Here is a 57,349-nt window from a genome sequence, read left to right as displayed (position 1 = left end):
CGGGCGCGGCGGCTTCGGGGTGGTCTACCGCTGCACGCAGGCGGATCTGGATCGTACGGTGGCGGTGAAGGTGCTCACCGTCGAACTCGACGAGGAGAACAAGGCCCGGTTCTTCCGGGAGCAGCGGGCGATGGGCCGGATGACCGGTCATCCGAACATCGTGAACATTCTGCAGGTCGGAGCGACCGCGAGCGGTCTTCCCTACATCGTGATGCCGTATCACCCGCAGGATTCTCTCGACGCGCTCATCCGTCGCCGCGGGCCGTTGCCGTTGACCGAGGCGCTGCGGGTGGGGGTGAAGATGGCGGGCGCGGTGGAGACGGCGCACCGGCTCGGGATCCTGCACCGGGATATCAAGCCTGCGAACATCCTGCTCTCCGATTACGGCGAGCCGGAGTTGACGGACTTCGGCATCGCGCACATCACCGGCGGCTTCGAGACCGCAACCGGCGTCGTCACCGGGTCACCCGCCTACACCGCACCGGAGGTCCTCGCCGGTGACCCGCCGAGCCCGGCGGCGGACGTCTACGGTCTCGGGGCGACGTTGTTCAGTGCGCTGACCGGTCATGCCGCGTTCGAACGCCGCAGCGGAGAGCAGGTGGTCGCGCAGTTCCTGCGGAGCACCACCCAACCCGTGCCCGATCTGCGGGAGCACGGAATCCCGGACGACGTGTCCGGCGTGATCGCCCGGGCGATGTCCCGCGAGCCCGATCAGCGCCCGGCGACCGTCGCCGACTTCGGCGAGGAACTGCGGCAACTACAACGCAACCACGACCTCCCGGTCGACGACATGGCGCTGCGCACCGAGGCCGATGCGCACGGCAATAGCGAGGAACCGTCCTCGCATCCCGGACGGTCGTCGCACGGCCCGGCGTCGCTGGGCGCGACGGGGAGCCTCCCACTGGAGCTGACCAGTTTCGTGGGCCGCCGTCACGAGCTCACCGAGGCGAAGAACCTGCTCGGCGGATCCCGGCTGGTGACGCTGACCGGGATCGGCGGCGTCGGCAAGACGCGGCTGGCGATGCGGGTCGCGGCGGCGGTGCAACGCGAGTACGGCGACGGTGCGCGGTTGGTCGAACTGGGCGAACTACGCGACGGGTCCTCGCTGGTCGATGCGGTCGCCGCGGCGGTGGGGGTGCGGGACCAGTCGGTGCGGCCGCTGCGTGAGGTGTTGATCGAGTTCCTCGCGTCGAGGGAGGTGCTGTTGGTCCTCGACAACTGCGAGCAGATGGTGGACGCGGTGGCCGACCTCGTGGGCCTCCTGCTCCGGGCCTGCCCGCGGTTGCGGATCCTGGCCACCAGCCGCGAACCCCTGGTCATCGGGGGAGAGGCGGTGTTGCGGGTGCCGCCGCTGGGCTTGCCGGATCCCGGCCGGCAGCCGTCGTTGCGGGGGTTGCCGAAATACGATGCGGTGACGTTGTTCGCCGACCGCGCCGCTGCTGCGGTTCCCGGGTTCGTGCTGACCGAGGAGAACGCGGCGGCGGTGGCGGGGATCTGCCACCGTCTCGACGGGTTGCCGTTGCCGATCGAATTGGCCGCCGCCCGGTTGCGGGCGATGTCGCCCGCGCAGATCCTGCAGCGGCTGACCGACCGCTACAGCCTGCTGTCCCGCGGCAGCCGGGGTGTCCCGACGCGGCAGCAGACGCTGCGGTTGTCGGTGGACTGGAGTTTCGAACTGTGCACCGCCGGTGAGCAACTGGTGTGGGGCCGGTTGGCGGTGTTCGCGGGGAGCTTCGAACTCGATGCCGCGGAGCAGGTCTGCGGCGCCGGTCTGGGCCCGGACGAGTTGCTCGACACGCTGACCTCCCTGGCCGACAAGTCGATCCTGATCCGGGAGGAACACGGGTCGGTGGTCCGGTTCCGGATGCTCGAGACCCTCCGCGAGTACGGCTACGAGAAGCTGGAACAAACCGGTGAGACTGTGACTTTGCGCCGCCGCCATCGGAATTGGTACGAGGCGCTGGCGCTCGCATCGGAAAAGGAGTGGATCAGCGCCCGCCAGCTGGACTGGATCGCCCGCTTGAAGCGGGAGCAACCGAATCTTCGCGAGGCCCTCGAATTCGACGTCGACGACGATCCCGCTGCCGGCCTCCGCACCGCCGCCGCACTGTTCCTGTTCTGGAGTTCCCAGGGAATCTACAACGAGGGTCGGCGATGGCTCGAGCAACTGATCGCCCTCCAGAGTGGGCCACCCACCCGCGAGTGGGCCAAGGCAATCTACTGCGCGAGCGTGATGGCCAACGTCCAGGGCGATCTCGAGACGGGGGCCGCGCTCGTGGCGGAGGGACGCACGCTCGCCGCCCAGACCAGCGACCCCATGATGCGCGCGTTCGTTTCCTTCGCCGACGGAATGCTGGCCCTCCTCGGTGGGGATCCCGTCCGCGCCCGCTCGCACCTCGAACCTGCATTTGCGGAGTTCAGCGAACGCGGAGAGCGAACGCTCGCGGTAGCTGCCCTGTATCCGCTGGGGACGGCCTACGGGCTGTCCGGTCTGACGGAGGAGGCCGTCGAACGCCACGAGCGGATCCTTGCGATCACGAAAAAGTACGGCGAGAAGATGTACCGGTCTCATTCGCTGTGGGCCTTGGGAATCGCCGAATGGCAGAAGGGTGATGCGGATCGCGCCGTCCGGCTCCTCGACGAGGCGCTGGAGCTGACCAAGCAGGTGCGCAGTCCCCGCGTCGTCGCATCCTGCCTCGCGGGCCTCGCCTGGATCGGCGTCGAACAGCATGACGCACTCCGGGCCGCCGTGCTGCTCGGGGCCGCCGACGAGCTGGCGCGGGCGATCGGCAGTTCTGCTGTCATCCATTCCAACCTGATTGTCTACCACGAAGAATGCGCCGAGAAGGCCCGGAAGAAACTCGGCGACAAAGCATTCGCAGCGGCCAAGCGCAAGGGCGAACAACTCGGCTTCGACGCGGCCATCGCCTACGCCCTGCACGAGCAACCGTCCGGCGTCTCCACACCCGACACCGACACGCCGGCGCAACTGACGAAGAGGGAACTCCAAGTCGCGGACCTCATCGCCGAAGGCTTGACCAACCAGGCCATCGCCGACCGCCTCGTGATCTCACCCCGCACCGCACAGGGCCACGTGGAGCACATCCTCGCGAAACTGGGCTTCACCTCCCGCACCCAGGTCGCCGCCTGGGTCGTCGAACGAACGCACGAGTAGGTCGGGTCAAGTTACATATTGGGTTCGAGGGTTTGTCTGCCGACGGTGACCGGTGAGGTCCCGACCAGAACGAACACCGTACGTGCCCATTGGTCGGTGGAGTTGCGCCAGACGTGCATGGTCCCGCGCTGGACGATGGTGTCGCCGGTGGTCAACACCGCGACGTCTCCGCCATCCAGCACTGCTTCGAGTTGACCGCTGATCACGGCGCCGTAGTCGAGGCTCTGGGTTCGGTGGAACGGGAACTCACTGTTCGGTGCCCAATCCACGATGTAGAAGGCGGTTCCGTCCGCGGTCGAGAACGTCTCGATCAACTCCGCTCCGTCCCGCGGATCCGTGTTGTCGGACGGAAACGTGTCGGTGGCCCACAGCCGTGTCGCGAATGCGGAAGGGGACGCTTCGAACGCTTCGGCGATCGAATCGGAAAGGACGACCGAGCGGCCGTCCGAATCGTGACCGGTGACAACACGTCGGGCCTGGTGCTTCATCTTTCGCTTTTCTTCCTGGGTGTGAGTGTGACGTGATCGAACACAGACAAGGGGTCGGCTGTCAGCCCAACCGCTCGAGGGCCCATGCGGCGGATTCGGTGATCGTCCGGTCGGCCTCGGGGTCGTTGCCCACGGCGAACGTGTGAACATGTTGTCTGCTCGGAGCGACGTCGAGTGTCACGTCGACGCCCGCGGCATCGGCCGCCTCGACGAATTTCCGTATACCGCCGAGCAGATTCTCGTGCCCGCCCGCCGACAGGTACACCGGCGGAAATCCAGCGAGATCGGCGTACGTCGGGTTGCAGAGCGGGTCCTTGGTGCTGCGATCACCGAAGGCGAGTGAGCCCATCGCCACGATGATGGCCTTGCTCGCGAGTATGTCGTTCTCTTCGTTCACCATCCATTCGCCGTCCCAGTCGAGTCCGGGAGAGAAGGTCACCACTGCCCCGGGAGTCGGTAGGCCTTGGGTTCGGAGACTTACGACGAGCGAGAGGGCGAGTGTCCCGCCTGCAGAGTCACCCGCACTGACAATCCGGTTCGGCGCGAAGCCCTGATCGATCAGCCACAGAAACGCCGTGACCCCATCGTGGACCTGAGCGGGATAAGCGTGCTCCGGCGCGCGTCGATAGTCGACGAGGAGAACGCGAGAACCGATTTCTCTTGCGAGGTGACCGGCCATCTTCCGATGCGAGTGGGGAGATCCGGTGACGAAACCCCCGCCGTGGAAGTAGAGGACGACCGTTGCCGGATCGGCGTCCGCCGGAATGCTCCATACGGCGGAGAGTCCGTCGATGTCGACCGACTCGTAGCTGACCGCCTTCGGTTCGGTTGCGACGGTGTGCCATCCCTCCTGCATATCGCGCATGACCTGTACCGACATCGCTGGGTCGGCTTGCATGCGGGCGACCCAATCCCGGTAGAGCGTGCGGAGGGGATCAACGAACTCGATCGACATCGTGGGTACCTGACTTTCGTTTCTCGGTGGGTCGAACCATGCGATGCCACGTTCATGGCGCACACTGGATTTTTGGTGAAGTGCGTCACTGATAAGCCCCTGGAGCTCGAGCGATCTCTGCACGTATTTCGTCGAGAGACCCGAACATTGCGCGCACGTGCCGTTCGACTACAGCCTCGGCTGTGGTCACCACCCCTGCCGAGGCTCCTTCCAACAGTTCGATGCCGACATGGACCTACGTCTGTCGTCCGTCTGCACTGACCGGCACTCCTCATGCCCGGCTGTCGACCAAGTCTTCGCCCTCGGTGCTGTCGCTCACCTGTCGAATCCGTGTGCTTGCGGCGAGTACGAGAATCAGTACGGCACCGACGAGAGATGGGATCATGAATGCGAGGAGGCCTGCGCGTGGCGTCGCGAACAGAGCGCCGATCTGGGGGCCGAGAATCGCACCGAGTCGGCCGATGCCCAGGCAGAATCCGATTGCGGATCCGCGAATTGCTGTCGGATAGTGTGCAGCGATCACGCCGTACATGAGTGTGCTGGTGCCGACGGTTCCGATGCCCGCTGCGAAAGCGGCGACGAAGAGGCCGGCCGCACCGAGTTCGGTACCGAACGCGAGGGCCAGCATAGCGACGGCTCCGAGGAGAAAGTACGGGACTATGGTCCGCGTCGCACCACCCCGGTCCACGAGCAAGGCGCCGACGATCGTGCCCACGACCGCACCGAACTGCAGCATCATCAGCGCCAGAGTGCCCTGTGTACCAACGAAACCCATCTCTTTGGTCATACTCGGCAGCCAGGTGTTCGGGCCGTAGACGAGAATCTGGCAGCAAAACATCACTGCCGTAAAGATAACAGTGGCAGACAGGTATCGAGACGACAGAAGGAGTCGTATGCCGCCCTTAGCCTGATCTGCTGGACGAGCGTCTGCCGCATTGAGCTCAATGCCGAACCGGTTGGCGACCTCGCGTGCTTCCTCATCGCGGCCACGCGCAACGAGGAGGCTCGGCGATTCGGGGAGCGCGAAATACAGGATCGGGACGAGGACGATCAGCGCACCGCCAAGCAGATACAGGATCCGCCACTGCTCGGAAGGTGGCGTGGATTTCGCGAGCGCATCCGCACCGGGAAGCACGATCAGCGCGGCGATCGTGGCGAGGACACCGCCGATCGGGTATCCGGTAAGGGTGATTCCATTGAACAGCTGCTTGCGCCGGGCGGTTGCGAACTCACTGGCCAGGGCTACCGCGGCCGGGACGACGGCACCGAGTCCGACGCCAGACAGAACGCGGCCGATCCCGAATACCGTGAAGCTGGGCGCGAACGCACACACCAGGCACAGCAATGAGAACCAGGTGACACCAGCCAAGATCACGGCGCGCCTCCCGATGCGGTCGGCGAGAGTGCCTGCAACGAGGAAGCCGACCATCAGTCCGCCCAGAGTCATGCTGTGAACGTCCGCCAGTGCTGACTTTTCCGATCCCCACTGGTGCATGAGCGAGGGCAGAGTTGCACCGAAGACGATCAGGTCGTATCCGTCAGCGAGAATGGTGGCGAAACACAGAGCCAACACCAGACCGGGTCCACGAGATGGTGACGCGCTGGGGGTGAGCGAATTGGGCATGTGTTGCTTTCATGTCGGGAGAATGAGTGTGAGCCGGAATGTAACTCGGCTCACACTCATGAAACATCAGAGGCAGCGTCGAATCGACTGAAAAATCTCGAAGTTCGAATTCGGTCCACGGAAATCAGAGGGTCCTTCGGAAAACCTGAATTCGAACTTCGTCAGAAGTCAATTGATCGGCGATTGGGGGAGCCATAAACTCGGAGACAAGGTGCTCGCCGCCAATTCGACAGCCGAATGGTCGAGGTCCTCGGTCAGGCAGACATCCCGGCTATCGCGATGAACACCCGCAGATGCTGCGACGACCTTCGCATGAAGGACGACGGCGAGCGACCGCCGGTCCAGTGTGCGGTCGGCCCCGTTGGCAGGGATCACGACGAGATCGACGAGCTTCTCAGCGGAGCCGGGCCGCGGCCCTCGAGGCGACACATTCAGCAATGGAAGAGGACACAGTATGAAGAAGATTCGGATCGGATCTGGAAGTGGATTCTGGGGCGACAATCTGGACCCTGCGGTCGAGATCGCCAAGCACGGTGACGTGCAGTACCTCGCATACGACTTCCTGGGCGAGCCGACCATCCCGTCCCTGCAGAAGATGCAGCGCAAGGATGCGTCGCGCGGCTATGTCCCGTCGATCCGGGCTGTGGTCCGTGGCGTGCTGCCGATCTGTCTGGAAAAAGGCATAAAGATCCTGACCAACGCGGGTGCCGCCAATCCGCAGGCCTGTGCTGACACGATCCTCACCACCGCGAAGGAAATCGGGATCACCAAGCTCAAGGTCGGTATCGTCACCACCAACGACGTTCAGGCCAAGGTCGAGGAACTGCTCGACAACGGCGTCCAGTTCACCAACCTCGACAACGGCGACGCGGATCTCGGCCGCGTGCGCGACAAGATCGTGGGATCGTATGTCTACTCGGGCGCATACGGTTACGTGGAGGCGCTCGAAGCGGGCTGTGACATCATCATCTCCGATCGAGCCACCGACGACGCGGCTATTCTGGCCCCGCTCGTCCACGAATTCGGCTGGAAATGGGACGAGTGGGACAACCTCGCGATCGGCATCCTCGCCGGACATCTGATCGAGTGCGGCGCGGCGTGCAGCGGCGGGATCTCGAGCCTGTGGCGCGAGGTTCCCGAGCCCTGGAATATCGGTTACCCGATCGCCGAGGTCAACGAGAACGGTGAACTGTTCATCACCAAAGTGGACGGCACCGGCGGCGTCGTCAACCAGGTCACCCTGACCGAGCACCTCCTGTATGAAGTGCACGACCCGGGTAATTACCTGATGCCTGAGGTGATCACGGATTTCACCAATGTCGAGATGGACGAGGTCGCCAAGGACCGCGTCAAGGTATGGGGCGCCAAGGGCAAGCCACGTCCGGACACTCTCAAGGCGGGCATCGCTTACATGGACGGCTTCATCGGCGAGGCTGAGTCGTCGGTGACCTGGCCGGACGCCGTCGAAAAGGCCGAGCGGTCGATCGAGATCATCAAGAAGCGTCTGCAGATGGTAAACCTCGATGCCGAGGAAGTCCGGTTCGACATGATCGGTGTCAACTCGTGCCACTGGTCGGCGTCACCCGCGCCGGACCCGGACATCAACGAGGTCCGTGTTCGTGTCGCGGCCAAGTGCGCCGAGCGTGCAGAGGCAGCGAAGGTAGCTCGCGAATGCGTGATGCTGATGGGCACCGGCCCGATCGGATCGACCGGCCAGCTCAACACTCCGCCGCCGCGTGAGGTTTTCGCACTGTGGCCGACTTTGATTCCGCGCGAGGAGATCTCGCAGACCGTCGAGACTAGGGAACTGTGACCACATGAGCCGTATCCATTTGAACAACATCGCCTACGCCCGCTCCGGCGACAAGGGCGACATCTGCAATATCGCTGTCATAGCCAAGGAGAAGCGCTTTTACCCGCTGATCCTGGAGTACCTGACCGCAGACGTGGTCAAGGAGTTCTTCGGCGAGATGGTCAAGGGTGAGGTGAACCGCTACGAGGTGCACACCCTGAAAGCGATGAATTTCGTCCTGCGCAATGCACTCGGCGGCGGAGCCACACGTAGCCTGCGCGCCGACTTCACCGGCAAGACGATGTGCCAGGCCCTGCTGCGCATCGAGTTCGAGGTCGCCGAGTCCGATCTGCAACTGATGCACTGATCGGTTCCTTTTCGTACTGCACAATCGACAAGAGTTCGGAGATCCCGAGATGAGTGACAAAGCGCAAGTTGTCGGCGTCAACATGGTGAAATTCGCCAAGCCCGGCGCAAACGACCCGTACGAGGTGATGGCTGCGGAGGCGATCCGCGGGGCCCTCGCCGACGCGGAAATTGACTACGCCCTGGTTCAGCAGGCATTCGCCGGCTATGTGTACGGAGACAGCACGTGTGGTCAGCGCGCGGTGTATTCGGTCGGGATGTCCGGCATTCCCGTGTACAACTTGAACAACTACTGCGCGTCCGGTTCGTCGGCGCTCATGCTCGCGCGCCAGGCAGTCGAGACCGGGATCGTCGACTGCGCGCTGGCGTTCGGATTCGAGGAGATGGCACCGGGCGCTCTCGGTAGCGCGTTCCCCGATCGGACGTCTCCGGTGGGGTGGATTCACGAGCGTCGGGTGGAGCTGCACCCGGAGTTGCCGACCGATGCCCCACGTGCGATCCAGGCATTTGGCGCGGCCGGGTGGGAGTACATCGAACGGTACGGTGCGAATCCGGACATCTTTGCGCGAGTTGCGGTCAAGTCGCGTACGCACGCGAGCAACAACCCGTATTCGCTGTTCACCAAGCCACTGACCGTCGCTCAGGTGATGGAAGCGCCCACCCTGTTCCCGTATCTGACCCGCTTCATGGCATGCCCACCTACTTGCGGAGCGGCAGCTGCGATCGTGGTCAGCAAGGCCTTTGCCCAACGACACGGACTTACGGGCGCTGTCGAGATAATCGGGCAGTCGATGACCACCGACACCGAGGCCAGTTCGGTTGACCTGATCAACCTGGTCGGCGCCGACATGACACGCCGTGCGGCGGCAGAGGTGTACGAGTCGGCCGGCGTCGGCCCTGAGGACGTCGATGTCGTCGAGTTGCACGACTGCTTCACTCCGAACGAAGTCATCAGCTACGAAGGCCTGGGGCTATGCGACGAAGGCGCTGCGGAGAAGCTCATTCTGAACGGGGACAACACTTACGGAGGAAAGTATGTGGTGAACCCATCCGGTGGGCTGATGTCCAAGGGCCATCCGCTCGGTGCGACCGGTCTTGCGCAGTGTGCCGAGCTCGTCTGGCACCTACGCGGAACGGCAGGACAGCGGCAGGTCGAAGGTGCACGGATCGGGCTACAGCACAATATCGGGCTGGGCGGCGCGTGCGTCGTCACGATGTATCGGAGAGTGTCATGACCGTCTCCGGTCCGCTCGACGGCGTCAGGGTCCTCGATCTCACGTCGAACGTGATGGGGCCGTTCGCTTCTCTGCACCTGGCGGACATGGGTGCCGACGTGTGGAAAATCGAATCTGGCTGCGGGGACACGATCCGCCGGGTCGGTCCAGCGCGGAATGTGGGGATGAGTTCGAACTTTCTGCACTTGAATCGCAACAAGCGGTCGATCGTGCTCGATTTGAAATCGGAGGGTGGGGCGTCGGTGCTTCGCCGGATGATCGCCGGCGCCGACGTGTTCTTGTACAGCATGCGTCCGAAAGCAATGCGTTCGCTCGGGTTCTCCTACGACGATGTGCGCGAGATCAATCCACGGATCGTCTACGCCTGCGCGGTGGGTTTCGGTCAGAATGGACCATATGCGGACCGCCCTGCGTATGACGACCTGATTCAGGCGGCGTCGGGAATGGCTGCGTTGCAGAACCGGAAGGTTGGTAGCCCGGAGTTCGTCGCCACACCGATTGCAGACCGGGTGGTCGGCATATCTACTGCGATGGCTGTCAGTGCTGCGCTCTATCACCGCAACGTCACGGGCGAGGGGCAAGAAGTCCAGGTTCCGATGTTCGAGACGTTCGCACAGCTGGTTCTCGGGGACCACCTGTGGGGGCACTCTTTCGATCCGCCGATCGGCGACTGGGGCTATGCGCGGACGATGAATCCGGACCGTCGTCCGTACCAGACGAAGGACGGGCGATACGTCGCTGTCAGCATTTACATCGACAAGCACTGGCGGAGCTTTTTTCAGGTCGCCGGTCGTCCAGACTTGGCCAACCATCCGAAATTCGTAGATGTGCACACCCGCGCCGAGAACATGCCGGAGTTGCTGCACCTTCTGTCGGATATCTTCAAAACACGTCCGGCGGACGAATGGCTAGCCGATCTGGCGGCTGCGGATGTTCCGGCGATCGAGACGAACACTCCGGCAGGGGCGCTCGATGATCCTCACCTGCGGAAGACGGGTTTCTCGTTTGTCGAAGAACATCCGTCCGAAGGCAGGATCAACTCACTCGGCATCCCCCAGACATGGAGCTCCTATGCTCCGGCGGTCCGCCATCCGGCGCCCCGGCTCGGTGAGCACTCGGTCCAGCTCTTGCGTGAGGTCGGAGTGAGTGAACGCGAAATCGGCACGCTTCTCGCATCTGGTGCGGTGACCGACGAGTCCGGACAGCGCGATGCGGTGAGTGCCCGATGAGTGAGCGGGCGGTGTCAGACCTCAAAGGCAGAGTTGCGATCGTCACCGGGGGATCCGGAGGGATCGGCCACGGTATTGCCGCCAGATTGGGCGCTCGCGGAGCGACTGTGGTTGTCAACGGCCGCAGCGAGGAGCGAGCTGCCTACGTGGTCGACGAGATCCGCGCGGCAGGCGGCAATGCGCACTTCCACTCCGGGGACGTCGGGTCACCCGACGATATGCGGGCGTTGGCCCAATCCGTCGTCGAGCAGTTCGGTCGTATCGATATTGTCGTGCCCAATGCCGGAGGGTTTGACGAGCAGGCGCGTGATCCGAAGGTCCGAGGGCCGTTCGCAGGCATCGATCTGGAACGGGTCACGAATTTCGTAGGTCACGCTTTGCTCGGAAAGCTGGCGGTGGTGCAGGCGTCGGTACCGTACCTGCGGGAGAACGGCGGGTCTGTAGTATTCGTTACCTCGGAGGGCGGACGTGCACCGACGCCGGGGCAGACGGGCATCGCAGCATTCTCGGCTGCGTTGATCCAGGTGAGCAAACTGTTGTCGAAGGAACTCTCCAGAGACAAGATCCGCGTCAACTGTGTGTGCGTGACCGTCGTCCGGGACACACCGTCGTGGCAGGCTGCGTTCGAGCACGATGACGCAGTCTCTGTGGCGCACCGTCGACAATACGAGAAGATAGTCGAGAGGGCGCCGTTCGGTATCGCTTCACCTCCGGATATCGGTGACGTGGTGAGTTTTCTCGCGTCCGACGAGTCGAAGTACCTGACGGGCGCGGTACTCAGCCCTACCGGAGGGCTCACCCTTCACTGATTGGCATCCGTATGCCAGCGATCTGGACTGCCGGTGTTCGCAACGGTCTCGAATCGTTTGCGGGCGTCCGGCCAATCCAGTCGCCCGGACACGTTAGACATCCCTGTAGCGTGCGGACGTTACGCGCCAAGAGTTGTCGCCGGCCGCTGGTAATTCTCGGAGCGAGTGCCGTCATCGCATTCGCGGCGCTCACGCCCGGTGCCGTCTCGCACGTGTTCGCTGCGTTCCATTTCACGGCGAAGGAAGACACCGATCGGCCTGTCTCATCGCGGCGGACGCAAACGCAAACAACCCTGGGAGACACCTCGGCCGGGGCTGCGCTTTCGCGCTCTAATGCCCCGTGGGTAAAGTAGTTTGACATGGCCAGAGTCCTCTTGGTTGTCGCTCGCGGACATTGCCAACCATCGTGTAGTAGTCTGCGCAATAGCGATATTCGTGAGAATGCGCTGGATCGCTTCCGTGACACGGCGGGGTGTCAGCAGTCTGGCGAATGCGATCGCAGCGTGAAGGGCATTTATCGAACCTTCAGGTTTTCTGCGAGGTCCCGAGTCGAGGCACCGGGTACGTCGTGAATTCGGTGACTCCTTGGGAAGCTGGATCAGGCGGGGCGCGTCGCCCGACCGCGACGTGTTGGGCGCAGGTCGAGCGGTCTCGGTGGGGTGTGCGACGGCGAGGATCGGTGTAGTCCGTCGGCGTGAAGGTGTCCCCGTCCGTGAGGCACCGCTACCCCCGGATGCCCGGAATCGGCGGGCACCCGGGATACGGAAGCGCGTTCCCTTGGGCGGTCGGTCAGGTCGTGTTCACCGATGGCGAGCAATGATGTGGGGGTTGGTAGCTCCACGAAATCACAGGTTGCCAACGATGCGAAGGAGGCTCAAATCACGTACTCGAGTCAATCTCAGAGGTGCTTCTTGTAGAAGGGGATCAGTTTGTCGAGGGCGATCTTGACGGGTTCGGGCTTGTCGTAAAGGTCGTAGTGGGAGAATCCCTCGGCGACAACGAGTTCCTTCTCCTTGGATGCTGCGCGTCGAATGATTTCCAGGCCGTCGCGGTACGCGCCGAAAGCGCCCGGTTTGTCACCGACCACGATGCACATCGGTTGGGTCAGGAGAACTTCGGCGCGGTTGAAGGCATCCCAGCCGACGGCGGTGGCCTGGTGGGAGAACAGGGAACGGTTGACGCCGTGTGGTTTCTGTCCGCGCAGCGTGCGGTAGTACTCGGTCGCCTCGTAGACGTCGATCTCGGTGAGACCCTTTTCCTTGGCGACTTCTGGGGACGGCGGCAGCAAGTCGTCCACCCGCAACTCCGAGCCCCGCGCTTCGGCGGTGCGTTGCGCTGCCATGGCCTCGAGGGCGCCGATGGGGTCGTAGCCGGTGAACGACTCGTGCATCAGGCGACCGTAGTTCGCACCTGTGACCGTGCCGAGGGCCTTGATTCGGCGCTCGGTCATCGTGGCGTTGACGGCGTAGCCGCCCGCGCCGCAGATTCCGAGCACGCCGATATGATTTTCGTCCACGTAGGGCAGCGTGACCAGGTAATCGATGACATAGCTGAAGTCCTGGACACGGAACGTCGGGTCCTCGATGAAGCGCGGCTCGCCGCCGCTGGCGCCCTGGAAGCTCGCGTCGAACGCGATCACCACGAACCCCTCCGCGGCCAATGCGCTGCCGTAGACGTTGCCCGAGGTCTGCTCCTTACAGCTACCGATGGGGTGGGCGCTGATCACGACCGGGTACTTGGTGGACTTGTCGAACCCCGGAGGGAAATAGATATCCGCTGCGATATCCCAGTACAGCGCCTTGATGCTCACGGTCTCGATGTTGTCGGTCATTGGAGTTTGCCTTTCGCGTGCGAGTGGATTGTTGGTGAAACATCTGGAAGTGGAGCGGGCCGTCGCGTCCGACATGCTCACATGAACGCGGGCCGATCCCCGTCTGTCCCCGGCTTGTCGACACCGAGGTTCGCCCCGTTGGGTGACCTGGTACGAAATCTCGTCGTTGTCGGTGAGCCAGGCGGGCCGCAGGATCGTGTAGTCCAGCGAGGACGCCTCGATTGTGTCGGCGGCTACGCGGTAGGTGTCCAGGACCTTGCCGATCTGGCGTCGATTCCATTGCCCGAACGGGCCGGGGACCTCGTCATAGATGCCGAGGGCGGTCACGAAGATCAGGCGTTGCACCCCGTGGCTCTGCATCGCCGCGACAATGGTTTCGGCTTGGGTGTCGATTTCACCTGCGAGATTTGCATAAACGACGTCCTGATCGCGCACTGCGTCGGCCACTTCCCTCTCGTTGAGTGCGTCGCCCTCGACGATCTGTGCGGTGTCGGGCGCACCAGCGAGTCGACTCGCGTCGCGAACGAACAGGGTCAGGTGCAGTCCTTTCTCGGCGAGCATCTCGACCGCCCAGCGTGCGATTCGTCCGTTGGCGCCGATGACCAGCACCTTCGTCATCTCGATGTCCTCCTGATTGGGTGTATGCCGGATCCCGCCGAAAATCAGAGCAGCTCTGCTGATGTCCGATGAGGGACGAGTTGTCGGCAGCGTCCCTGTGCGACGCGGATCGCCTTACGCCTAGATGTTGCCTGACTCCAGGGGACGGCACAGCGGCCAATTTTGTCCAGGGACAAATTGTCCCCCTATCCGTGGTTCAGGTTTGTTTGCCATCATTCGTAAGGTGAACGTGTACAACGAGCAGGTCGAGCGCCGTACCGAAATCGGTGATTTCCTCAAGACGAGGCGTCTGGCCGTGCAACCGGAGGACGTCGGGCTGTCCCGGGACTCCGGCCGACGCCGTCGGGCACAGGGCCTCCGCCGAGAGGAAGTCGCAGAGCTGGCGGCGATCAGCACTGACTACTACGCCCGCATCGAGCAGGGGCGCCGTGCAGCGCCGTGGCCGACCCTGGAAACAATCGCCGGCGCATTACGTCTGGACCAGGCGGGGAGGGATTACCTCCTCGAACTGTCGATGCGGCCACCATCGCGCCCGCCGCGTAAGAACAAAGCCCAGCGTGCGTCACCGCACCTCCTGCGGCTGCTCGACGATCTCGCGACGATGCCGGCGCTGATCCTCGGCCGGAGAATGGACGTGCTCGGTTGGAACGCGATGGCGGCCGCGCTGATGGTCACCGATTTCGCCAAGTTACCGACTGGGCAACGTAATTACGTAAGACTGGTATTCACCGATCCAGCGGTACGACGTCTCTATCCCGACTGGGAACAGACGGGTCGACTCTGCGTCGCGCTGCTCCACATGGAAGTGGCGCGCGATCCACACGACCCGCGGCTCGCGGAACTTGTCGGGGAGCTGTCGATTCAAGACGTCGACTTCAGACGTTGGTGGAGTGACCACCAAGTCGCGATTCGCAACCGTGGCGTCAAACGGTTTGACCACCCGCGAGTCGGTTCCCTCACCCTCGAGTGGGACACACTGGCTTGTGTGGGCGACCCCGACCAACAACTGATCACCTGGAGCGCCGAGGCGGGGACAGCGTCGCATGACCGGCTCGCGGAGCTTCGGCAAAACAACTGAGAGTGGTGAAAGTGAATCTGCCGAGGGACATGAAGGAGTTCCTGGTCAGCCGACGAGCGAAAGTGACACCGGATCAGGTCCGGTTGCCATCGAGCGGCCGTCGGCGCGTTCCCGGTGTGCGTCGCGAAGAGGTTGCTGCGCTGGCGGGAGTCAGATCGCAGGGGCACTGATGCTGAACGAAGCGGAGACCTGAAGGCGAAGCGGTCAGGCACTCCGGAAGATCGTTTTCAGCTCCAGGTACGGCTCGAGACTGTTGGGCCCGAGTTCTCTGCCCATGCCGCTGTTCTTGACGCCGCCGAATGGTGCCTCCGTGGGGAACGACGCACTGTTGACACCGATCGTGCCGGTCACGATGCGCCGGGCGACAGCGGTGGCGTGCTCGCGGTCCGGGGAGAACACCCCGCCGCCGAGGCCGTACTCGGAATCGTTGGCGATGGCGATGGCCTCGTCCTCGTTTTCGTAGGCGATGACGACGAGGACCGGGCCGAAGATCTCTTCGCGGGCAATGCGCATGTCGTTGGTGACGTCACGGAAGACGGTCGGCTCGATGTAGAAGCCCCGGTCGTTCGCCGTGGATCGGCCCCCGCCGACGACGACCTTCGCTCCTTCACGTTGTCCCAGCTCCAGGTACGACTCGACGCGATCCCGCTGCCGTTCGGACACCAGGGGGCCGAACAGGTTCGCGGGATCGGTGGGATCGCCGATCGGGATCTCGCTCAACGCGGCACTGACAGCGTCGACTACTTCGTCGTACCGCGACCGGGGTGCGAGCACCCGGGTCAGCGACCGGCACACTTGGCCGGTGTTCGGTGAGCATGCGGTTGCCACGAACGGCTTGAAGGCGTCGAGATCGACGTCGTCGAGCAGGATGGCGGCCGACTTGCCGCCCAGTTCGAGGGTTACCCGCTTGAGGTCCCTACCGCAGGTCTCGGCGATGGCCTTGCCGGCGACAGTGGAGCCGGTGAAGGCGATCTTGCGGACCAGCGGATGCTCGACGAGCGCGCTGCCGGTCTCGCGGCCTCCCGTGACGACGTTGACGACGCCGGCGGGGATACCCGCTTCTGTGGCGATTTCCGCGAAGAGAAAAGCATCGAGTGAGGTTTCTGGTGCCGGCTTGATCACGGCGGTGCATCCTGCCGCGAGTGCCGGTCCGATCTTCCACGCGATGAGGGGTTGGGGGCCGTTCCACGGGGTGATCGCCCCCACCACGCCGACTGGCCGGCGCTGCAGAAGCGCGTCACCGATGGACGTTTCCAGTGGTTCCTCTTCGATGAGAGTGTCGGCGAGCGATGCGAAATACCGGTAGTACTCCGGAACCTTCTGCTGCATCGCCCGGGACACGCTGATCGGGGTGCCGTTCTGCCGTGTCACCAGCGCAGCGATCTCGTCGATACGCTCTTCGTAGGCGTCGGCCAGTCGACGCAGGGAGGCCGCTCGCTCGGACGGTGCTGTCGCAGCCCACGTGACCCCTGCCTCCTCGGCAACCTGCACGGCCGTGGCGATATCGGTGGCGTCACCGTCGACGATGCGTGCGAAGGTCTCCTCCGTCGCGGGATTGACCACGGAGACTATCGAAGTGGAGTGCGCGGTTCGGTATCGTCCGCCGATGTAGTGGGATTCGCTGTCACTGATCATGTTTTGTCCTCCTGGTCTCATCGCGCGGTGAATGGCGATGAGGAGCGGTCTCGTGAGCTGATGACGGCAGCGAATGCCGCAGTCATTTGTGCACAGAGTCATTCGTGCACACAGCGGGTAGGTTGCCTGTCCCATCGACTCCACTTACGTGCGGCCCGCAGCTCCTTCGGATTGAGGCCGCCCCAAATGCCGTGCTGTTCCCCGAAACGGATCGCGCACTCACGGCATTCAGCAATTACGGGGCATTGTCGGCAGATCGACTTGGCGACCTCTTCCTGCCCGCGTTGCGAACGGCGACTGTCGTCGCCGTTCGAATAGAAGACCGCGATATCCATCCCACGGCAACGCGCGTGGAGCCGCCACTCCTCCCGGTCGATCGGTGTTGTGACGGTCATGAATTCAGAGTGCTTTCCCGGCTTCGCGGAACAGTTGTCGAACTACGAACCGACGAGATCCGACGAGGGTCAGTTCAACGGAAGGTAGGTCAAGGCAGTGTCTTCAGCACCTCGAGAAGTTGGTCGTTGTCCGCGCCGATGTCGCGGGCTGCGTGCAGGGGCGGTGGACGCCGACCGTCGAACGACAGGGGCAGACCGACCAGTCCGATCTCGTCTTCCGACGGCGTGCCGATGATCCCGAGCGCGTGGGTATGTTCGTGGGCGACGACTTCGGCGGTGGTCTGGATCGGTGCCGCCGGGATGCCGGCAACCTGCAGCAGTTCCTGCCAGTGGGCACGTGTTTCCTTCGCCAGTTGCTCACCGATCAGCCGGTCGATCTCGGCCCGATTCTGCAACCGTCCGGCGTTGGTGGCGAACCGGTCGTCGGTCGACCATTCCGGATGTCCGAGTGCGGCGCAGAGGCGAGCGAACAGCGGGTCGTTGGCGCAGCTGACGATCAAATCGCCGTCACTGGTCGAGTACGCGCGGTGCGGGACGATGAAAGCGACACCCGACCCGTGACGACCGCCCAGTTCGCCGTCGGCGTTGTAGTTCCCCACGCCGATCGACATCCACGCCATGGCGGTCTCGAGGAGCGACGCGTTGACCGTCGCACCGGCGTGTTTCACCTGACGGCGGTGTAGCGCCGACAGGATGCCGATCACCGCCCACATCGCGGACCCGAAGTCGATGATGGACACCCCTGCCCGCACCGGGGGCTGTCCTTCTTCGCCCGTGATGCTCATGATTCCGGAGAACGCCTGCATCAGCGGGTCGTATCCGGGGAGAGTGTTCAGCGGGCCTACATGTCCGAACGCGCCGATCTCGCAATAGATCAACTCCGGCTTGGTCACCCGGAGGCTGTCGGCGTCCAGCCCGTACTTCGCGCTGGAACCCGGCCGGAGGTTGTGGATGAAGACGTCCGCGCGTTCGGCGATCAGCGTGTGCAGCGTCTTCAGCTGATCTCGATCCTTGATGTCGATGCTGATGCAACGCTTACCGCGGTTGAGCGCATGGAACGCGGCGCCGCTGCCCTTCCATGTGCTCGGCCCCCAGCCGCGGGCGGAGTCGCCCGTCGGACGCTCCACCTTCCACACCTCGGCGCCGAGTTCCGCGAGGATCTTCCCACTGAACGGTGCCGAGGCACTGTCGCCCAGTTCGACCACGACAACTCCCGATAACGGCAGATCACGCTGCATTGTCTTCCTCCTTGGGGGTCAGCCTGCCGAGTGCGCAGCGCGCACTTCGGGCGAGTACGTGGCGCCGGAATTCAGCAACTCGTCTATTTCACTGCGATCAAGACCGGCTTCGGTGAGCAACTGCACCGAATGTTCGCCGAGGCGCGGCGCCGGGTACCGCAGGTCCGGCTGACTCTCGCTCCACTGTTGCGGAATCGCCATCGTCTTCAGCGGGCCTTCCGAGGGGTGGTCCTGGTCGACGAAGAAGCCGACCGCCCTCATGTGTGGATCATCCAGCAACGATTCCGGAGTGTTCATCTCGATGACCGGAATATCCGCTTCGTTCAGAAGCTTCATCCATTCCGCGGTCGTCTTCGTCTCGAACACCTGCCCCAGGAACTCGTACAGGATTCCGATGTTCTGGGTCCGTCCGTTGATGTCGGCGAAACGCGGGTCCTCCGCCATCTCCGGGTGTCCGGAGATTTCGAAGAAGCGCTGCCAATGCTTGTCGACGTAGACGTTCACCCCGAGGTAGCCGCCGTCGAGCGTCCGATACGGGCGGCGGTCGGGATTCATCATCCGTCCGTACCCCCAATCTCCGATCGGCGGATCGAACGTGTGCCCGTACAGGTGGTCGCCCATGACGAAATGCGCGAACGTTTCGAACATCGGTACCTGGACTTCCTGACCGACCCCTGTTTTCTCGCGCCGGAACAGTGCCATCGACACTGCCGTGCTCGCGGCCATGCCGACGACACGGTCGGCGATGGCGGTGGCCACATAGGTCGGCGGACCTGCCTTACGGCTCTGGAGTACCGGCATACCGACCGCTGCCTGGATCAGGTCGTCGTAGGCCGGCCGGTCGGCGTAGGGGCCGTTCTGGCCGAACCCGTAGCAGCCGCAGTAGATGATCCGCGGATTGATCGCGCGGGCGTCCTCGTAGCTCAATCCCAGCCTGGCCATCGCTCGAGGCCGCAAGCTGTACAGCAGCACGTCGGCGGAACCGATCATCCGCTTAAGTGCGGCGCTGCCGCCGGCGGACTTGAGATCGAGGACGAGGCTGCGCTTGTTGCGGTTGAGGTGCAGGAAGATCGCGCTCATCCCGCGGTTGCGGGACGGTCCGACACCGCGAGTCGTGTCGCCGTCCCGTGACTCGATCTTCCAGACGTCCGCGCCCATGTCGGCGAGCAGGAGCGACGCGTACGGGCCCATGAAGTTCGATGTCAGGTCCAGGATGCGCACACCCTCCAACGGTCCGGTCATGTCACTGCTCCTACTGGTGGTCCGTCATGGTGAATACGGGGAGTTTCTGCTCCCCACGCTGTACGAAACGCGTCGTGACCGGGTTTCCGATCGCGATGGCGTCAGGTTCGCCGTCGAGCTGAGCGAACAAGGTGTAGTAATCGTCCATCTTCACGAAGCCGACCGTGTACTGCACGATCGTGGCCCAGACGGGTGCGGTCCACGCACGATCGTGCTGTACGAGTAAATCGTCCCGCTCCCGGTCGATTGTGTCCACGACGATGTCGACTCCGTCGAATCGCCGTGCAAGCAGAGCACGTACTCCGCTGTGCCTGGGGCGATCGTCTGCGACGCGACCGCGACAGTCGACGTCAGCCCGGCGCCCTGCATTGCGATGCGTACGCATCGCCCACGCCGACGATCGCTGCGCCGGGCTTCGACGACATACTCAGTCTTCAGCGCGAAGCTGTAACTCGCTCGGGGCGCGGCTGCTCGGTCGGGAGCGAAGAGCCGACCAACGCATCGAGATCCTCACGTTTGCGGAGCATCAGCAAGCTCCACTCGCTCTTCTGGCAGACCTGACCGTCCTGATTCAGTGCCTTCATCAGCAGGGTGATGACACCGTACTTCTCGTCCTTGTCCTTCTTGCCGATGACTTCAGCTGTCACGTAAATTGTGTCGTTGATGTGCACCGGCGTCAGGTAGCGCAGGCCGTCGATGCCGTAATTGGCTTGGATCGACGGGCCGAAGGTGATCAGACCGGTCATGATCGAGTAGGTGAGCGAACCCTGAACCAGACGCTCCTTGAAGCGCGTCTGCTCGGCGTAGTGCTTGTTCGAGTGGATCTCGATCCAGTTGCCGGTCAACGCACAGTAGTTGACCACGTCGGTCTCGGTGATGGTGCGGCCACCGCTGCGAAACACCCGCCCGACCTCGATTTCGTCGAGGGGCATGTCGATGTCTTTGTCGATACGCACGATGTCAGTCATGAATGAGTCCTTAGTATCCGATTGAGAGATTGGGCCGAGTCGTCGACGCTCAGGCGTTCAGCTTCATCGACTTGGCGATGATGGTGCGCTGGATCTGCGACGTGCCGCCGCCGATGGTGCACTGGATCGACTCGCGCAGGTAGCGCTCCATGTCGCCCTCGGGCAGGTTGGCATAGCCGCCCAGAATCTGCATGCCGTCGAGCGCACACTGCTTGAGGGTTTCCGACGCGTACAGCTTTGCCATCGAGGTCTCGCGGGCGGCCGGGGCGCCCTCGGCCTTGATCGCGGCGGCCCGGTAGCAGAGCAGACGAGCAGCGTCGACGCGGGTCTGGTTCTCCGCCAGCATGTGCTTGAGGACCTGGAACTCACGGATCGGCTTGCCGAACTGAGTGCGCTGGTGTGCGTACCGGTTGGCGTTGTCGACTGCCTCCTGCGCGTTGCCGGTGTAAGCGGCCGCGACGGCGCAACGCTCAAGTTCGAGGTGGTCGGTGATGACCTTCCAGCCCTGGCCCTCTTCGCCCAGCAGCGCGTCCGCGGGCACTTTGACCTCGTCGAGGAAGATCTCGGTGGTGCCTGTCGCGTGACGCGACAGGGTCGGCAGCTTGTTGATGACGAGTCCCGGGGTGTCGTTCGGGATCAGCAGGACCGACAGGCCCTTGTGCTTGTCGGAGGTGTCGGTGCGAACAAGCATCGCGATGACCGTGTTGTCGGCCGCTGCACCTGAGCACCAGAGCTTGGAGCCGGTAATCACCCAGTCGCCGTTCTCGTCACGGCGAGCGCGGGTCTTGGTGTTCGCGGCATCCGAACCGGCGTCGGGCTCGGAGATCGAGACCGAGAAGCGAATGTCACCGTCGATGAACGGCTTGACGTAGCGGTCCTGCTGCTCCTTGGTGCCGAACTTCAGGATGTTCATGGCGGTGAAAGTCGGAACGAGCACCGAACACGCGAAGTCGAATCCGAACTTACCGAGACCTTCTGCCATCAGCGAGTAGTCGAAGATATCGCCGCCGGAGCCGCCCAACTCCTCGGGGAACAGGATGCCGAGCCATCCCTGCTTGGCAATCTTCTCGTACGCCTCGTACGGGTAGAGCCGGTTCTCGTCGCAGTACCGGACGTACTCGACGGTGATTTCGTTGTCCATGAAATCGTTCACGACGTCGAGCCAGGCGGCCTGGGATTCGTCGAGGAAGTTCGAGTTCATATTCTTCTCTCCAGATCGGAAGGAATGGTGCCCGTATCTCGGTTGCACCGCTTTGCATGAATGTTAGAACTGCGCGGCCGCCGAACCTAGTGATTCTTTCCGAATCAGCGATTCGACGAATTCGAATCCTGTTGTGAGGCAAAGCCGAGGGTTAGGTGATTGCGCCCACCGCGCGGAGCGCAGCGAGTTGCTCGGCGGTGAAACCCCAGTCGCCGAGTACATCGTCGGTGTGCTGTCCGGGCGCGGCGGGCGGGCCCTGGATCGCTCCCGGAGTGCGGCTGAACCGCGGCGCCGGCGCCGGCTGCACCACGCCGTCTACCTCAGTGAACGTGCCGCGCGCAACGAGATGCTTGTGCTGCGGTGCCTCGGTCAAGGACAACACCGGCGCCCAGCACGCGTCCTCCCCTTCGGCGAGGGCACACCATTCGTCGCGGGTGCGGTTCCGGAACATCGCAGCGAACCGTTCCTGTATCTCCGGCCAGCGTGTCCGGTCGTGCTGATCGGGCATGTCGGATTCTCTCAGTCCGAGAAGGCGAAGAGTGTTGCGCCAGAACCGTGTTTCGTTACAGGCGACGCTGAGCCAGCGTCCGTCCGAGGTCTCGTACACCTGGTACCAGGGTGCCCCCGAATCGAGCCGATTGGTTCCTCGTTCGTCGCGCCAGTATCCGGCGGCGTGGAGGCCGTAGAACAGGGTCATCAACGACGCCGACCCGTCCACCATCGCTGCATCGACCACCTGGCCATGACCGGACAGCCGGCTCTCGAGAAGAGCCGACACCACTCCCAGCGCCAGATACAGTGAACCGCCGCCGAAGTCGCCGGCAAGGTTGAGCGGCAGCGTCGGTGGCCCGTCCTTGGCGCCGATCGCGTGAAGTACGCCGGTCAGCGAGATGTAACTGGCGTCGTGACCTGCAGCGTGCGCCAGCGGTCCGTCTTGCCCCCAACCGGTCATCCGCCCGTACACCAGCGCGGGATTCGCGGCGAGACATTCGTCCGGGCCGATCCCCAGCTTCTCCGCTACGCCGGGACGAAAACCCTCCACCAGCACATCGGCACGTCGCGCCAGGTCGAGGATCGCGCCGGCGGCCGCATCGTTCTTCAGATCCATTGCTGCACTGCGGCGTCCGCGGTTCATCAGGTTGAAGCGCGAATCAACCGGCGCACCACCGTCGTAGCCCGGGGGTCGGTCGATCCGGATGATGTCCGCCCCCAGGTCGGACAGGAGCATGCAGCAGAACGGAACGGGTCCGACGCCGCCCAGTTCCACGATCTTGACGCCCTCGAGCGGGCCATAGGACTTCTTCATATTTCGGCTCCAATCGACCACCTCGAGTCTATTGCTCACGTGAGTCGGTTCCAATTGAAGAAACGTGAAGTGTCGATTCGAGCAGATCGAATTCCATCGATCCATTTCACCAATTCTATGCCGATATTGACCAATTCGATTGCACAGTGACACCATTCATGGAGACAATATTTCTTCCCGTGCTGCGGTGGAAATCCGTGCACGAAGACAACGGCGCGGTATTCGGCATAGGTCGACACCGTGCGCAGTCTGCCAGTCGAGGTCATCGAACGTACGCCGGCGCTCACCAGCGGGATCGTCACCACAAGGAGTGGACTATGAGAAAACCGAATGATCGCGTCGATGCGGGCAGGGCGGGGTCCGATTCCAGCGAGCGGGCGGCGCGCTCATGCTGACCCGGGGCGCTGTGCTGCGGCAGTCGCCGGGCACGTACGAGGTGGTCGAGCTCGAGGTCGATGATCCCCGGCCTGGGGAAATCCGGGTCAAGATGGCCGCCACCGGCCTCTGCCACTCCGACGACCACTTCGCGACCGGAGACCAGCAACCGGGGATCCTCCCGATTGCGGGTGGCCACGAAGGCTCGGGGATCGTCGAGGCAGTGGGACCGGGCACCACAGGCTTCGCCGAGGGCGACCACGTGGTCTTCTCCTTCCTCCCGGTGTGCGGTCGCTGCCGATGGTGCGCCACCGGTCATCAGAATCTGTGCGATCTCGGCCGCTTCCTCGCCACCGGTGCCCGCTTCGACGATCCGAGCTCGTTCAGACTGTCCCTCGATGGTGCACCGGTCGGACAGCTCGCCGGTCTGGGAACATTCTGCGAATACGTGACCGTCTCGACGGCATCGGCGATCAAGATCGATCCCTCGATCCCCCTGGACATCGCGTGTCTGACCGGGTGCAGCGTGGGGACCGGCTGGGGTGCGGCGGTCAACTCCGCACAGATCCGGCCGGGACACGTTGTCATCGTGATGGGCATCGGCGGGATCGGGATCAATGCCGTCCAGGGTGCCGCACACGCCGGCGCGGGCGCCGTCATCGCCGTCGACCCGGTCGAATTCAAGCGCGAATCGGCGTTGAAGCTCGGGGCCACCCATGCCGTCGCCGACATCGAGGAGGCCACGGAGGTGGCCCGGTCGATGACCAACGGTCAGGGCGCCGACGCCACCATTGTCACCGTCGGCGTCACCAGCGGACGTCATGTGGGGCAGGGTCTGCAGTCGGTCCGCAAGGCAGGTACGTGTGTGGCGGTCGGGCTCGGTGATGTCGCAGTGAAGGACGGTGACATCAACCTGCACGAGCTCGTTCTCTACCAGAAGCGGCTGCAGGGCTCCCTGTTCGGGGCCAGCTGCCCGACCGCGGACATCCCGGCACAGCTGCAGATGTACCAGAACGGGCAGCTTCGGCTCGAGGAGCTCGTGACCACCCGCTACTCCCTCGACGACATCAGCGTCGGCTTCGACGACATGAAGGCCGGCCGCAATCTGCGTGGAGTCGTAGTCTTCGATTCCTGAACCGACGGGCAGGGCGGATGCGCGACGCGCGTCCGCCCCCTACCGGTCGAACTGAACGCTAGAACTCGAAGACACCCTTGCCGTCGCTCGGCTGCGCGAACCATTCGTACGCCTCCACACCCTGATCCAGGGACCCGGTGTGGGTGTAGATGTCGTCGATGAGGAGATTCCGTGCGGCGATGAACTCGGCGCATCGCAATTGCTCGATGGTAATCGCAAGTTCGCAGAATGGAAAAGAGATGCTTCGCTCACGGGAAACAAATGATTCGAAAATATGAAATTGACGCGGTTTCGCGCCGAGGATAATCTCCGGACGAGGTCTATGTGTGGAACCGGCCGCAGTAGGGAGAAGACCTGCTCGACAACGCCGTGATCATCAGTGGCGAACTCGAGGTGGTGCTCGAAAGCGGAGTGCCGACCCTTCTGTGGATCCCTTTCCTTGTGACACTGTCACGACCCGTAATATGCGATGAAATCGTTCCGATTCGAAAACGAAGAAGAGGAGAATTGAGGATGACGTCGGCCTTCTTTCGCCTGGTGCCCGGTCGCGATGGGCGGTCCGAGAAATACTTGCCTCAATCATCCGCTGGAAGTGGTTGGGGCAGTGAGCACATGCGGGGCATGGCCGTCAGCGGAGCTCTTGCTCGTGCCACCGAGAGGACTGTGAAGGAACTCGGGCGGCAGGACCTTCAGCCAGTTCGGTGGACCCTCGACCTCTTCCGTCCCCCGGGGATGAAACCGTCGGTCACATCCACCACCGTAGTTCGCGAAGGACGCCGCCTATGCCTCGTCGATTCGGTGTTGAGCCAGGACGGGGAAGCGGTCGCGCGGGCCAGCGCACTGTATCTCAGTCCTACGACGACACCGGAGGGGATGGTGTGGACCTCGGCGTACAGCCCGCAGCCGCCGCCCGAGGACTACTCCGCCGGCAGCGCCGAACGGCTGTACTACAGCGACAGCGCGGGCTGGACCCCGCCCGCGGACGCACCGCAGAACGGTGATCGCAAGCAGATCTGGCAATTCGCCATCCCGGTGGTCGAGGGCGAGCCACTGACTGCTTTCCAGATGGCCGCGAGCGTTGCGGACGCCGCCAACGTCATCAGCAATTTGGGCAGTGCGGGGCTGGAGTTCATCAACGCCGACGTGACGCTGACACTGGCACGTCTACCTGAGGGCCTCGAACTCGGACTGGCCGCACTCGACCGGGCCGAGCAACACGGCATCTCCGTCGGCACGGGGCTCGTGTTCGACCGAGTCGGAGTGGTTGGTTCGGTCACCGTCTCCGCGGTCGGAAACGCTCGGCGCGCTGTCGATCTCCGTGAGTTCGGGCAGGGCGACGTTGCTGCCCTGCAAACGAATTCGAGCGCCACGACTTAGGGTCTCGCTGATTCTACTGTGCCATCAGGCGCTGGGCTACGTGCCGGGCCTCGGTGATCGCAGCGTCGGCGATCTCCTCGAGTCGGATATCAATTCGTGCTCGTGGCCCGGCGACCGTGAGAACGGCAACGTGTTTGTCACGATGGAACACCGGGACAGCAATGCCGCCGAGGTCGGGTGTCACCTCTTTGCTCGCGTACCCGATTCCGTCACGTGCGATGCGGTCGAGTTCCTCGCGAGCCTGTAGGCGCTTCTCGGTCTCCTCGATGTGGGTGTCGAGGTAGGTGTCGCGGAATCGCTGATCTGCGTAGGCCAGGAAGCACTTTCCTGCGGTGGATGGGAAGAGCGGTCGCCGGACGTGGAGTGCGGGCGAGAAGCGGATCGGTTGCGTCGACTCGATGATGTCGATGTTCACGACGGATTCACCGATCTGAATGCACAGAGTGACCGTCTCGTCGAAGCGGCGGTGCAACGATTCCAAGCTTGCCCGGGCCACGCGGTCGACCGGAGGTTGGTGCGCTGCCAGCAGTGTGCCCACTGCGGGACCAAGCGTGTAGGCGCCGTTCTCGGTCAGGTAGCCGGTGGCGACCAGGCCCTTCACGATGTAGTGCACGGACGATCGGGGGGCGTCGAGCGCTGCGGCGAGTTGGGCGAGCGACAGCCCGTCCGTGCTCCGGGAGACGAGCTCGAGGATCGTCATGACACGTGAGACCGTGCGATGCTCTTTCGCCTCACCAGGGACCGGCGGCACGTGGATCTCCCTCTTCTCGATCACCGATCGAATCAGCCTACAGGTGACTGGGGCACTGCCACGTCGGGCAGTGCCCCAGCCGGATCACCGAACGGCGCGAGCGCTTTCGGCGGAAGGGGTGTGGCTGCTGATGGTGCGGTACTGGTCACCGAGTGCTGCGCCTGCGATGAGTATTGCGCCGATGACGAAGATGAGGGAGACACCCCAGGTCGAGTGGGTCGGGGAGAGCGAGACCATCGTCAGGGCTGCGAGGGGAGCGAGGCCGCCGGCGAGTGCGCCGCTGACCTCGCGTCCGGCGCCGAGGCCCGAGGCGCGGACTTCGGGTGGGAACTGCCGGGCGAGGAAGGACCCGGAAGCCGCGAGCAGGGTGGGCTGGACGATTCCGACGGTGAGGATGAGCGCGAGCCAGATGTAGACCGGTCGGTCGGTGTTCAGGAGCCAGAAGAAGGGGAACGCCAGGCCGGCGACGCAAGCGGCGCCGATCAGCATGATCCGGCGGGTCCCGGCACTGTCGCAGAGCCGCCCCGCGAGAGGGATGGTCACGAGCGCGACGGCACTGGCCAGGCTGATTCCGAACGCGCCGACGTTGGCAGCGACGTCGCGGAACTCGGAGAGGTACGACAGCGAGAACGTCTTGAAGATGTAGCTGATGCCGTTGACTCCGATGGTCGACACGGCGACGACGGTCAATCCACGCCAGTGGTTCTTCAACAGGTCGCGAAACGGCTGCCTCTTCTCGCGGGTCTGCGCTTGGGCCGCGACGCGTTCGAAGTCGGGAGTCTCGGGCAGGTTCCGCCGCATCCAGTAGCCCAGGCCGACGAGGACGAAGCTGGCCAGGAATGGGATCCGCCATCCCCAGCTGTAGAGGTCGGCCTTGTCCAGGCTCGTCACGGCGGCCACTGCCAGCGAGGACGCCAGCAAACCGACGCTCACGCCCATGGCCGGCCACGCGCCCTGCCGTCCGCGTGACTTCGCGTCGGCATGCTCGTAGGACATCGCGATGGCGCTACCGAATTCGGCGCCGGCACCGAGGCCCTGGACGATTCGGAACAGAACCAGCAGGACGGGCGCGGCTATTCCGATCGTCTCGTACGAGGGGATCAGGCCGATGCAGCCGCTGGCCAGCCCCATCAGTAGGAGATTGAACGACAACACGGCCTTGCGGCCGATCCTGTCGCCGAGAATGCCGAACACGATTCCGCCGAGGGGGCGGGCGAGGAATCCGACGGCGAACGTGGAGAACGCGGCGAGAGTGCTGACCGTCGAGCTTTCCGACGGAAAGAAAAGCGGCCCGAACACCAGGGCGGCCATCGATGCGTAGAGGTAGAAGTCGAATAGTTCGAGGGCGGTGCCGACCACTACTGCGGGGCCGACGTTCTTCGGCTTCCGGCGTGGCGGATGAGGGGAGTTGTGGAGCGAGTCCTGTGGCTGTGTCACGGGTCGAGCCTCTTCTCTCACTTCGGACGGCGGCGCATTATTCATATATATGAACACGCCATTCGTAACTACGATGATATGATCGGGAACACTAAGGAGTGAGCTGGGCCACGTCAACCCTGTTTCGGAACTTGTCTCTCACGATCTCGGTCGAGAGAGACACGGCGTGATTGGCATGGTCGAGTCCGTATTTCGCTGATCGTGAGGGCGGTATGGCTATGTTCAACAGGCTTCATCTGATTCGACAGGTCGATCTGTTCACGTTGCGACTGTTTCTGTCCGCGATCGAAGAGCGGCAGATCGGTCTGGCCGCGATCCGGGAGAATATCGCCGCGTCCACGGCAACCAAGCGAATCCAGGCCCTGGAGGACATCGCCGGAATCAAGCTTCTCGATCGTGGGCCCAAGGGCGTAGTCCCCAGCCCCGCCGGTGCGGTCCTCGAACGACACGTCCGCACGATCTTCGGCAACCTCGAGGAGATGCGCTCCGAGATAGCGTCTTTGACCGAGGGAGTGCAAGGCGACCTGACGATCGTGTCGGCCCGATCGATCATCGTGCCGTTCCTGGCGCGGGAACTGGGCGAGTTCAGCCGTGAATACCCGCTCGTCGACCTGGCCGTACGCGAGACCGAGAACGCGGAGATCGTTCAGCGGGTCGCGCGCGGCGAAGCGGACCTCGGGGTCTTCGCGGCCGCACACGAACTCGATCTCGACGGCGTGGATGTCACACCCTACCGTCGGGATCGGCTGGTCGCCGTGGTGCCGCTGGGTCACCCGCTCACCGAGCAGTCCGTCGTGACCTTCCAGGATCTGTTGCCCGAAAGACTGATTGCGGCACGCGCGATGGTGCCGGCGTTCCGCGCCGCGGCGAATCGGCTAGGAGAGCAATTCGATTCCAGGCACTCCGTGCGGAGCGGAGAGGTCGCGATGAGTCTCGTCCAGGCCGGAATGGGCGTCACCGTGCAGCCGGAATGTCTACTCAGTCACGAGATGATGGGCCGCGTCGCGGTGATGGAATTCGCCGAGCCGTGGGCGGCGCGCAGGATCCACCTCGCCACCGCTCGCGGGCGGGCTCCGAGCCCGGCTGCGCGCGCACTCGTCACCCAGCTGCTCGACCGCCCGCACGACTCCGATGACGCGAATTCGTCCTGAGTGAACCGGCGGGCGCATCCCGGTCCGGCGCCACCATCGCGTGAACGAAGTCCAGGGTACTTGCCGGTATGCTCCAACCATGCAGTGGCAGGTCGATCTTTTCAGCCTGAGGCTCTTTCTTTCGGCCGTCGAAGAACGTCAGATCGGGCTCGCTGCGGCGCGGGAACATATCGCCCCGTCGACCGCCACCAAGCGAATTCAGGCTCTCGAGGCCATGGTCGGTCTCCCCCTCCTGCATCGGGCACGAACGGGCGTCGCGCCGACCGAGGCGGGTGCAGTTCTGGCTCGGTACGCGCAGAGAATGCTCGCCGACTTCGACGATCTGCGCTCGGAACTGGCTACCCTCACCACGCAGGTCGAGGATCGGCTCGTGGTCGCCGCGGCACACTCGGTGATCATCGATCTCCTGGCGCCTGCGGTCCGACGGTTCATCAACGAGCGTCCGTTCGTCGAGCTGTCGCTGCGCGAGGTGGACAACAGCGAAGTGATTCGCCAGATCGAAGCCGGGGAATGCGATATCGGCGTGTTCGCCAGCGTCGGCGAACCAAAGTGTTCCGCTGCCGAGATGGAGCTCCTCGGCAGCGAGCCCCTCGTCGCTGTACTGCCACGAGAGCATCGCCTCGCAGATCGGAGTACCGTGAGGTTCGGCGAACTTGCCGCCGAGGGGCTGATCGCGACACAGACGACGGCGGCGATCTTCCAGGATCACGGAGCAGACACCGGCGATTTCCGACATGTCGTGCGCACGGGTGAGGTGGCGCTCGGTATGGTCCGGGCCGGCCTGGGAGCCACTGTCGTCCCGCAGCAAATGGCCACCCAGGCAGCAGATTCCGAGATGCTGGTGCGGCCGCTCGAGGAGAGTTGGGCGGTGCGACTCATCAACGTCGGCACCGCGACGCGGATGTTCGGGACGCCGACGGTCGCGGCTTTTCTCGGGTGCTTGATCAGGCAGGTGCCGCAGACGCCCGCGGAGTAGATTCCGCCGCAGTGAGCGGAGTGGCGATGCTCTGAGCTGCATGCTTCGACACCCGCGAAGGGTGCTTGCCGAATCGCCAATTGACTGTCGTGATCAGCCGTTCGATAGTTGTAAAGGCGTAGGTCACATCGGGCCGGGGTTGTGAGTCGAACCCGAGTCGAACCCCGTTGCCGTGCGTGAATATCCCGCGGATGAAGGTGAATTCCATAGGCTGCGTGGCGAATAGAGCATTCATCTGCATTTCGAGAATCGGCAGGAGTTTCATCATGGCGTGGCAGGGCAAGTACACGAACTTGTTCATCGGAGGCGAATGGGTCGAACCCGCCACCGGTGACACCATCGAAGTCGTGTCGCCGTTCACGGAACGGGCGCTGGCCCAGATCCCCGCCGGTTCGCGTGAAGATGTCGACCGCGCGGTACGTGCCGCACGCGAGGCGTTCGATGGCGGACCGTGGCCGCGCATGAGCCTGCCGGAGCGGATGGATGTGGTCCGCCGATTCGGCAAAGCGATCACCGAGAATCGCGAATCGATCGCGACGTTGATCACGGAGGAGATGGGCTGTCCGATCACGCAGACCGTCGCATCCCAGTCCGGCGCCGCCATTGCGTTGATCGATACCAACCTCGAGCTCGTCGAGCAGTACGCGTGGCGGTCCGTGCGCCGCTCGAACACCGGCAACGCGCTCGTCACCCGCGAACCGATCGGAGTGGTCGCCGCCGTTGTGCCGTGGAACGCGCCGCTGTCGGTCGCGATGCTCAAGCTTGTCCCCGCCCTGCTCGCGGGCTGCACTGTCATCCTGAAGCCGTCCCCCGAGGCTCCGCTGAGTTTCTACTTTCTCGCGGAAATGGTTCAGGCCGCAGGTTTCCCGGCCGGCGTGGTCAACGTCGTCACCGCCGACAGGGCCGAGAGCGAATACCTCGTCACCCACCCCGGTGTGAACAAGGTGTCGTTCACCGGTTCGACCCTCGCCGGCCGACGCATCGCGTCGCTGTGCGGCAACGACCTTCGTCGCTACACACTCGAACTGGGCGGAAAGTCGGCCGCGATCGTCCTCGACGACGCCGACCTCGACGGTGCTGTGCAGTCCCTCCGGACGCATTCGTTCCGCTACAACGGTCAGGCGTGCACGAACAAGACGCGGATCATCGTGTCGCGGCGTCGTGAGAAGGACCTGACCGACCGGTTGGCCGCGATGGTCGAGGGTCTTCGCGTGGGCGATCCCTTCGACCAGTCGACGGAGATCGGCCCCTGGTCAGCATGCAACATCGCGAGCGCGTCGAAGGGTACATCGCAGCGGGACGGGAGGAAGGCGCAACCGTCGTCGTCGGTGGCGGCCGACCCGCCGAGTTCGAGCGCGGCATGTTCGTCGAGCCGACCCTGTTCACCAACGTCACACCCGATATGAGGATCGCGCAGGAGGAGATCTTCGGTACGGTTGTGGGTGTGCTCGTCGTCGACGACGAGGACGAGGCGATCGCCGTCGCGAACGACTCGGCATTCGGGCTCAGTGGCGCCGTGTTCGGCGCGGATCCCGAGCACGCACTCGCGGTCGCCCGCCGGATCCAGACCGGCGCCGTCGAGATCAATGGGAACGGCGCCGGCTTCCACGCCCCGTTCGGCGGATTCAAACACAGCGGTATCGGCCGGGAGGCCGGCCTCGAAGGATTCGACGCCTTCGTCGAGTTGAAGTCCTACGGCTTCTCACCCGAGGTCGCCGACACCCTCGGCTGACACGGACCACACCCTCATTTGTCCTGCACACCCGAAAGGTTCTGCCATGACGGCAAATCGACTCTGGCCCTTGGCTGGAGCATCCATCACCCTCGACAGCGGCTTGATCACGATGGGTCACCACGGGCCGCTCTCGGTGCCGATTCCGACCTTCCTCATCGAGCACGATCGAGGCCTGGTCCTGTTCGACACGGGACTGGCACCGGAGGCGTGGAACGACCCCCGGTCGGTGTACGGCGACCTGGTCGATGTGTTCGCCCTCGACTGCCCGCCGGAGAATACCCTCGAACTGCAGATCCAGAAGTGCGGTTTCGAGCTCTCCGACATCACTCATGTCGTCATCTCCCACTCCCACTTCGACCACACGGGAGGCATGTACCTCTTCCCGGAGGCCGAGTTCTACATGTCGGAGGTGGATCTGCGCTACGCGTTCTGGCCGGACCCGCCCTACCGCGGCTTCTTCCGGACGCAGGATCTCGAGCGGACCCGGTCGTTCAAGTGGAATCCGCTGCGTGAGGACTACGACCTGTTCGGCGACGGAAGCCTCGTCATCTACCAGACCCCCGGGCACACCCCCGGCGAGGTCAGCTTGCTGGTCAAGCTTCCGTCGCGGTCGTTCCTGATCACCGGCGACGCGGTTCACCTTCGATCCGGACTCGAATCGGAGTGCCCGTGCCCGGTGGACGTCAACGCGATCCAGACCGTGCAGTCGATCCAGCGGATCAAGCAGATCAGTGCGAGCGTGCAGGCCGAGATCTGGGTGTTGCACGATCCGGACGACTGGGAGCGGCTCGGCACGGTCGAGGGCGGCTACAAGTGACGACGCCGCGCTAGACAATTCTTCGTTCCGGGGGGCGTAGCAGTGAGAGAGAGTATGAACAAGAGCAAGGACGAGTCCGGAATCGCCGGTCTCACACAGCGACTGGCGGAACATGTCGCTCACGTGGCGAACTCGCCACTGACCGGTGAAGACGTCGAAGCGGTCCGGCGGCTGTTCCTCGACAGTTTCGTCGTCTCGCTGTGGGGGAGCACTCGCCCCGCGGCGATGCAGATCGCCGACTGGTCGCGCAGGTTTGCGGGCACCGGGAACAGCGTCGTCCTCGGTGGTGAATGGACGACCGAAGCGTCCATTGCCGCCCTGGTCCACGGCACCGCGGGGCACAGTTACGAACTCGACGACACACATGACGTGACGACGAGCCACCCGGGTTGTGTGATCATTTCGGCAGCGCTTGCCGTCGCCGCGGAGACGAACGCGTCGCAGTCGGAGTTGTTTCGCGCCGTCGCCGCCGGCTACGAAGCGATGGCGCTGATCGGCACGACCTCCGGCGGGCTGGAGACGGTCCACCGCGGATTCCACCCCACCTCCGTCTTCGGTTCGTTCGGCGCCGCGGCGGCGGTGGTGAGTCTGCGGGCGTACCGGAACCAGCAGCCTGTCGATCCGGCAGTCCTCGTTACCGCCTGGGGACACGCCCTCTCCCAGGCCAGTGGCTCCATGCAGTTCTCGGTCGAGCCGACCGGGGGCGAGGTCAAACGCGTGCACGCCGGACTGGGCGCCCGCAACGGTGTGCTCGCAGCAGACTTCGCGATGCTGCCCGATGTGACGGCACCGCAGCTGTCGATCGAGGGAACGTACGGTGCCGCCGCCAGTTTCGGCGGACCACTGCGCAACGTCACGCCGGACGACAGGCTGCAGATTCACGTGATCAGCTTCAAGCCCTACTCGTGCTGCCGGCTGTTCCACTCGACGATCGACGCCCTGCGGGAAGTGACGGACGACTTCAGCATCTCGATCGACGACATCGAGGAGATTCTGGTCACCGGGCCACAGCTCATCGCCGATCAGCACATGACCAAGGCAGAGTCCACCATGACGGCGCAGTACAGCTGCCCGTACATCGTCGGCGCGACGCTCGCCTACGGGCCCACCCGATACGACGCCTACGGTGAGGCATTCCTCGAAGACGAACGCATCCTGGGGATCGCCGGCAAGGTTCGGTTCGACGTCGATCCCGCCCTGGAGGAGAAGTACTACCCACGGCACTTCGCGACCGGTGTGCGGATGCGATTCGTGGACGGCAGCACCAGGTCGGCGACGGTGGTCGACAGCGTCGGCACGGCGCAACACCCCATGACCAGGGATCAGATCATCGCCAAGGGCGACGGCCTCGCATCTCAGGGCAACTTCCCGACCGGAGACGAACTGGCCGCGGTGATCTGGAACGACGCCAACGGTGGCGTCGAGCTGGCGAAGGCGTTGACTTCCCGGTAGCGCACTGCTGCGCACACTTCACCCTCGGCTCGAATCAGCTTGCCGCAGAACGCGGCTGCCGCGATGCGGATTCGAGATTCACTTATTTGGTCCTGGAAGGACTGGGCATGATCTACGCAATCTCCGTTCTCGTCCTGGCGGCGATCTTCACGGTCGCCACCGTCGCACCGATCAATATGGGCATCCTCGCGTTCGCCGCGGCGTTCATCGTCGGCGCCTGGGTTTCCGACATCCCGATCGAGGAGGTCGTCGACGCCTTCCCCGCGGGGACCTTCCTCATCGTGGGTGGCATCACGCTGGTGTTTGCCATCGCGAAGGCGAATGGCACCCTCGACTACATCATGGACAGATGTCTGCACCTCGTCCGGGGCCGACGCTGGGCCATCGTGTGGATGCTGTTCGCACTATCCGGTCTACTCATGTCGATGGGAGCCGTGCTGGCAGTCGGAATGCTCGCCCCGATCGCGATGCCACTTGCGGCGAGAAACCGCATCAACCCGTTCCTGATGGGCATGATGATCACTCACGGGGGGCTGGCTTGCGTATTCTCGCCGATCAATCTGTATGGCGCACTGGTCACCGGCATCATGCAGTCGGCAGGTCTGCCGACGAATCCCGGCGCCATCTTCCTGGTGCCGTTCGTCCTGAACCTGGCAATCGGGATTGTGCTGTTCCTGATCTACGGCCGTGACCTCGTCCGACGCGACAACCGAGGAGACGAAGCCGTCAGCGCATCGGACGGTCCGATCGGCGGGATCGGGGCGGGCAGCCTGCCGTTCCCCGAATCCGACGGCACTGGCGTATCGACCGCGGTGTTGAAAAGCAGCAGGACGGGCATCGCCGCCGACGCGGCCCCTGCTCGTCCTCGGCTGAACCGCTACCAGTGTGCAACCCTGGGCGGCATACTCTTCCTGGCGGTGGGTTCGGTCGGATTCGGTATCGACATCGGGGTCAGTTCACTCTGTGTGAGTGCCGCGTTGCTCCTCATGGCACCCAAGTCGCACCCGAAAATAGTGGACGATGTGGCCTGGCCGGCGGTGGTTCTGGTCTGCGGAATGCTCACCTACATGGCCGTCCTGACCAAGAACGGAACTTTGGACTTCCTGGGCAACACGGCCTCCGCGGCCCTGGCGCCGCTGTTCACCGCACTGATCCTCTGCTATGCGGTCGGCATCCTGTCGGCGTTCGCGTCTTCTACGGCCACGATCGGTATCGCCTTGCCGCTCGCGATGCCGTTGCTCCTCGGTGGCGAGGTAGGCGTTCTGGGATTCGTCGCCGCGATCGTCTTCTCGGCGACTGTGGTCGACGTGAGTCCCTTCTCGCTGCACGGAGTCATGATTCTGGCGAATGCGGAAGTCGAGGACAAAGTGCAGTTCCAGCGAAAGATGCTGGCCTACTGCGGCATCATCGTGTTGTTTGCGCCGCTCGTCGTGTGGGCGCTCGTCGTCGTGCCGACCTCCGTCTAGCCTGATCGCGTCGTTGTCACGGATATTCGAGGAGGCGACGATCAATGACTTCAAGCGGCTGATGGACCTGAACGTCTACGGCCAGTTTCACGGAGTCAAACCGTTTTGCCGTACCTCGAGGCCCAGGGCGGAGGATCGATCGTCAACATGTCCTCGATCGCCGGCATGATCGTGTGGCCGAACCTTCACCCCGGATACTCGGCGTGGAAGGGCGCCAACCGATTGCTGAGCAAGAGTGCCGCAGCTGATCTGGCCAAGCACAACATCCGGGTGAACTCGGTGCACCCCGGGATCATTCACACGCCGCAGAGTGACTACCTGGTGTCGGACGAGGAAGTGCTGCCGCAGCTTCTCGCGGCGGTGCCAAAGGGGCGGGTCGGTCGGCCGGAGGAGGTCGCCGAACTCGTGCTCTTCCTCGCGAGTGACGAGTCGTCGTACATCACCGGTCAGGAATTCGTGATCGACGGCGGGTACACCACGATCTAAGGACGGCTCGGCGGTCGCGATCAGTGTCGTCAAACGTGAGTGACCGTGCCCCCGGGCAGCCCTGGGCGCACGGTCACGTCAGACGCTCGGCACAGCCGCTATCGAGGCAGATTCTTCGTGAAAAAGGTGTTCAGCTTCTCTGCTGCCTGCGAGACGTACTGATCGACGTCGTAGAGGTCGACGTGGGTGGCGCCCTCGATCTCGAACAGTTCGGCAGTGACTCCGCCGGCCGCGACCGCGCCCTCGCTGAAGCCCTTGGTCTCGGCTTCGGTTCCCGCGATCATCAGCAGCGGCCTGGGTGCGATCTTGGCGACGCCGGCGTAGGCGTCGAACTGCTCGAGTTGGTCGACGCTGCGCAATGCGAATTTCCCGATGGACCGGGGGTGCTGTGCGCGGGGCGTCTTGTAGTAGTCGAAGAATTCCGCGACGGCCTTCGGCGTCGACGCGTCTACCGAGTCCGGCAGCACGGGCACCATCGGGACCTGCTCACCCTTCGCCTCCGCGGTCCGCGCGGCGCCGGCCTGATCGACCAGCTTGGTGAAGCCCTCGGGGTCCGGCACCCGGAAGAAGCAGGTGGCGTCGGCGCCGCTGACGGTGGCGACTGCCTTCATCCGGTGGTCGGTTTGCGCGGCGAACGGCACGTAACCGCCGGAGGCGCAGATGCCGAGGACGCCGATCCGCTCGGGGTCCACGTCGTCGCGGGTGCTCAGGTAGGTCACCGCGTTGCGGAAATCCTCCGCGCGCTGGAACGGATCCTCCAGTCCGCGCGGCTCGCCCTCGCTCTCACCCTGGTACGCGGCATCGAATGCCAGGGTGATGAAACCCTGATCGGCGAGACGCTGCGCGTACAGTGCCGCGGTCTGTTCCTTGACGCCGGTCATGGGATGGCCGACGACGATCGCGGGCAGCGGTCGTTCGGCGTCGGTCGGGGTGTAAAGGTGGCCGGCGATCTGAAAACCGCTGCTGGTGAACCGAACCTCGGTTCTGGTGGTCATGATGCCTCCGTGGTGTCGGGAGATTTCCGATCCGCGTGCCGGATCGCTCGACATCAAGTCTCGGAGTTCCGGGGAAAGAGGGGAAGGGAGACATTTATCCTGGGAAGAATCTTTCCCAGGATACTTTCGCACCCCGGATCTATCCTGGTTGTATGCCCGGCCAGGTCCAGCAGGAACCACATCTACGTGAGCTCGGCGCGTTTCTCAAGACGCGCCGTGGTGAGCTGTCACCGTCCGACGTCGGGCTTCCGGACCTCGACCAACGTCGCCGGGTGAGTGGTCTGCGGCGTGAGGAGGTCGCGCAACTCGCCGCGATCAGCACCGACTACTACACCAGGATCGAGCAGGGGCGGCTCGGCCCCTCCGAGCAGGTGCTCGCGGCGTTGGTGCGAGCGCTGCAACTCGACTCGGATCAATGCGAGTACCTCGACAGTCTGGCCGATCACGCCACCCACCGATCCGCGCCCCGTCCGGCATCGCAGTCACGCGCCGGGGCCAGCCGGGTGCGGCCGCAGGTGCGCCGGCTTCTGGATCAGCTGACGGAGACTCCGGCGATCGTGCTCGGACCGCGGACCGACATCTTGGCGTGGAATCCGCTGGCCACCAAGGTGTATGCGGATTTCGACGGAATGGCGCCGCACGAGCTGAACTACGTCCGGCTCATCTTCACTGACCCTCGGATGCGCGAGCTGTTCGCCGACTGGACCGCGGTCGCGAGGTCGTGTGTGGCGATCCTGCGCCGCGAGGCGGCCACCAATCCGGCTGATCCGGCCCTGTCCGCGCTCGTCGGCGAACTCACGATCGCCGACCGTCAGTTCGGCCAATGGTGGGCAGCGAGAAACGTTGCGCGTCAGGACTTCGGAGTCAAGGTGCTCAACCATCCGGTAGTCGGTGAACTGACCCTGGACTGGGAGATCTTCCGCTACTCCGGCGCACCAGAGCAGCAGTTGGTGCTCAACTCCGCCGAGGACGGGTCGCCGACCCAGGAACGCTTGGCGCGACTGAGCCGGACGTAGCCCGCGGAGCGCTACACAGACAGAAGACCTACGGGTTCTCGGCGAAGATCGGGCTGGCGGAGACGAACGGGCTGAATTCCATCCGGCGCGTTTGCCATTCGCCGTCACGCCGGACGAACTCCAGCGCATAGCCACCTGACAGCAGTTGGTTGACGCCGTCGTCGGTGAGCCGGAAGTAGAAGACGTCGGTCTTCGCGGTCGACGTGTCACCATGGACGTCGATCACCGGATTGGTGATGTGGTGGTGGCATTTGGGCACCTGCTCCCACACCTTGTGCACCAGTGCGCGGATTCCGTCGATCCCGTGGCCTTCGCCTCGGGGAAGTACATAGTCCGCGTCTTCGGACCAGATGCTCATGAACGTTTCTTCGTCCTGCTTGTCGATGCCGTGGCAGTACTTCGACATCAACATCTTGATTTCCTCGATGTCGATTACCCACTGGATCTTCTCCTGCGGGATACCTGCTTGTTCTGTCATGTCGTTCCTTCGGTGTGGATTTGCCGGTTCGGTGTGTGCTCAGTCGTAGACCACGACCCCGCGAATGTTTCTGCCCGCGTGCAGGTCTTCATAGCCCTGCGCCACCTGGTCGAGGGAGTAGGTCTGCGTGACCATCTCGTCGAGCTTCAGGTCGCCGGACCGATACAGGTTGACCAGCCGCCGTACGTCCCAGTTCGCGTTGGTCGCGCCGAACAGCGATCCCTTCAGCCGCTTCTGATACAGCGTCAGCTCGTGCAGCGAGATGGCGGCGCCGACCGCGTCGTGGGGGCCGATGGACGTGATCACAGCGGTTCCGGCCTTCCGGACCGCACCGAATGCGTGGCGAACGTGCTCGGCACCGAGAACGCCGACGGTGACGATCGCCGAGTCCGCGCCCTGGCCGCCGGTGAACTGGCGGGCGAGTTCGGCGGCCTCCTCCGCGGAGGCGACCGCGTGCGTCGCGCCGAACACGGCCGCCTGCTCGCGCTTGAACGGCACTGGGTCGACGGCGATCACGTTCTGTGCGCCGACGAACCGCGCGCCCTGCAAGGCGCTGGCGCCGAGTCCGCCGATGCCGTAGACGATCACCGTGTCGCCGGGCTGCACGTCGGCGACGTTGACGGCCGAGCCCCACCCGGTGCTCACGGCGCAGCCGATGAGACACGCCTTGTCGAGCGGAATGTCGTCGTCGATCTTGACGACCGAGTCGAGCGAGGCGGTCGTGTGGTCGACGAACGTCGAGATGCCGCAGAGTTGGCCGACGGGCTGACCGTCGTCCAGTCGCAACCGGTAGGTGCCGTCCGTCCAGCGCGGGCCCGCGAGGATCCCGGCCGCGAGGTCGCACAGGTTGGACATGCCCGACGCACACCAACGGCAATGACCGCACGACGGGATCGCGGAGAACACGACGTGGTCGCCCTCCTGGATTCCCTTGCTGTTCGGTCCGACCTTGGTGACGATGCCGGCGCCCTCGTGACCGAGAGCGAACGGGCACGGGTCGAGCGGGGAGTCTCCGGTCACGTGGTGGTCGTCCGAGTGGCACATGCCGGAGGCAACCATCTTGACCTGGACTTCATCCGGGCGGGGATCCTCGATTTCCATCTCGGCGACCTCGAGCTTGCCCGGGGACGTGCGGATGATCGCGCCACGAACCTTCATGATGTTTCTCCTTCTCCTTGCGACTGGCCGGGCTAGAGCAGATCGACGAGCAGATCGATGCCGCCGAGTTTCGGGCCCGGCTCCCGGGACGCCGTGTGCAGGCAGGTTTGGCATTTGACGACGTCGAACCAGCCGTCCTCGGTCAGGACGGGGTATCTGCGCAGGTCGGATGACCCGCACGGCTTACAGGTGCCGGACACCGGGGTCCGGACCACCGACAGGGTCGGCTCGGTGGGCCGGGTGAATTGGATGGGCATGACTACTCCTTCTCGCGCAGGCCGGCGCGCAGTTCGGCGGTGGCGGCGGCGTCCACGACGAGTCCCTCGGGGTCGGTGTGGGGGTCGCCGAGGACGACGACGCCGTATTTCGCGGCAGCGGCTTCGACGGTCACGTAGCCGTCGCGGACGTCGCGCTTGACGACGTCGGGGTCGCGGTCGACGGGGGCGCCGAACCCGCCGCCGGCGTTGGTCAGGTAGCGGAACGTGGCGCCCGGCCGGGTCTGCCACGTGCGCTCACTCGCGTAGTAGGCGTACGTGCCGCCCGGGTCGGGCAGCTTCGTCACCGGGTCGACGATGCCCGCGACGGGTGTCGACGCCGCGTACGTTCCCTCGTCGTCGGGGAGGAAACGGACGTCGGCGCCGTCGCGGTCGAACAGCCACAGTCCGCCCTGTGCGCCGTCGCCTGCGCCGGCTGCCCCGATGCCGCTGGGCCTGCGGAACCGGAACGGTGCCACCTGGTGGCTCGCGGCGCCCGTCCACGTGACGTCCTTGAGGATCGCCGCGCCGCCGCGTTGCTGCCCGACCCCTGCGGTGTCTACCGCGTACTCCTTGCGCATCACCATCACCGGGAACTGCGCCTCGAGGCTCTCGGTCGCCGGGCTGAGGATGTTGATCAGATACGGGCAGGCGTGGCCCTCGCCGTCGTGGAGTGCGTCTGCGCCCGTCGGTCCGGTCTCGCCGCCTGCCATCGCCGAGCACGCCCATGGAGTGCCGTCTTCGGTGACGCCGAACGCGTTGTGCACGTTGTTCGTACCGCAGTCGCCGCCGATCCCGCGGGCGCCGAGTGTCTCGCCGAGCGCGTCGATGATCGCGGTCATGACGGTGTTCGCGACCTCCCAGTAGAAGAAGATCGCCCCGTCCGGCGGCATGGCGCTGGCGATGGTCCCGGGCGGGATGACGATGTCGATGTTGCGGAACGAGCCCGACGTGAAGTGGCCGTTCGGGTCCAGCAGCAGTTTGAGACCCACACCTACGGCGGTCTTGGCGTCCAGTGGGCCGGCGTTGATGGCGCTGCGGGCCTGTCGCGACGACCCGCTGAAGTCGACCTCGACCCGATCGCCGCGCTTGAGGACGGTGAGCCGGATCAGGTATTCCTCGTCGGCATCGACGGCGTCGGCATCGATGCTCGCCGTGCCCACGTAGTCGCCGTCCGGCAGTTCGGCCACGGCGAGCCGCATGCGTTCGGCGGTGGCGTCGCACGCGTATACGAGGGACCCGAGGTAGGCGTCGATCCCGTATCGGTCGACGGCCTCGGTGATCATCGATTCACCGAACCGACAGCAACTCTGGATGGTCTTGTAATCGGGGAGTTGGATCTGACCGAATCGCGAGTTGTCGAAGATCAGCGAGAACGTCTCCCGCACCGGCTCCTCGCCGCGGAACAGCAGCCGGGGGCTCACGACGAGGCCCGTCTCGTAGGTGTTGTGCTTGTTCGTGTCGAAGCCACCCGGTGTGATGCCGCCGATATCGATGACGTGGGCGCGGAGCAGGACGAAGCTCACGATCCTGCCCTCGTGGAACACCGGGCGGATGAAGCACATGTCGTTGACGTGCGTACCGACGCGGGTCGGGTCGTTGCAGATCAGCAGGTCGCCGGGTCCTAAATTCTCGACGCCGAACTCCTCGACGGCGGTGCGCACGCCGTCCTGGAGCGTGCCGAGAAACACGGTCAGGCCGTTGGTCACGGCGACCATCCGATAGTTCTGCTCCGGCGGGCCGATGATGGCGGAGGCGTAGTCCATCGCCAACGCGATGATGGGTGAGAACGCCCGGTGCAGCAGCCCGGTGGCAACGTGATCGGCGGTGGCGCGCAGTCGGTTCGACAGCACCGAGGCGGTGAACGGGTCAGCCGTGTAGCGCGCGGCGAACTCCGCGTCCGTCAGATCGCGGATCAAGCGATCGGGGGTTGTCGGGTTCGCGACGTCACGGATGAGGTCGATGGTCATCGGGACTCCTGGTTCTGGATGTCGGCGCGGCGGATGACGATCTCGCCGGCAGTGCCGACGGTGGCGGTCATCGTGCGCGGGACGTAGGTGGTGCACAGGGGCTCGCGGATGACGGCGGGGCCTGTGACGGTGTCGCCGAGCATGAGGTCGTCGCGCTCGTACTCGTCCGCCTCGATGTCCTCCGAGTCGAGGTAGCGGAGCATGATCGTCCGAATCGGGCGCAGCACGTCACCGTCGGTCCGGCGGGGCGGGGTGGGGAACTCGATCTTGTCGGTGGGAACGACCGCGTGCAGCCGATAGGTGACGCCCATGACGGGGTTCTGTGGGAACCGGTTACCCGACTTCTGCTCGTAGTGGTCGTGGAAGTTCGTGATCATCTGGTCGACGACGTCGGGCGTGATCGGCCCGGACGGCACCGGGACGAACGGCGTGTCCCACACCTGTCCGATGAGCTGGCCGTCGAAGGTCCGCACGAACTCGGCGCTGTCCGCCTCGGCGCCGAGAGTCTTCCGCATCGAGTCTTCCATGCGGCGGTAGATCTCGTCGATGTCTGCGGCCGACTCCGGTGTCATCAGCCGGTAGGCGCTGCGCCTGTCGGAATGCACCTGATCGGTGCTGACCAGGCCGAGTGCCGAGAACAGGCCGGGGTGCGGCGGGACGATGACGCTCTTCAGCGGCATCTGCTCGAGCAGGGCCGGCAGCGTCATCGGGCCCGCCGCACCGAACGCGACGAGCGAGTACTCACGGGCGTCGACACCGTTCTTGACGACGACCTCGGTGATGCCCTCGACGATGTTGTTGACGGCGGTCTGATACGCGAACCGGACCCGGTCGGAGAATTCGAAACGGGACTGCAGATCCGCGAAGGCCTTGCGGGACAGCGCGGGGTCCAGGCGGGACCGTCCGCCGGCGAACCGCTCACCGTCGAGGATCCCGGCGAGCAGGAAGATGTCGGTGGTCGTGGGCTCGGTGCCGCCGCGGCCGTAGCAGGCCGGTCCCGGGTTGGCGCCTGCGCTCTCGGGCCCGACCTCGATCTCCCCGATCGGGGAGACGCGCACGATGCTCCCGCCGCCCGCGCCGACGCTGACGACCTCGTTCGACAGGGTGCTGACCACGAGGTCGTACTCGATGTCGAAAGACGTCTTGACCACCGGCTGATGATCGGTGACGACGCTGATGTCGCAGGAGGTGCCGCCGACATCGGCGCAGAGCAGGTCGGGGGAGTCGATCGACTTGCCCAAGTGCGCACACGCCATCGTGCCTGCGGCAGGCCCGGAGAACAGGATTCGCGAGGGTTGCGCCACCGCGAGCTCGACGGGGGTGAGGGTCGCGGCGCAGTCGGCGAAGCTCAGGTCGCCGGTGAAGCCGAGGTCTGCCAGGCCGGAGGCGAGGCGGTCGGAGTAGGTGCCGTAGATGATCTTGCACAGCACGTCGATGGTGGTCGTCGACGCTCGCGCGTACTCGTGTGCCAGCGGGGAGACCTCGCTGGACAGCGAACAGGGAACGTCGCCGAGGACCTCACGCACCAGCTCGGCGAGACGCCGTTCGTGCGCGTCGTTGACGTAGGAGTGGAGCAGGCAGATGGCGACGCCCTCCACGTCGCAGCGCCGCAGCACCTCCAGCTCGCGGCGCGCCTGGTCCTCGTCGAGGGCGACGACGACCTCGCCGGCAGCCGACAGACGCTCGACGACGCCCCGGCGCAGGTACCGCGGAACGATCGGCTTGCTCGAATCGCTGAACGAGCGGCGCCAGTGCGGGTCGGTATTCGCCTCCGCAGGCCGGGCGGCACGCGCCATCTCCAGCATGTCGCGGTGACCGAATGTGGTGAGAAAGGCTACCTTTGGCACCTTCCGGGTGAGGATGGCGTTGAGACCGTGCGTACTGGCGTGGTTGAACGCGTGCACATCGGCGACGCGTGCCTCGCCCGCTCCCTGCAGCACACCCAGGTGGGTGTCGGTGGTGTTGGTCGGAACCTTGATGGTGTCGACGTCGTTCCCGGTCACCCGGACGATGTCGGTGAACGTACCGCCCACATCCACGCCGATAAGGGATTTCATGTGTGTAGCTCCTCGGGGATTCGACGAAAACGGAACGAGTGGCATCGAGACGCGCTCCGTACTCGACCGTTGGAAGAGAAAGTTATGCCGGTGAGAGCTCCGTCACAATCCAGGAACCGCACGACGGCATCCCGTTTGCGCATACGGCGCGAGAAACCGACGAAATCGCTGTTCGAGGCGATTTCTGGGACTTCGTACCGGCCCCCGGTACTTACTTTCCGCACCGCAGCGACCTACTATCCACACAAGAGCAGAGTGCGCAGGCTCCGGCCACGTGCGCCGGGAGGTGGACTGTGTCGACTCGACATGATGGATCGTCGTCGGTGATGAACATGCGTACCACCGACCCGGACCTCGCCCATTCCGAACTGATCAAGATCTTCGTGGAACACGATCTGAAGGTCAGTCACGACGACCGCCTGGACTTCGCCCTCGATTTGGTGCCATCAGAGTCGATCGTGCTCGGCCGCATAGGGTTCGGCGTAGAGATCTGCTTCGAGGCGCCCCCGATGGAGTCGGCCTATCAGGTCAACATTCCGCTTCGCGGCACGTGTGTGCTCGCCCAGCGCGGTCGAAGGAGCACGGCCGCGGCGGGGCGTGAGGGCATCGTCATGGACCCGGTGACGTCGGTGTCGTATCGGTGGGACGAGAGTTCGACGCAATTGGCCATCAAACTCCCCCGAGGCCGCCTCGAGGCGCACGCGGCCAGACTCGCCGGCATCAGCCGGCCGGGCACCATCGAGTTCGAGCCGTCGTTCGATCTCACCACCGCCGGCGGTCAGGCCGTGCTGGCCACCGTGAACTTCGCATTCGTGGAGTTGGCACGCCCCGGCGGACTGGAGGCGATTCCGTCTGCGCGCGACGGCCTCGAATCGTTGCTCATGACCCAGCTACTGTCCGTGGTACCGAACCAGTACACGCCGCTGCTGAACCAGCCCGGCGGAACCGCGACCGATCGCACCGTCCGCGACCTCGTCGAGCGCATCAAACGTGATCCCGCGGCGGTTCGGGAGACCGCGGACCTGGTTGCCATGTCGGGCCTCTCACCCCGCGCCCTTCAACTCGCCTTCCGCGAGCAAGTCGGCGTATCGCCCATAACGTTCGTGCGTGAGGTGCGCCTGGACCGGGTGCACCAGGATCTGCTGAATGGCCGCGGATCGGTCAGTGAAGTCGCCGCCACATGGGGCTTTCACCATCCCGGGCACTTCGCTCGCCACTACCGCACGCGCTTCGGCGTCAGTCCGTCGGAAACGCTGCGGGCCGCCGGAACGCACTGAAACATGCTCGGTGGGAACGAGACACGGCGGGCTCGAGTAGTGGCGTCCCGCCGTCGCTCGGTCACCGAAATGCCGCTGCCGCGGTGGCGATGGTGACCGCGACGAGGAGGAGCACGTAGGTGATTGCGTGGACGCGGTCGGGCAGGCGGGGTGGCCGCCGCCGCAGGAGGACGATCACCGGCAGTGCGCCGAGGAGCAGAGCAAGCGCCGCGGCCACGTCGACCGAGCCGACGAGTGCGGTCCCCGACGTCGATTCGGGAGCACCGGCGACGAGGAAGGTGAGGGCCGCAGGCAGGCTGATCGCGAGGGTCAGCGGGTTCGCGAGGGTCGTGGCCACGTCCATTCCCTGGCCGGCGCGGCGGAGGAGTGGCACTGTCATGACGCTGCCGCCGACGCCGAGGAACGCCGCGGTCGCGCCGATCGGAAGTCCGAGCGGGGTCGGGATCGCGAACTGCTGTTGTGGGTGGATCGTGTTCGGCGTATTCGGACGAACAAATCCCGGTCGCAGCAGGACGTCGACGATCGTCACGACGAGGTAGAGCACGAATCCCCACTGGATGACGGCACCCGGTACGTGCCGCGCGAGGAGTGCACCCGCGATGCCGCCGAGTCCGAGAAGAACGAGGAGCCCGCGCGCCCGTCGTAATCGCCGCAGCATCGTGCCGGGCGTCGCGGCGGTGGCGACGGCGGCATTGATCAGCATGACCGCAGCGGACGTGGCGACGGCGACCTGCGCCGCGGTGTCACCGATCCCGGACTCGGCCCAGAGGATGACGGGGACGGTCACGAATCCGCCACCGAAACCGAACAGGACGGTGGTCACTCCGGTGACGAGACCGATGAGGACGAGGACGAACAGACTCACGGGGTCCAGTTCACCGTACGGACGCCGTGACGACAATCGAATGCTGGTCGGGTTCTTTCGAGAGTCAGCCCCGGTAGGTTCGAATGCTGTGAGGAATGTGCCGCTCAGCGAGGTCGACGGTGTCGAGCGGGACGTGCTGGCAATCGCGACCGACTACTCGCCCGGGTTCCTGCTGGACTGGCACGAGCATCGCCGTGCGCAGTTCCTGTACGGCGCTACCGGAACGATGATCGTCGACACGGGCGACGGCACGTGGACGGTCCCCACAGCTCAGGGGGTGATGATCCCACCCGTGACTCGGCATCAGGTGCGGATGCTCGACGCGACCACGAGCAGCCTGTACATCGAGCCGGTCGCGGTGCCGTGGTGGCCCTCGTCGTGCGTTGTGGTCGAGGTGTCGTCGTTGCTCCGCGAATTGCTGCTCGTCGCTGCGGATCTGCCCGCCGCATACGACCGCGGAGGGCGCGACGGCGCCATCGCGGCGCTGCTGCTGTTCGAGCTGTCGACCCTCGGGTCGCTGCCGCTGCATCTCACTCTGCCGGCGTCGCCCGATCTGGTCGCGCTGTGCAGGGACTATCTCGGCACGCCGGAGGCCGGTGTGACGAACGCCGACTGGGCGGGCCGGGTGGCGATGAGCGAACGTGCCTTCACGAGAAAATTCGTCCGCGAGACGGGTATCAGTCCGGCGGCGTGGCGGCTGCGGGCTCGGTTGCTGGCGGCCATCCCGATGTTGCGCTCGCAACCGGTGACCCGGGTCGCGACGAGTCTCGGGTATGCGTCGCCGGCCGCGTTCTCGTACGCGTTCAGCCACGAGTTCGGCATGTCACCATCCGCCGTGGGCCGCCGCGAAGGCATATCTCGTCGTCGGTGAATTACTGTGTCACGTAACGGTTTCCCGCGATGGTTTCAGCATCGCCGCCGAAAGTCGGTGAGGATGCGGTCCCGCAGTGCCGGGTCGAGATCTTCGAGCGACAGTTCGCCGAGGGTGTGCACCGTCTGTTTCATCTGGTCGACGTAGTTGGCGCAGCCGCCGCATTCGCCCACGTGCGTCTCGAACCTGGCCTTGTTCTGCGCGGCGAACGCATCCTCGAGGTAGACGGTGACGAGTTCGACCAGTTCCTGACAGTCCATCGTTCGTTTCGATTCCTTCACGGGAGCGCCTCCTGAGTCCCGCCGACCCAGCGTCTGCGGCTATTGCCACAGTGTCCTGAAGTGCCCGGATCGTTACACCGGACGGAACGGCGGGCGGATGCGTGGTGGCGACAGGCGGCGCGGGCGTACGGTCGAGGTCATGACCGAGGACAACCAGGTTGCGCCGTGGGACGACATCTACCGAGGCGATGCGAAGGAATTTTCGGGGCCGGTGCCGTGGAACATCGGTGAGCCGCAGCCCGAGATCGCCGCGCTGATCGCGGAAGGCAAATTCCGCAGCGACGTGCTGGACGCGGGGTGCGGACACGCCGAAACGTCCCTCCAGCTGGCGGCGCAGGGGTACACGGTGGTCGGTCTGGACCTGTCTCCGACGGCCATCGCGGCGGCACAGGCGGCAGCGGCCGATCGTGGCCTGACGACGGCCACGTACCAGGTGGCGGACATCAGCTCGTTCACCGGTTTCGACGGCCGATTCGCGACGATCGTCGACAGCACCCTCTTCCATTCGCTGCCCGTGGACCGGCGGCGCGACTATCTGCAGGCCGTCGCCCGGGCGGCCGCACCCGGCGCGTCGTATTACATCCTGGTGTTCGCGAAGGGCGCCTTCCCCGAGGGACAGGGGCCGAACCCGGTGACCGACGACGAGCTACGAGAGGCTGTCGCCGAATACTGGACCATCGACGACCTCCGCCCGGCGTTCATTCACGCGCTGCTCGGTCCGGACGAGGCCGCGAACTGGCAGCGCGACGACAAGGGCCGAACCATGCTGCCTGCATGGCTCCTGTCGGCTCACCGCGACTGAGTTGCGACCGCGCCGCCACTGGTCTGCTAATCGAGATCGGGCAGCGGCCGGGTGCAGACGTCGTGTGCGTCGGCGGCCGAGAGACCGAACGTGCGGAGGATGTCTTCGGTGATCCGGTCGGTCGCTTCGGCGGCGTCGCGATCCGGTTGATCGTGCAATAGCTGACCGAGGCCGACGATGGCGCCGGCAGCGAGGACGAGCGCCAGCTCGGGGTCGCGAACGGCGAAACGGCCTGCTGCGACGGCTGTTTCGATGTCCCGTTGGGCGCGGGGCGCCAGGCCGCGATCGGCGGTGATCAGTGCGGGCCCGTTGTTGAGGAGGACTCGGCTCAGCTCCGGTTCCTTTCGGAACAACCTGCCGGTCAACCGGAAGCTCTGCGCGAAAATCTCGGCGGGATCGTCGAGATCCCCGGTCAGCCTGTCGAGCATGTTGCCGTGCGATTCCAGTGCGTCGTCGACGGCGGCCCGGAAGAGGTCGTCCTTGCTCTCGAAGTGGTTGTAGAACGAGCCCATCCCCACGTCCGCCGCCTGGGTGATCTCCAGGACCGGCGCATTGAGCTTCCCGTCGGCGATGAACGCCTGTGCCGCCCGGACCAACGCCGCGCGAGTGTGCGCCTTCCTGCGCTCGAGCCGGCTCTCCGCCGCACGCTCCTGCGTGGCCATCTCCTGGGGCACCACCTCTCAGCCGCTGATCGGCGCAGCCAACGTAGCACACAACCTCAGTGGTGACGATTTCGTCAAGACTATTGACTGACTGATCCCTCATGAGTGACGATATCGTCAATTAGTGAGGAGCGGCACATGACGAGTCATCACACCGACGCCCACCGCAATCTGCACAGCGAGCACGGAGCGCTGCGCGGTGAACATCCCGGCCGGGCGCCGAATCCGGTCGTGAAGGTGCAGGATCTGGCGTGGCTGGAGTTCCGGAAGCCGGATCTCGACCGAGCGGAAGTCTTCGCGCACGCCTTCGGTTTCACGACCGCCCTGCGCACCGCCGAGCAGTTGCAGTTGCGGGGAACCGACGCCGGGGCGCCGTGCGTGATCATTCGTAGGGGACCGCGATCGTCGTTCGCCGGTGCGGCGTTTCTCGCGGCGGACGCCACCGACGTCCTGCGGCTGGCGGAGGCGACCGGCCATACTGTCGAACGGTTGCCGGAGAGCCTCGGCGGCATCGAGGTCGATCTCACGGATCCGAGCGGCGGCTCGGTGCGAGTGGTCGCCGACGTGGATCGGCTCCCCGCGCTTCCGGCCCAGTCGCCCCGCGCCTACAACTTCGGGCACGACCGGGGCCGGGAGAACGCCACCCAGCGACCGCCGCGGGAACCGGCCCGTGTGCAGCGACTCGGACACGTGGTCCTGCAGAGCACGCGGTACTTGGAGAACCTCAACTGGTACCTGAAGAACCTGGGCCTGATCGTCAGCGACTTCCTGTTCTACCCGGACCAGCGCGAGCGCGGCCCGGTGATGAGCTTCATCCGTTGCGATCGCGGCGAAACACCGAGCGACCACCACACCGTGGCGATGACCCTCGGTCCGAGCAACCGGTACGTGCACTCCGCGTATCAGGTCTGCGATCTCGACACCCTCGCGGCGGGCGGTGAGTACCTGCTCGATCGGGGCTACCACCGCTCGTGGGGAATCGGACGCCACATCCAGGGCAGCCAGATCTTCGACTACTGGCGCGACCCGGACGGATTCCTGGTGGAGCACTTCAGCGACGGCGACCTGTTCGACTGCTCTCTCGAACCCGGGTGGGCACCGATGAGCGCGTCCGGGCTGGCCCAATGGGGGCCGCCGGCGACCAAGGACTTCCTCGGCGTCTCACCCGACAGGGCGTCCCTGCGGGAACTGCGCGCCATGATCACCTCGCTCCGCGAGGACAACGAATTCGATTTCCAACGCCTCCGCGGCCTGCTGAAAGTAGCTTCCTCATGAGTATTTCCGTCCTCCGCACCACCGACGGCTGGTGGGTGCAGACCCCCTCCGGCGCAGCCGAAATCGACACGGCGGCCACCAGCACGGCGCAACTGCTGGCGGACCGGGCGGCCATCGAAACCGCGGCGTCCGCCGGCCATACGATCCCGGTCGAAACCCTCGACCTGATCTCTCCCGTCACCGCACCGTGCCGGGTGGTGGCCCAGATGACCAATTTCGTGTCGCACGTGAAGGACTCGGGTATGAACCCCGATACCGTGCCGCTGACCTTCTTCCGTAAATCGTCCGGGTCGATCAGCGGGCCCTACGACGACGTGATCAAACCCGGCCACGTCCGGTTCCTCGACTACGAGGTGGAAATCGGGCTGGTCTTCGGCCGGTCCGTGCCGGTGGGTACCGCGATCGACGAGGACAATATTGCCGACTTCGTCGCCGGTCTGGTCGTCACCAACGACGTCTCGGCCCGCGACATCCAGCTGCCGAAAACCCAGTTCTACGAGGCGAAGTCGTACCCGACCTTCACTCCGGTCGGCCCGGCGCTGGTGCTGCTGGAGGCGGGGGAGTTCAAGCGTTTCGAGGATCTCCGCCTGACGCTGCGAGTGAATGGAGTTGTCCGCCAGGACATGACGGTGTCGGACATGATCTACCGTCCCGTCGAGGCGCTACGGGCGCTCACCAAGTTCCAGCGTCTGGACGCCGGTGATCTGCTGCTCACTGGCACCCCGGGTGGCACCGCGCTGAAGGCCCCCGCGAAGCCGATCGAAATCCTCGGCTCACTCCTGCCCCCGGCGGTGAAGTGGAAGAATTTCTTCGCGTCCCAATCGAAGAACTCGAAGTACCTACAGGACGGCGACGTCGTCGAACTGTCGATCGCCACCGACGACGGAGCCCTCGATCTGGGCATCCAACGCACCGTCGTGAGGTACGCCCGGTGAGCAACCAAATATCGTGGCCGGCCTACGACCACCCGCGCGATCTCGCTGCCATCGAGGCGGTTCCGCTCGAGGACCGGGGGCTGCCCACCTCCACGTACCATCTGCTGGTTCGGGCGGCGGGCCTGTGGCCCGAGCGCACCGCGCTGACCGTCCTCCCCGACGGCGCGCGCTGGCGCGAACCCGTGAGCCGGACGTACGCGCAGGTCCTCGCGGACGTGCACCGCGCCGCCAACGTCCTCCACGACGCCGGTGTCGGGCGAGGCGACGCCGTGGCGCTGATGTCTCCGAACTGCGACGAACTGATCACCGCGACCCTCGCCGCGCAGGTCGCGGGGATCGCCGCACCGATCAACGCGGGCCTGTCCACCGGGCAGATCGCCGAGTTGCTGCGCCGAACGGGAGCACGCGTGATGGTCGCCGCCGAACCGAATCTCGATGCCCGGATCTGGTCGACCGCACGGGCTCTCGCCGCTGCCGGTGCGATCGACACCCTGCTGCTGCTCCGCCCGACCGGCACCCGGGTGCCTTCGGACCCACCGGTCATCGACGGGGTCCGGGTCGCCTACCTCGACGCGGCGGGGCGGGACACGACCGGTTTCGCCGGCGTCGCCCCGACGGGGCACGACCTGGCGGCACTGTTCCACACGGGCGGCACCACGGGCGCCCCGAAGTTGGCCGCTCACACGCACACGAACGAGGTGGCCGACGCGTGGATGATCGCGGCCAACTCGGTGCTCGACGACGATTCCCGCGTCTTCGCCGCCCTACCGTTGTTCCACGTCAACGCCCTGATCGTCACGGTGCTCGCGCCGATGCTGCGGGGGCAGTCCGTGATCTGGGCCGGGCCGGCCGGATACCGGGACGCCGCACTCTACGGGGAGTTCTGGAAGATCGTCGAGCACTACCGCCTCGCGGCGATGAGCGCGGTGCCCACCGTGTACTCGGTGCTCGAGCAGTGCCCCGTCGACGCGGACATCTCCAGCCTGCGAGTGTGCATGGTGGGGGCGTCGACGCTGCCCCCGGCGGTGCGTGACGGCTTCGAGTCCCACACCGGTGTCCGACTGCTCGAGGGGTACGGCCTGACCGAGGCGACCTGCGCCAGCGCCCGCAGCTTTTCCACCGCGCCCCGCCCGGGGTCGGTGGGGCAACGGATGCCGTACCAGCAGATCAAGACCGTGCGCGTCGCACCGGACGGCCGATGGACCGACCTGCCCGACGGGGAGGTCGGCACGATCGCGATCAGCGGCCCCACCGTCTTCGCAGGCTACGTCGTCGGCCGGGACGCGGACGGGTTCGTGCTCGACGAGAAGGGTGCGCTCGTCGACGGCTGGCTCGACACCGGCGATCTCGGCCGTGTCGACCCCGACGGTTTCGTGCACCTGACGGGGCGTGCGAAGGATCTGATCATCCGCGGTGGCCACAACATCGATCCGGCGGTGATCGAGGACGCACTGCTCGCACACCCAGCCGTGACCGGAGCGGCCGCCGTCGCATGCCCGGATATCCACTCGGGGGAAGTTCCGGTTGCCTATGTGACGGTGACGGCGAGCGCCGAAGTGACCGAGCAGCAACTGCTTTCCTGGGCCGCCGAACACGTCGTCGAGTCGGCCGCCACCCCGAAATCGGTGACCGTGATCGATGCCCTGCCGGTCACCGAGGTCGGCAAACCGTACAAGCTCGCCCTCCGCGCCGACGCGGCCCGTCGTGTGGCCGAGGACGCTGTCGTCGGCGTGGCCGGCGTGGAGAGCGTTCACACCGTCGTCGAGGGCGGAACCGTCGTCGTCCTCGTCACCGCACGTCCCGGCGGCGACACGACCAGGGTGAAGGCGGCGCTCGACCGGTTGCCGGTCACGTGGCGGTTCGGGATGACGTCGTGATCGCCCCGCACTATCCGGTCGTCATCGTCGGCGCCGGGCCCACCGGACTGACGGCCACAACGCTGCTGGCCCGGTTCGGGGTCGAATGCCTGCTGCTGGACCGGTGGGACGGTGTGTACCCGCAACCGCGGGCGGTCCACCTCGACGACGAGGTGTACCGCATCCTCGCCCGGCTCGGGCTGGCCGAAGAATTCGCGGAAATCTCGCGACCGTCCCGCGGTCTGCGACTGGTCGACCGGGACATGACGATCCTGGCCGAGTTCCGCCGCGACAACGCTCGAAACCTCCACGGCTTCCCGCAGGCGAACATGTTCGATCAGCCCGAACTCGAGACACTTCTCCGCGGGAGGCTCAGGCGCCACGACCGCGTCAGCATGTGCGGCAACAGTGAGGTCACGCGCGTCGCGCACGGCCGCGACCACGTGCGGATGCACTTCACCGACCGGGTCACCGGCGAGCGGCGGGCGGTCCGCGCCGACTACGTACTCGGCTGCGACGGCGCCAACAGCACCGTGCGAACCTCGATCGGCTCGGCGATGGAGGATCTGGGATTCGAGCAACGCTGGCTCGTCGTCGACATCGCCACCGACGCGGACCTCGATCAGTGGGAAGGCGTGCATCAGGTGTGCGACCCGGTACGGGCGGCGACCTACATGCGGATCGGTGACACCCGCTACCGCTGGGAGTTCCGGCTGCGGCCCGGCGAATGCGCGGCGACCTACGCCGACCTCGACGCCCTGCGTCCGCTGATCACGCCCTGGACGGCGAACGTTGCCGACACCGACCTCGAGCTGATCAGAGTGGCGGACTACACCTTCCGCGCCCAGCTCGCCGACCGGTGGCGCGACCGGCGAGTATTCCTGCTGGGCGACGCGGCGCACCTGACGCCACCGTTCATCGGCCAGGGCATGGGCGCCGGACTGCGGGATGCGAGCAACCTGACGTGGAAGCTGGCCGGCGTCCTGGGTGGGACCCTGTCCGAATCCTGCCTCGACACGTATCAGCGCGAACGAAAGTCGCACGCGAAGTCCATGATCCGGCTCGCAGTCGGCATCGGACGGGCGATGACCGAGGGCGGTGAACTCGGTAACGTTCTGCGCAGGCGGATCGCTCCGATGGCACGGTGGATTCCTGGTCTGAACGCCAAGGTCACCGACAGCGCGACGCCGCCACTGCGGACCTCCGGCTTCGTCGAGACGGGGCTGCGCCGGGGACTGGCCGGCACGCTGTGCCCCAACCCGGTCGTCGACGTCGACGGTGGGCGACTCGACGCGCGGGCGCCCGGACGGTTCCTCGTGGTGTCGTCGACTCCGCCCACCCCCGGTCAGCGGTACGAGATCGACCGACGCGGGGCCGTCGTCGTAGCGGCCGCACCCGATTCCGAACTCGGCCGGTGGCTTGCCCGCGGGCACGCCGTCGCGGCGATCGTGCGTCCCGATCGGACCGTCATGCGGGCCGGGCGATCACTCTCGGCGGTGTACACCGCTCTGCCGACGTTCCTCCCGCCGACCGAATTCGACGAGAGCACCTGTGGCGCCGGGTAGGTCTGGTCCGTAATGCCTCTCGTACGTTTAGTCTTGCTGCATGACCTGGGCGGCGCAGGACGGCGACGAGGACGAATTCGCGTACGTGTTCACCGGCGAACTCGCTCAGCGTGTGGTGGACGAGGTGAGCCCCCGACTGGACTACAACATCAATCTGATGGACCGCAACGGCCGAATCATCGGGTCGGTCGACGGGACGCGTATCGGTACCGTGCACGCCGGTGCACTCGAGGCCATCCGGGACGGCCGGCAGGTCCTCGTGGACACCGACGAAGAATCTGCGGAGGTCAGAGCCGGGATCAACATTCCCCTGACGCTCGACGGGCGGATCGTCGGTGCCGTGGGCGTCACGGGCGACCCAGGCGAGGTCGAATCGGTGTGCAACGTCCTCGCACTCACCGTGGAACTGTTGTTACGGAATGAGCAGCACCGGGACAGTTCACGGTGGCGGGAAGCGGCCGTGCGCGAACTGCTCCTCGGCCTGGTGAACGGAACCGTCACCGAAAACGGCCTGCTGGAAGCGTTACGCCACATCGGATCACCGATGACCCCTCCGTGGAACATCACGGCGGTCGTCCCCGCATCGGGCAGCGGATCGTGGTCCCTTCCCTCGTCCACGTCGGTGGCCCTGCTTCGACGGGTCCAGGGGGTCGCCGGGGTGGTCGCGGCCGAATTGCAGGGCGCGGTGTGGATTCTGAGCGGTTCGGTGACAGACCGCACACTCGCCGCGACCCGGCAGCGGCTGCGCACCGGCGACGTCCGTCTCATCACCGGCAGGCATGCCGCTACGTCTCGCGAATTGTCCGTGGACGCTGCCCGGCTGGGTCTCCTCCTGGCCCGGGCGCACCTGCTGCCCGCGGGGGAGGAGACGAAACTCTCCGCACTGGTGCCCGAAACAGCTGTCGCACAGCAGTCCCGGGAGATTTCACACGACACCGTGGAGCGCGTCCTCACGCCGCTGTCCGCGACCCTGCGCGAGACCGCTCGCGCCTTCCTCGACCACGATCTGTCGATCGCGGCGACGGCGACCGCCCTCGAGGTGCACCGCAACACGCTGGTCCAGCGCCTCGATCGGATCCAGCACGTCACCGGATTGAACCTGCGCACCTTCGACCACGCCGTCGCCATGCGGCTGGCACTCCTCGCGGCCGCGGCGCTGGAGGATCCGTATAGAGGAGCGTGAAGCGCTGCCGAGCACGTCCGACAATATGCACATATTTAGCGGCCAGAATTGAGTGAGAATCCGTGCAGAATGTACATGTGATGCCGAGCGTGGGAGACCTAGGCTCTATTCATGCGAAAGCGCACACCTACCGTTGTCCTCGCTCCCGACTCGTTCAAGCAGAGCGTCTCCGCCGTTGACGTCGCAGCCGCGATGGCCGCCGGTGTTCGTGCAGTGCTCGGCGCCGACGTCCGGATCGTGCAATGCCCGCTCGCGGACGGTGGCGAGGGCACGTTGCAGACGTTCCTCTCGGCCGGCAACGCCGAGCCCCGGGTGATCCACGCTCGCGATGCCCTCGGACGCCCGCGGAGCGCCCGCTACGGACTGTCGAACGACGGCAGGGTCGCGATCATCGAGGCCGCGGAAGCGAACGGTCTGCCCCACGTGGCGGACGTTCCACCGTCACCGTTGCGGGCGGATACCTTTGGCGTCGGCGAAATCGCCGTGAGCGCACTGGAAGACGGTGTCGAAGAAGTCCTTCTGTGCATCGGAGGCAGCGCAACCACCGACGGGGGCACCGGGATGCTCCGCGCACTCGGAGTCCGATTCCTCGACGCAGACGGTCATGACGTGGAACCCGGCGGTGCGAGGCTCGGCGACATCGTCACCATCGACGAGTCGCAGTTGCACCCCCGGGCGCGGTCGGTGCGCTGGCGCGTCGCGACCGACGTCGACAATCCCCTCTGCGGGGAGAACGGGGCGGCCGCGGTGTTCGGGCCGCAGAAGGGCGCGACGGCCGACCAGGTCCGCGAATTGGATTCCGGGCTCGGACAGTTGGCGATCGCTCTCCGCGATGCCTACGGGGCCGACGTTCTCACTCTACGCGGAGCGGGAGCGGCCGGCGGGATGTCAGCCTGCCTGAGCGCAATCCTCGCCGCGGAACTGGTGCCCGGCAGCGATCTCGTCTCGGAAACGGTGGGGCTGCGGTCTCTGTGCGCCGACGCGGACCTGGTGATCACGGGGGAAGGGGCCTTCGACGTGCAGTCGCTGCAGGGGAAGGTGGTGCAGGGCGTCGTTCGTCAGACGCCGACCGAGTGCCCCGTGGTCGTGATCGCCGGTACGGTTCGCCTGTCCGCAGCCGAGATTCGCGCTGCCCGGATCTCGGCGGCGTTCTCCATCGCCCGCGGTCCGGCGGAACTCCACGAATTGCTCGACAACACCGCCGAACTCCTTCAGGAGGCAACCGCTCAGGTCGTCGGACTGATCGACAGCCAATGGAGCCGCCCCGCGTCGACGCCGACGCATGCGCGAGCGACCGCGGACAGTCCGTCGTGACGAACCTGTCAAGTCACACAACTACTCTCAACTCAGCCGCGAGGAGTCACATGCCCACCATCGATCTCGAACGGTCCGTGTCACACACTACACAGCCCAGTCTGCTCAGTAGGTCCCGACGCACGAAGATCGTATGCACACTTGGACCTGCTACCGCCACCGGTGACCGTATTCGCGAGCTCGTCGAAAGCG

At 65.1% G+C, this 57,349-nt stretch carries 48 protein-coding genes and 2 pseudogenes (1 of these 50 cut by a window edge); 26 read left to right on the top strand and 24 right to left on the bottom strand.

Annotation, left to right across the window (positions count from 1 at the left end):
* A protein-coding gene (locus MLGJGCBP_RS18170; RefSeq protein WP_160097440.1) for a protein kinase domain-containing protein crosses the window boundary here: on the top strand, positions 1 to 3,175 show its 3' portion. The gene continues 92 nt to the left of window position 1, outside the view; the window shows 3,175 of its 3,267 coding nt (coding positions 93-3,267); its start codon lies off the left edge, out of view; its stop codon occupies positions 3,173 to 3,175.
* An 11-nt stretch (positions 3,176 to 3,186) separates the two neighbouring features.
* Here MLGJGCBP_RS18170 and MLGJGCBP_RS18165 read toward each other — a convergent pair whose 3' ends face one another.
* The 3 genes from MLGJGCBP_RS18165 to MLGJGCBP_RS18155 all read right to left on the bottom strand — a co-directional run bounded on the left by MLGJGCBP_RS18165 (position 3,187) and on the right by MLGJGCBP_RS18155 (position 6,242).
* Positions 3,187 to 3,663, bottom strand: a complete 477-nt coding sequence (locus MLGJGCBP_RS18165; RefSeq protein ID WP_160097438.1) for a cupin domain-containing protein — start codon at positions 3,661 to 3,663, stop codon at positions 3,187 to 3,189.
* 61 nt (positions 3,664 to 3,724) lie between these two features.
* Positions 3,725 to 4,618: an alpha/beta hydrolase gene (locus MLGJGCBP_RS18160; protein WP_160097436.1), complete on the bottom strand. Its 894-nt coding sequence runs from the start codon at positions 4,616 to 4,618 to the stop codon at positions 3,725 to 3,727.
* Positions 4,619 to 4,889: 271 nt separating this feature from the next.
* Positions 4,890 to 6,242, bottom strand: coding sequence for an MFS transporter (locus MLGJGCBP_RS18155; protein ID WP_160097434.1), 1,353 nt, complete (start codon positions 6,240 to 6,242; stop codon positions 4,890 to 4,892).
* Between the two features lie 454 nt (positions 6,243 to 6,696).
* On the opposite strand from MLGJGCBP_RS18155, the gene MLGJGCBP_RS18150 reads away from it, so the two are divergent.
* The 5 genes from MLGJGCBP_RS18150 to MLGJGCBP_RS18130 are packed head-to-tail and all read left to right on the top strand — an operon-like array spanning position 6,697 to position 11,673.
* The gene (locus MLGJGCBP_RS18150) at positions 6,697 to 8,055 is read left to right on the top strand and encodes an acyclic terpene utilization AtuA family protein (RefSeq protein WP_160097432.1); all 1,359 of its coding nucleotides are present in this window, start codon (positions 6,697 to 6,699) and stop codon (positions 8,053 to 8,055) included.
* 4 nt (positions 8,056 to 8,059) lie between these two features.
* Positions 8,060 to 8,401, top strand: a complete 342-nt coding sequence (locus MLGJGCBP_RS18145; protein ID WP_160097430.1) for an AtuA-related protein — start codon at positions 8,060 to 8,062, stop codon at positions 8,399 to 8,401.
* Positions 8,402 to 8,450: 49 nt separating this feature from the next.
* Entirely contained in the window at positions 8,451 to 9,635 is a 1,185-nt protein-coding gene (locus tag MLGJGCBP_RS18140; RefSeq protein WP_160097428.1) for a lipid-transfer protein, read from the top strand.
* Positions 9,632 to 10,864, top strand: coding sequence for a CaiB/BaiF CoA transferase family protein (locus MLGJGCBP_RS18135; protein WP_160097426.1), 1,233 nt, complete (start codon positions 9,632 to 9,634; stop codon positions 10,862 to 10,864). Before MLGJGCBP_RS18140 ends, MLGJGCBP_RS18135 begins: the two co-directional genes overlap by 4 nt.
* Positions 10,861 to 11,673 (top strand): SDR family NAD(P)-dependent oxidoreductase, encoded by an 813-nt coding sequence (locus MLGJGCBP_RS18130; protein ID WP_160097424.1) that lies wholly within the window; start codon positions 10,861 to 10,863, stop codon positions 11,671 to 11,673. Before MLGJGCBP_RS18135 ends, MLGJGCBP_RS18130 begins: the two co-directional genes overlap by 4 nt.
* 898 nt (positions 11,674 to 12,571) lie before the next feature.
* Here MLGJGCBP_RS18130 and MLGJGCBP_RS54330 read toward each other — a convergent pair.
* Entirely contained in the window at positions 12,572 to 14,122 is a 1,551-nt protein-coding gene (locus tag MLGJGCBP_RS54330; protein ID WP_160097422.1) for an NAD(P)H-binding protein, read from the bottom strand.
* A gap of 229 nt (positions 14,123 to 14,351) precedes the next feature.
* Here MLGJGCBP_RS54330 and MLGJGCBP_RS18120 point away from each other — a divergent pair, with 229 nt between their 5' ends.
* Positions 14,352 to 15,200, top strand: coding sequence for a helix-turn-helix domain-containing protein (locus MLGJGCBP_RS18120; RefSeq protein WP_236581186.1), 849 nt, complete (start codon positions 14,352 to 14,354; stop codon positions 15,198 to 15,200).
* A gap of 204 nt (positions 15,201 to 15,404) precedes the next feature.
* Here the strand turns inward: MLGJGCBP_RS18120 and MLGJGCBP_RS18115 are convergent, their stop codons facing one another.
* The 8 genes from MLGJGCBP_RS18115 to MLGJGCBP_RS18080 all read right to left on the bottom strand — a co-directional run bounded on the left by MLGJGCBP_RS18115 (position 15,405) and on the right by MLGJGCBP_RS18080 (position 23,185).
* Positions 15,405 to 16,835, bottom strand: a complete 1,431-nt coding sequence (locus MLGJGCBP_RS18115; protein WP_236581185.1) for an aldehyde dehydrogenase — start codon at positions 16,833 to 16,835, stop codon at positions 15,405 to 15,407.
* Between the two features lie 98 nt (positions 16,836 to 16,933).
* Complete coding sequence (locus MLGJGCBP_RS18110; protein ID WP_160097416.1) at positions 16,934 to 17,230, bottom strand: WhiB family transcriptional regulator; 297 nt, start codon at positions 17,228 to 17,230, stop codon at positions 16,934 to 16,936.
* Positions 17,231 to 17,319: 89 nt separating this feature from the next.
* A complete protein-coding gene (locus MLGJGCBP_RS18105) occupies positions 17,320 to 18,468 on the bottom strand; it encodes a CaiB/BaiF CoA transferase family protein (protein ID WP_160097414.1) in 1,149 nt (382 codons plus the stop codon).
* A gap of 18 nt (positions 18,469 to 18,486) precedes the next feature.
* Entirely contained in the window at positions 18,487 to 19,710 is a 1,224-nt protein-coding gene (locus MLGJGCBP_RS18100; protein WP_160097412.1) for a CaiB/BaiF CoA transferase family protein, read from the bottom strand.
* Positions 19,711 to 19,720: 10 nt separating this feature from the next.
* The gene (locus tag MLGJGCBP_RS18095; RefSeq protein ID WP_201453115.1) at positions 19,721 to 19,966 is read right to left on the bottom strand and encodes a hypothetical protein; all 246 of its coding nucleotides are present in this window, start codon (positions 19,964 to 19,966) and stop codon (positions 19,721 to 19,723) included.
* A gap of 178 nt (positions 19,967 to 20,144) precedes the next feature.
* Entirely contained in the window at positions 20,145 to 20,678 is a 534-nt protein-coding gene (locus tag MLGJGCBP_RS18090; RefSeq protein WP_201453114.1) for a MaoC/PaaZ C-terminal domain-containing protein, read from the bottom strand.
* Between the two features lie 49 nt (positions 20,679 to 20,727).
* Complete coding sequence (locus MLGJGCBP_RS18085) at positions 20,728 to 21,879, bottom strand: acyl-CoA dehydrogenase family protein (RefSeq protein WP_160097410.1); 1,152 nt, start codon at positions 21,877 to 21,879, stop codon at positions 20,728 to 20,730.
* Between the two features lie 151 nt (positions 21,880 to 22,030).
* A complete protein-coding gene (locus MLGJGCBP_RS18080) occupies positions 22,031 to 23,185 on the bottom strand; it encodes a CaiB/BaiF CoA transferase family protein (protein WP_160097408.1) in 1,155 nt (384 codons plus the stop codon).
* A gap of 388 nt (positions 23,186 to 23,573) precedes the next feature.
* Between MLGJGCBP_RS18080 and MLGJGCBP_RS18075 the strand changes: the two genes are divergently transcribed.
* Entirely contained in the window at positions 23,574 to 24,695 is a 1,122-nt protein-coding gene (locus MLGJGCBP_RS18075; RefSeq protein ID WP_160097406.1) for an NDMA-dependent alcohol dehydrogenase, read from the top strand.
* A 58-nt stretch (positions 24,696 to 24,753) separates the two neighbouring features.
* On the opposite strand, the gene MLGJGCBP_RS18070 is transcribed toward MLGJGCBP_RS18075, so the two are convergent.
* Positions 24,754 to 24,894, bottom strand: coding sequence for a hypothetical protein (locus MLGJGCBP_RS18070; protein WP_160097404.1), 141 nt, complete (start codon positions 24,892 to 24,894; stop codon positions 24,754 to 24,756).
* 314 nt (positions 24,895 to 25,208) lie between these two features.
* On the opposite strand from MLGJGCBP_RS18070, the gene MLGJGCBP_RS18065 reads away from it, so the two are divergent.
* Complete coding sequence (locus MLGJGCBP_RS18065; protein WP_160097402.1) at positions 25,209 to 26,072, top strand: acyl-CoA thioesterase domain-containing protein; 864 nt, start codon at positions 25,209 to 25,211, stop codon at positions 26,070 to 26,072.
* 13 nt (positions 26,073 to 26,085) lie between these two features.
* Here the strand turns inward: MLGJGCBP_RS18065 and MLGJGCBP_RS18060 are convergent, their stop codons facing one another.
* Positions 26,086 to 26,823 carry an IclR family transcriptional regulator gene (locus MLGJGCBP_RS18060; protein ID WP_160097492.1) on the bottom strand — a complete coding sequence of 246 codons (738 nt, stop codon included), beginning with the start codon at positions 26,821 to 26,823 and terminating at the stop codon, positions 26,086 to 26,088.
* A gap of 84 nt (positions 26,824 to 26,907) precedes the next feature.
* Positions 26,908 to 28,260, bottom strand: a complete 1,353-nt coding sequence (locus MLGJGCBP_RS18055; RefSeq protein ID WP_160097400.1) for an MFS transporter — start codon at positions 28,258 to 28,260, stop codon at positions 26,908 to 26,910.
* Between the two features lie 218 nt (positions 28,261 to 28,478).
* On the opposite strand from MLGJGCBP_RS18055, the gene MLGJGCBP_RS18050 reads away from it, so the two are divergent.
* From MLGJGCBP_RS18050 to MLGJGCBP_RS50560, 7 genes and pseudogenes are all read left to right on the top strand, one after another.
* On the top strand, positions 28,479 to 29,411 hold the full coding sequence (locus MLGJGCBP_RS18050; RefSeq protein WP_236581183.1) for a LysR family transcriptional regulator: 933 nt from the start codon (positions 28,479 to 28,481) through the stop codon (positions 29,409 to 29,411).
* A gap of 79 nt (positions 29,412 to 29,490) precedes the next feature.
* Positions 29,491 to 30,387, top strand: a complete 897-nt coding sequence (locus MLGJGCBP_RS18045; RefSeq protein WP_160097396.1) for a LysR family transcriptional regulator — start codon at positions 29,491 to 29,493, stop codon at positions 30,385 to 30,387.
* 191 nt (positions 30,388 to 30,578) lie between these two features.
* Positions 30,579 to 32,119, top strand: a pseudogene (locus tag MLGJGCBP_RS18040) (aldehyde dehydrogenase).
* A 46-nt stretch (positions 32,120 to 32,165) separates the two neighbouring features.
* Complete coding sequence (locus MLGJGCBP_RS18035) at positions 32,166 to 32,939, top strand: N-acyl homoserine lactonase family protein (RefSeq protein WP_160097394.1); 774 nt, start codon at positions 32,166 to 32,168, stop codon at positions 32,937 to 32,939.
* Between the two features lie 54 nt (positions 32,940 to 32,993).
* Positions 32,994 to 34,391, top strand: coding sequence for an MmgE/PrpD family protein (locus tag MLGJGCBP_RS18030; protein WP_160097392.1), 1,398 nt, complete (start codon positions 32,994 to 32,996; stop codon positions 34,389 to 34,391).
* Positions 34,392 to 34,498: 107 nt separating this feature from the next.
* Positions 34,499 to 35,857 carry an SLC13 family permease gene (locus MLGJGCBP_RS18025; protein WP_160097390.1) on the top strand — a complete coding sequence of 453 codons (1,359 nt, stop codon included), beginning with the start codon at positions 34,499 to 34,501 and terminating at the stop codon, positions 35,855 to 35,857.
* A gap of 99 nt (positions 35,858 to 35,956) precedes the next feature.
* Positions 35,957 to 36,343 (top strand): annotated as a pseudogene (locus MLGJGCBP_RS50560) (SDR family NAD(P)-dependent oxidoreductase); the annotation flags it as partial.
* A 98-nt stretch (positions 36,344 to 36,441) separates the two neighbouring features.
* Here the strand turns inward: MLGJGCBP_RS50560 and MLGJGCBP_RS18015 are convergent.
* Positions 36,442 to 37,392 (bottom strand): alpha/beta hydrolase, encoded by a 951-nt coding sequence (locus MLGJGCBP_RS18015; protein WP_201453110.1) that lies wholly within the window; start codon positions 37,390 to 37,392, stop codon positions 36,442 to 36,444.
* A 98-nt stretch (positions 37,393 to 37,490) separates the two neighbouring features.
* On the opposite strand from MLGJGCBP_RS18015, the gene MLGJGCBP_RS18010 reads away from it, so the two are divergent.
* On the top strand, positions 37,491 to 38,354 hold the full coding sequence (locus MLGJGCBP_RS18010; RefSeq protein WP_160097386.1) for a helix-turn-helix domain-containing protein: 864 nt from the start codon (positions 37,491 to 37,493) through the stop codon (positions 38,352 to 38,354).
* A 28-nt stretch (positions 38,355 to 38,382) separates the two neighbouring features.
* Here the strand turns inward: MLGJGCBP_RS18010 and MLGJGCBP_RS18005 are convergent, their stop codons facing one another.
* Genes MLGJGCBP_RS18005 through MLGJGCBP_RS17985 form a run of 5 tightly spaced genes read right to left on the bottom strand, consistent with a single transcriptional unit; the run spans position 38,383 to position 44,271 of the window.
* Positions 38,383 to 38,832 carry a nuclear transport factor 2 family protein gene (locus MLGJGCBP_RS18005; protein ID WP_160097384.1) on the bottom strand — a complete coding sequence of 150 codons (450 nt, stop codon included), beginning with the start codon at positions 38,830 to 38,832 and terminating at the stop codon, positions 38,383 to 38,385.
* A gap of 39 nt (positions 38,833 to 38,871) precedes the next feature.
* A complete protein-coding gene (locus tag MLGJGCBP_RS18000) occupies positions 38,872 to 39,990 on the bottom strand; it encodes an NDMA-dependent alcohol dehydrogenase (protein ID WP_160097382.1) in 1,119 nt (372 codons plus the stop codon).
* A 32-nt stretch (positions 39,991 to 40,022) separates the two neighbouring features.
* A complete protein-coding gene (locus MLGJGCBP_RS17995) occupies positions 40,023 to 40,247 on the bottom strand; it encodes a hypothetical protein (protein WP_160097380.1) in 225 nt (74 codons plus the stop codon).
* A 2-nt stretch (positions 40,248 to 40,249) separates the two neighbouring features.
* Positions 40,250 to 42,214: a hydantoinase B/oxoprolinase family protein gene (locus MLGJGCBP_RS17990; protein ID WP_160097378.1), complete on the bottom strand. Its 1,965-nt coding sequence runs from the start codon at positions 42,212 to 42,214 to the stop codon at positions 40,250 to 40,252.
* Positions 42,211 to 44,271: a hydantoinase/oxoprolinase family protein gene (locus MLGJGCBP_RS17985; RefSeq protein ID WP_160097376.1), complete on the bottom strand. Its 2,061-nt coding sequence runs from the start codon at positions 44,269 to 44,271 to the stop codon at positions 42,211 to 42,213. Before MLGJGCBP_RS17985 ends, MLGJGCBP_RS17990 begins: the two co-directional genes overlap by 4 nt.
* Positions 44,272 to 44,603: 332 nt before the next feature.
* Between MLGJGCBP_RS17985 and MLGJGCBP_RS17980 the strand changes: the two genes are divergently transcribed.
* Positions 44,604 to 45,548 (top strand): AraC family transcriptional regulator, encoded by a 945-nt coding sequence (locus tag MLGJGCBP_RS17980; RefSeq protein WP_160097374.1) that lies wholly within the window; start codon positions 44,604 to 44,606, stop codon positions 45,546 to 45,548.
* A 61-nt stretch (positions 45,549 to 45,609) separates the two neighbouring features.
* On the opposite strand, the gene MLGJGCBP_RS17975 is transcribed toward MLGJGCBP_RS17980, so the two are convergent.
* A complete protein-coding gene (locus tag MLGJGCBP_RS17975; RefSeq protein ID WP_160097490.1) occupies positions 45,610 to 46,407 on the bottom strand; it encodes a sulfite exporter TauE/SafE family protein in 798 nt (265 codons plus the stop codon).
* Positions 46,408 to 46,501: 94 nt separating this feature from the next.
* On the opposite strand from MLGJGCBP_RS17975, the gene MLGJGCBP_RS17970 reads away from it, so the two are divergent.
* Positions 46,502 to 47,284 (top strand): AraC family transcriptional regulator, encoded by a 783-nt coding sequence (locus MLGJGCBP_RS17970; protein WP_201453108.1) that lies wholly within the window; start codon positions 46,502 to 46,504, stop codon positions 47,282 to 47,284.
* A gap of 35 nt (positions 47,285 to 47,319) precedes the next feature.
* Here the strand turns inward: MLGJGCBP_RS17970 and MLGJGCBP_RS17965 are convergent, their stop codons facing one another.
* Positions 47,320 to 47,565, bottom strand: coding sequence for an anti-sigma factor family protein (locus MLGJGCBP_RS17965; RefSeq protein WP_442972107.1), 246 nt, complete (start codon positions 47,563 to 47,565; stop codon positions 47,320 to 47,322).
* Positions 47,566 to 47,704: 139 nt separating this feature from the next.
* Here MLGJGCBP_RS17965 and MLGJGCBP_RS17960 point away from each other — a divergent pair, with 139 nt between their 5' ends.
* Positions 47,705 to 48,367: a class I SAM-dependent methyltransferase gene (locus tag MLGJGCBP_RS17960; RefSeq protein WP_160097370.1), complete on the top strand. Its 663-nt coding sequence runs from the start codon at positions 47,705 to 47,707 to the stop codon at positions 48,365 to 48,367.
* 26 nt (positions 48,368 to 48,393) lie between these two features.
* Here MLGJGCBP_RS17960 and MLGJGCBP_RS17955 read toward each other — a convergent pair whose 3' ends face one another.
* Positions 48,394 to 49,029, bottom strand: a complete 636-nt coding sequence (locus MLGJGCBP_RS17955) for a TetR/AcrR family transcriptional regulator (protein ID WP_160097368.1) — start codon at positions 49,027 to 49,029, stop codon at positions 48,394 to 48,396.
* Positions 49,030 to 49,167: 138 nt separating this feature from the next.
* On the opposite strand from MLGJGCBP_RS17955, the gene MLGJGCBP_RS17950 reads away from it, so the two are divergent.
* The 6 genes from MLGJGCBP_RS17950 (at position 49,168) to MLGJGCBP_RS17925 (ending at position 57,157) form a co-directional block, all read left to right on the top strand.
* Positions 49,168 to 50,304: a VOC family protein gene (locus MLGJGCBP_RS17950; protein WP_160097366.1), complete on the top strand. Its 1,137-nt coding sequence runs from the start codon at positions 49,168 to 49,170 to the stop codon at positions 50,302 to 50,304.
* Entirely contained in the window at positions 50,301 to 51,239 is a 939-nt protein-coding gene (locus MLGJGCBP_RS17945) for a fumarylacetoacetate hydrolase family protein (RefSeq protein WP_160097364.1), read from the top strand. Before MLGJGCBP_RS17950 ends, MLGJGCBP_RS17945 begins: the two co-directional genes overlap by 4 nt.
* Positions 51,236 to 53,116, top strand: coding sequence for an acyl-CoA synthetase (locus MLGJGCBP_RS17940; protein ID WP_160097363.1), 1,881 nt, complete (start codon positions 51,236 to 51,238; stop codon positions 53,114 to 53,116). Before MLGJGCBP_RS17945 ends, MLGJGCBP_RS17940 begins: the two co-directional genes overlap by 4 nt.
* Positions 53,092 to 54,660, top strand: a complete 1,569-nt coding sequence (gene mhpA / locus MLGJGCBP_RS17935; RefSeq protein WP_236581182.1) for a bifunctional 3-(3-hydroxy-phenyl)propionate/3-hydroxycinnamic acid hydroxylase MhpA — start codon at positions 53,092 to 53,094, stop codon at positions 54,658 to 54,660. Before MLGJGCBP_RS17940 ends, mhpA begins: the two co-directional genes overlap by 25 nt.
* Positions 54,661 to 54,700: 40 nt before the next feature.
* Complete coding sequence (locus MLGJGCBP_RS17930) at positions 54,701 to 55,843, top strand: sugar diacid recognition domain-containing protein (RefSeq protein WP_160097361.1); 1,143 nt, start codon at positions 54,701 to 54,703, stop codon at positions 55,841 to 55,843.
* 111 nt (positions 55,844 to 55,954) lie between these two features.
* Positions 55,955 to 57,157, top strand: coding sequence for a glycerate kinase (locus tag MLGJGCBP_RS17925; protein ID WP_160097359.1), 1,203 nt, complete (start codon positions 55,955 to 55,957; stop codon positions 57,155 to 57,157).
* Positions 57,158 to 57,349: the final 192 nt, after the last annotated feature.

This window comes from Rhodococcus sp. T7 (genome assembly GCF_009872365.1).
Lineage (GTDB): Bacteria > Actinomycetota > Actinomycetes > Mycobacteriales > Mycobacteriaceae > Rhodococcus_F.
The sequence above is the reverse complement of the archived record's forward strand: the minus strand, read 5'-3'. Positions and strand labels throughout refer to the sequence as shown.

What these genes read in the sequence shown, in the direction of transcription:
- MLGJGCBP_RS18015 (WP_201453110.1), bottom strand. Translation starts at nt 37,392, where the DNA reads ATGTCGAGCGATCCGGCACGCGGATCGGAAATCTCCCGACACCACGGA.
- MLGJGCBP_RS18090 (WP_201453114.1), bottom strand. Translation starts at nt 20,678, where the DNA reads ATGACTGACATCGTGCGTATCGACAAAGACATCGACATGCCCCTCGAC.
- MLGJGCBP_RS17985 (WP_160097376.1), bottom strand. Translation starts at nt 44,271, where the DNA reads ATGAAATCCCTTATCGGCGTGGATGTGGGCGGTACGTTCACCGACATC.
- MLGJGCBP_RS18050 (WP_236581183.1), top strand. Translation starts at nt 28,479, where the DNA reads ATGTTCAACAGGCTTCATCTGATTCGACAGGTCGATCTGTTCACGTTG.
- MLGJGCBP_RS17980 (WP_160097374.1), top strand. Translation starts at nt 44,604, where the DNA reads ATGCGTACCACCGACCCGGACCTCGCCCATTCCGAACTGATCAAGATC.
- MLGJGCBP_RS17930 (WP_160097361.1), top strand. Translation starts at nt 54,701, where the DNA reads ATGACCTGGGCGGCGCAGGACGGCGACGAGGACGAATTCGCGTACGTG.
- MLGJGCBP_RS18135 (WP_160097426.1), top strand. Translation starts at nt 9,632, where the DNA reads ATGACCGTCTCCGGTCCGCTCGACGGCGTCAGGGTCCTCGATCTCACG.
- MLGJGCBP_RS18025 (WP_160097390.1), top strand. Translation starts at nt 34,499, where the DNA reads ATGATCTACGCAATCTCCGTTCTCGTCCTGGCGGCGATCTTCACGGTC.
- MLGJGCBP_RS17960 (WP_160097370.1), top strand. Translation starts at nt 47,705, where the DNA reads ATGACCGAGGACAACCAGGTTGCGCCGTGGGACGACATCTACCGAGGC.
- MLGJGCBP_RS18085 (WP_160097410.1), bottom strand. Translation starts at nt 21,879, where the DNA reads ATGAACTCGAACTTCCTCGACGAATCCCAGGCCGCCTGGCTCGACGTC.
- MLGJGCBP_RS18140 (WP_160097428.1), top strand. Translation starts at nt 8,451, where the DNA reads ATGAGTGACAAAGCGCAAGTTGTCGGCGTCAACATGGTGAAATTCGCC.
- MLGJGCBP_RS17955 (WP_160097368.1), bottom strand. Translation starts at nt 49,029, where the DNA reads ATGGCCACGCAGGAGCGTGCGGCGGAGAGCCGGCTCGAGCGCAGGAAG.
- MLGJGCBP_RS17950 (WP_160097366.1), top strand. Translation starts at nt 49,168, where the DNA reads ATGACGAGTCATCACACCGACGCCCACCGCAATCTGCACAGCGAGCAC.
- MLGJGCBP_RS18005 (WP_160097384.1), bottom strand. Translation starts at nt 38,832, where the DNA reads ATGACAGAACAAGCAGGTATCCCGCAGGAGAAGATCCAGTGGGTAATC.
- MLGJGCBP_RS18010 (WP_160097386.1), top strand. Translation starts at nt 37,491, where the DNA reads ATGCCCGGCCAGGTCCAGCAGGAACCACATCTACGTGAGCTCGGCGCG.
- MLGJGCBP_RS18110 (WP_160097416.1), bottom strand. Translation starts at nt 17,230, where the DNA reads ATGACCGTCACAACACCGATCGACCGGGAGGAGTGGCGGCTCCACGCG.
- MLGJGCBP_RS18105 (WP_160097414.1), bottom strand. Translation starts at nt 18,468, where the DNA reads ATGCAGCGTGATCTGCCGTTATCGGGAGTTGTCGTGGTCGAACTGGGC.
- MLGJGCBP_RS18100 (WP_160097412.1), bottom strand. Translation starts at nt 19,710, where the DNA reads ATGACCGGACCGTTGGAGGGTGTGCGCATCCTGGACCTGACATCGAAC.
- MLGJGCBP_RS18160 (WP_160097436.1), bottom strand. Translation starts at nt 4,618, where the DNA reads ATGTCGATCGAGTTCGTTGATCCCCTCCGCACGCTCTACCGGGATTGG.
- MLGJGCBP_RS18080 (WP_160097408.1), bottom strand. Translation starts at nt 23,185, where the DNA reads ATGAAGAAGTCCTATGGCCCGCTCGAGGGCGTCAAGATCGTGGAACTG.
- MLGJGCBP_RS18150 (WP_160097432.1), top strand. Translation starts at nt 6,697, where the DNA reads ATGAAGAAGATTCGGATCGGATCTGGAAGTGGATTCTGGGGCGACAAT.
- MLGJGCBP_RS18165 (WP_160097438.1), bottom strand. Translation starts at nt 3,663, where the DNA reads ATGAAGCACCAGGCCCGACGTGTTGTCACCGGTCACGATTCGGACGGC.
- MLGJGCBP_RS17995 (WP_160097380.1), bottom strand. Translation starts at nt 40,247, where the DNA reads ATGCCCATCCAATTCACCCGGCCCACCGAGCCGACCCTGTCGGTGGTC.
- MLGJGCBP_RS18155 (WP_160097434.1), bottom strand. Translation starts at nt 6,242, where the DNA reads ATGCCCAATTCGCTCACCCCCAGCGCGTCACCATCTCGTGGACCCGGT.
- MLGJGCBP_RS18035 (WP_160097394.1), top strand. Translation starts at nt 32,166, where the DNA reads ATGACGGCAAATCGACTCTGGCCCTTGGCTGGAGCATCCATCACCCTC.
- MLGJGCBP_RS18075 (WP_160097406.1), top strand. Translation starts at nt 23,574, where the DNA reads ATGCTGACCCGGGGCGCTGTGCTGCGGCAGTCGCCGGGCACGTACGAG.
- MLGJGCBP_RS17925 (WP_160097359.1), top strand. Translation starts at nt 55,955, where the DNA reads ATGCGAAAGCGCACACCTACCGTTGTCCTCGCTCCCGACTCGTTCAAG.
- MLGJGCBP_RS18130 (WP_160097424.1), top strand. Translation starts at nt 10,861, where the DNA reads ATGAGTGAGCGGGCGGTGTCAGACCTCAAAGGCAGAGTTGCGATCGTC.
- MLGJGCBP_RS18115 (WP_236581185.1), bottom strand. Translation starts at nt 16,835, where the DNA reads ATGATCAGTGACAGCGAATCCCACTACATCGGCGGACGATACCGAACC.
- MLGJGCBP_RS17945 (WP_160097364.1), top strand. Translation starts at nt 50,301, where the DNA reads ATGAGTATTTCCGTCCTCCGCACCACCGACGGCTGGTGGGTGCAGACC.
- MLGJGCBP_RS54330 (WP_160097422.1), bottom strand. Translation starts at nt 14,122, where the DNA reads ATGACGAAGGTGCTGGTCATCGGCGCCAACGGACGAATCGCACGCTGG.
- MLGJGCBP_RS18065 (WP_160097402.1), top strand. Translation starts at nt 25,209, where the DNA reads ATGACGTCGGCCTTCTTTCGCCTGGTGCCCGGTCGCGATGGGCGGTCC.
- MLGJGCBP_RS18000 (WP_160097382.1), bottom strand. Translation starts at nt 39,990, where the DNA reads ATGAAGGTTCGTGGCGCGATCATCCGCACGTCCCCGGGCAAGCTCGAG.
- MLGJGCBP_RS18045 (WP_160097396.1), top strand. Translation starts at nt 29,491, where the DNA reads ATGCAGTGGCAGGTCGATCTTTTCAGCCTGAGGCTCTTTCTTTCGGCC.
- MLGJGCBP_RS18145 (WP_160097430.1), top strand. Translation starts at nt 8,060, where the DNA reads ATGAGCCGTATCCATTTGAACAACATCGCCTACGCCCGCTCCGGCGAC.
- MLGJGCBP_RS17990 (WP_160097378.1), bottom strand. Translation starts at nt 42,214, where the DNA reads ATGACCATCGACCTCATCCGTGACGTCGCGAACCCGACAACCCCCGAT.
- MLGJGCBP_RS18030 (WP_160097392.1), top strand. Translation starts at nt 32,994, where the DNA reads ATGAACAAGAGCAAGGACGAGTCCGGAATCGCCGGTCTCACACAGCGA.